This is a genomic window from Rhodococcus sp. BH4, assembly GCF_002079265.1.
In the GTDB taxonomy this organism is placed as follows: domain Bacteria; phylum Actinomycetota; class Actinomycetes; order Mycobacteriales; family Mycobacteriaceae; genus Rhodococcus_F; species Rhodococcus_F qingshengii.
Genome location: NZ_CP014941.1, coordinates 287878 through 345291 on the forward strand (window position 1 = coordinate 287878; position 57414 = coordinate 345291).

Here is a 57414-nt window from a genome sequence, read left to right on the forward strand (position 1 = left end):
CGGAGAGCGTGATGTTCAGGGGCTCACCGCTGCGACCCACGGTGGGCCAGTCGATCGCTATGTCGGGATCGAGGGGGTGAACTTCGTGCTCACGCTCGGGGGCGTATCCCGTCGAGCACAGGTAAACCACTGTCGAGTTGTCCTCGAGGGACAGGAAGGCATGCCCAAGCCCTTCGGACAGAAAGATCGCTCTGCGGTCGACGTCGTCGAGAAGGACCGAATCCCACTGGCCGAAGGTCGGCGATCCCACGCGGAGGTCGACGGCGATGTCGAGTATCGCGCCTTTGACACACGTAACGTACTTGGCCTGTCCGGGAGGGACGTCGGCAAAATGGATGCCTCGTAGGACGCCGGCAGCCGAGACCGAGCAATTGGCCTGCTGAAGGTCGAGGGTGCGGCCGGTGATCTCGGAGAATCCGGGTTCACGGAACCATTCGAGGAAGACTCCACGGTCGTCGCCGAACTGTTTGGGTGTGAATTCCCAGGCCCCTGGCACTTTCAGTTCGCGATACTGGCTCATCACGTGAGTATCTGCCATGTCACCAGTCCTTGCCGCGGTCGAGAAGTTCGAGAAGGTATTTTCCGTATCCGGATTTGAGGAGCTTCTCAGCACGAATGCGTAGCTCGTCGTCGGTGATGAATCCGTGCCGCCACGCAACTTCTTCGGGCGCGCCGATCTTGAGTCCCTGACGCTCCTCGATCGTGCGCACGTAGTTCGATGCGTCGAGAAGCGAATCGAAAGTTCCGGTGTCGAGCCACGCGGTGCCGCGAGGAAGTACTTCGACCTGGAGGCGGCCAGCTTCGAGGTACGCACGGTTGACGTCGGTGATCTCGTATTCGCCGCGTGCCGATGGTTCGAGGTCCTTGGCGATGGCGACAACGTCGTTGTCGTAGAAATAGAGGCCAGGCACCGAATAGTTGGAGCGCGGGTTCGCCGGCTTCTCCTCGAGCGAGACGGCTTTGCCTTCGCGGTCGAACTCGATGACTCCGTAAGCCGTGGGGTCCGAAACCCAGTACGCGAATACGGCGCCACCGTCGATGTTCTCGAAACGCGTGAGCTTACTGCCCAGACCTGGGCCGTAGAAGATGTTGTCGCCGAGGACCAGGGCCGCGGATTCCGAACCGATGTGGCCGGCTCCGAGTACGAAGGCTTGTGCGAGACCATTCGGCTCGTGCTGGATCTGGTAGGTCAGGTCGACGCCGAACTGCGAGCCGTCGCCGAGCAACCGCTGGAACTGCGGTGCGTCGTCTTCTGTGGTGATGATCATGATGTCGCGAATCCCGGCCAGCATCAGGGTGCTGAGTGGGTAATAGATCATCGGTTTGTCGTAGACGGGGACCAGCTGTTTGCTCACGCCGAGCGTGATGGGGTGCAACCTCGACCCCGTGCCGCCCGCCAGAATGATTCCGCGCATGCCTCGAAGTGTTCCAGTGTTCGCTGGAGAAACAAATCTCGGGCGCACGGTATCGTGCGTGGCCGGTAGATAGATCGGTTCGATTCGGTGATCGTGGAGGCGCAAACGTGAGAGTTCTCGTGACTGGCGGTGCAGGCTTCATCGGCGCCAATTTCGTGCATCAGACGGTGGCAGAGCGCCCCGACTCCGAGGTCACGGTGCTCGATGCGCTGACCTACGCGGGCAACAAGTCTTCGCTCGATTCGATAGCCGACCGCATCACGTTTGTTCACGGCGACATCACCGACGCAGTTCTCGTCGACCAACTGGTGGGCGCTGCCGACGTGGTCGTTCATTTTGCTGCCGAGTCGCACAACGACAATTCGCTCGCTGATCCGTGGCCGTTCGTGCAGACCAACATCGTGGGAACCTTCACGCTCCTGCAGGCTGTGCGCAAGCACGACGTCAGGTATCACCACATTTCCACCGACGAGGTGTACGGAGACCTCGAACTGGGCGATCCGGACCGTTTCACGGAGTCGACCGCGTACAACCCGTCGAGCCCCTACTCGTCGACGAAGGCATCGAGCGACATGTTGGTGCGCGCGTGGACCCGTTCGTTCGGCGTCCGGGCCACCCTGTCGAACTGCTCGAACAATTACGGCCCTTATCAACATGTCGAGAAGTTCATCCCACGGCAGATCACCAATGTTCTCGCCGGATTGCGTCCCAAGTTGTACGGCGACGGTTTGAACGTCCGTGACTGGATTCATGTCGACGACCACAACAGCGCGGTCTGGGCGATCATCGACGGTGGCCGGATCGGTCAGACCTACTTGATCGGCGCTGATGGTGAGATGAACAACCGAACTGTCATGGAGTCGATTCTGCAGATATTGGGCCGTGGCGCCGACGAGTTCGATTTTGTCACCGACCGCCCGGGCCACGACGTGAGGTACGCGATCGACTCGAGTCTGCTCCGGAAAGAACTTGGCTGGTCCCCGCGCTACGAGGACTTCCGCAGTGGTCTGGAAGCGACGATCGACTGGTACCGCGACAACGAACAGTGGTGGCGTCCGCAGAAGGACGCGACCGAGCAGGCATACGTGGCAGCCGGCGAGAAGACCACTTCCTAGCGTGCAGCCAGATTGCGGCGGATGGAGTCGAGGGTCGACGCTATCCCGGCAGGCAACGGGCGATGTGTGCGCTGGTCCAGATCGGTCCACACGATCGACCGCAGCCGTAGGTCTCGGGCTTGCGCCGAAGCGAGTGGAGAACTGGCGAGCACAACGTTGGGGCGTTTTCTGAAGACGGTGTGGCACGCGCCGAGGATCGCCCCGATGGTGACGCTGCGTCCGGACGCGTAGATCTTGGTGACCGTCGGTTCCTGCGACGCTTCCGCTCGGGTGAAGCTGTCGACCACCATTTCGGCCGCGTCGGAGACGTAGACGTAGTCCCGAAGCGTGTCCATGGGAACGTAGATCGAAATGGGCATCGACAGCAGATAGCCTCGGCAGAGGTGCGAAATCAGGCCTTGGGGTTTCGCCAGATTCTGACCCGGGCCGTAGAGATTTGCGAATCTTCCTATGACAGTGCGGGTTCCGCTTCTGGAGCCGAATTCGCGAACGATCGATTCGGCATCGAGCTTTGCTCGCCCGTAATCGGCCAGTGGATTGGTCGCGCTTGTTTCGGTGTGCGGTGCTCCGGGAGCTCCGGCGTAGACGCCGCCGGCAGACGAAGCGTGGAAGACGGTCCCGACGCCTGCGTCCGCCGTCCCCAGCTCGTCGAGAACGTCCTTCATGAGTTGGTTCTCGCGAGCGAACTCGTCACTGCTCGTACCGTTCACACCTGCACCGGCGCACCACGCCATTCGCCACGGGCCGCCGGCTGTGTCCGTAACCAGTTTTCTGGCATCGGCAAAGAGGATTTCCCTGGCCAGAGCGGGTTCGCCCCACGGGACGCGGCTGGTGCGGATGTCGGCCCCACGGCGCTCGAGTTCGCGGGCTACGGAGCTGCCGAGGAGGCCGCCGCTGCCGACTACCCACGTGGGGACATTCATTGTTACGCGGGTGGCTCGGTGGCGTTCCGGCGCCCCAACGGGCCTGACGCGGGGTCGCTGACGATGAGGTACGGCGGCTTTCCCATTGCCGTCTTGACTGCGACACCGATGTATTCGGCGATCACACCCAACGAGAAGAGCACTGCCCCGAAACCGAACAGCATCACGATCATCGTCGACGCCCATCCTCGTACCTCGACGCCGGCGTCGAAGAACACGTACGACGCCAACACGTAGAGGACGATGACGAGACCGCCGACAGCGAACAGGAAGCCGATCAAGCTGACCATTCGCAGGCCCTTGGTGCCGCTGGAGAGAACCATTCGCCAGAAATGCGACAGCAAGCTTCTGAGGTGATATCCGGATGCGCGTCCGCGTTCCTCACGCAGTTGAACCGGGCTGGTGGTGACCTCTCCCGCGATCCAGCCCAGAGCCACGTCGAGGTACGCCTCGGATCCGGCGTATGCGGCGACCGACCGTCCGACCTCTCCGAGGACCAGTCGGAAACTCTGATACTTCACGGAGTTCTCGGACGAGAGAATTTTGGTGGTCAGCCATTTCGACGACTTCGACGCCGCGTTGCGTAGCGCACCGTGGGGTGCCGCGTTCACGGGCTGCGCGTAGACGAGGGTGGCCTGTTGATCCAGTGCAGTGTCGAGGAGTCCACCGATGTCGGCAGGGTCGTGCTGGCCGTCTTCATCCATGGTGACAACCCATTCGCCACCACTCGACGCCATTCCCGCCAGTGTTGCCGGATGTTGGCCGAAGTTGCGCGAGAGCCAAATGGGTCGGATGAAGTCATGTTGTCTCGCGAGTTCACGGATGACCGCAGCTGATCCGTCCGGACCGTGGTCGAAGACGAGAAGGACTTCTTCGACGACCAACGGCCGCCCACCGGGAGTGGTCTGGGTTTTCGTCAGGGGAAGTATCTCGTCGATGAGTGCATTGAGAGTGTGTTCGCCCTGGTAAACCGGCACGACGACGGAAATTCGGTGCGGTTGCACCGACTCGGGTGTGCCATCGGTCTTCACAGGCGGGGAGTGTATACGTCGCCGGGGGTCGGCTTCTCGGCGTGGGGGCGTACATGTCGGCGAATCGTGAAGTTATGATCCGGATCACTCGACGAAAGTGAGTCTCCAGTGGCCGAGTTCGAAGATCACACCAACGATCGACGCGAGAACAATCGCGAGAACACAGGCCTTCCGGGGAGAGCCGATACGGGTAGCGGTGATACCACCGACACCGAGTACACGGCTCGGTTGCGTGAGCTTCAAGGCGCCAAATGGAAGCGCATTCTGAACGTGCAAGCGCCGTATCAATGGAATATCCGACGTTTCCTCGGCGGCCGGAAGGTGCTCGACGTCGGCTGCGGGATCGGCCGAAATCTGCGAAATCTTCCCCCTGGCAGTGTCGGGGTGGACCACAATGAACATTCGGTGGAGTTCTGTCGATCGGTCGGGTTCGAGGCGTACTCTTCGGCGGAATTTCACTCCGAAAGCGATCAGCGAACCTTCGACGGAATGCTGATGGCGCATCTCCTCGAGCACCTGCCGGCGGGAGAAGCTTCCGGCATCGTCGCCGAGTACCTTCCATTCCTGGAACCAGGTGCGACCGTCATGCTGATCTGCCCTCAGGAACGTGGCTTCGCCAGCGATCCCACGCATACCGTCTTCCTCGACGGCGTCGACCTCGAAAAGATCTGTGCGGACAATGGTCTTGTAGTCAGGCGCTCGCTGTCGTTCCCGTTTCCGCGGTGGATGGGAAAGCCGTTCATCTACAACGAGTCTGTGGTGATCGCGGAGGTCCCGTCCCGGCTCTGACGCCTGTCGCGGTAGTAGATCACGGAGAGGCCGGCAAGGATAACGAGTCCGAAGCCCATACCGACATAGCCGATCCTTTGTCCTGGGGAACGGAAGTTGATCACCAGTTCGGCGTTGTCGGTGCCAGGCGGCAGATCGACGTAGAGGTACGTTCCGCCGAGGCCCTTGGTCGGGATGGGTTCGCCGTCGAGGGTCGCGGTGTAGCCCGGCCATGCCAACCGTGCGAAGACCACGCTGCCACCGCCCGGTGAGCTGACTCGTACACGCTCGTTCTTGACGCTCATGTACTCGGACTGTGCGTCGGCATTGACAGTTGCCGACACACGGCCCGGTTGACCGGAGATCGGGCCGGCGTCGCGTTCGAGGACGTAGATCTGGTCCTGGGCGACCTCGGGCACTTCTGCCCAGTGCCACCCGGGTGGGGCGGGTTCGTTGTCAGCGCCCGGGTACTGCTTGCGCTGAAGGACGACGCGGTCGAGCAGCATCAGGTCTGCGCTGGTTCGACCGGTGTATTCATCCGGCCTGAACACGTTTCGGTAGGCGTCGTCGCACGTCGACCCGTCGAATCCCATACACAGCAGCGAAGCGAAGTCGGCGTGGCCGACAGGGGTGTACGCGTTCACGTAGTCGAGATCGAGGACCTTGGCGTAGTTTCCGTACACCTGCGAAGTCCACGGAAGTTCTGTTGTTTCGGCATCGATTCGGATCAGTGCGCGATTACCGAGCTGAAGGTTCGTGCCCGGGAAATCCGGAAAGTTCGCCTTGGCTTCGGATTGGCTGGTCGGCAGGTACCACTTGTTCAGTGCCTGCGGGTACGCGATCACTTGATACAGAGTCACCGGAGCGATGGTGAGAATCAGTAGACCCGCGATCGCCGGGGCGCCGTATCTACGACCGAGATAGATGGCGAGTGCTCCGACAGCGATGATCACGACAGCCCAGGTGAGATGTCGGATGAAGTACTGCGGACCCGAGGAACTGGCGCGAATCATCAAGACGAACACGATCAACGCTGCAGCGGTGACGCGTGATCGCAGCTTGTCCAAAGTCCCGAATCGGCTCAGCAGCACCCCGAGCAACACCAGGGAGAACACCGCGACGAAAGGAAGTAGCCGTGCCGGCCACCGAATCTGGCCGATGTCGCTGGGACCCGCGGTGAACAGCAGAATGAAAGCCAGCAGCAGTAGCGGGGTTACCAACTCTCGCAGCGACCTTTGTGCTTTCCGCCAGCCGATGAAAGCCAGTGCCGGTATCGCGAACCATGCGATGTACGTGATCGGTGCGTAGGTGGTCTCACCTGTCCAGGACTCGATGCTCGAAACCGACGACGGAATGCTCGCTGTGAGTGTTTCGGACCACGGTGCGGTCAGGAAGTTGTCGTTGAACGTGCCTTCTTCGCCGGTGCGCCAGGTGACGGCAGAGGAGAGCAGCCCGGGCAGAAATGTGATGGCTCCGCAGGCGGCGGCCGCGATGCCGACAAGACCGAGCTTCACCGTTGTCCGCCATTGCGGACTGCGGATGTATTCGCCCACCATCAGTGCCCCGACGGTCACTCCGGCCATCAATGCCGCATGGACGTAGCCGACGCTGATCGCGAGGTAGAGGAAGACGAACACAGGTATCGGCCCCGACCGGCCGCGGGCATAGCGAATTCCGCTGGCCCACGCCTGCACCACCCATGCCATTCCGATCACCGACGTAACCCACGACGGGTACTCGAAATACAGAGTGAAACCGGCAAAGGGAACTGCGCTTCCGGCGACGGCCGCCCAGTAGGGGCGAGCTCCGTATTCGAGGCAGACTCGATAGACGCCCCACCCGAGGATGATCGCGAATGCCAACTTGACCAGCGTGGCGAGCAGAGCGAGATCGTCGACCGACGGTGCGATGTAGTTGATGAAGATCTGTACCGGGTTCCACAGCCCGCCCTGGCCTTCGACCGGATAGTTTCCCGCCATCCACTGATCCAGGACCAGAGACGGGAATTGACCCTCTCTCATCAGATGGCCTAGCTGAACCCAGTTGCCGACAGCACCGGATTCGGTGTCGTCGACGTAGAAGTAGCGAGGGTCCACCGTGACGATCGCGAAGAATGCGAGGCACACGACTGCTGGGACCACAGCGCCCCAGCTCCAGCGTTCCCGACGGGTGGGAGCGGGTAGTTCGAGTGTCAAGGGATCTCCAGGTCGCACGGGTGGATGCACCAGAGACAGTAGCCGAGGCCGTGTTTTCGAGTTTCGGGGGTAATTCCACCTCGGATACCCTGCGAGTGACAGGTACAGCTTTTCAAGAGTCACGGTAGGAGTCATATGCCCGAGCAGGTAAAGGTGGGGGTGCCGGAGAACGGGCAGGTCAAGGCTCACCGTTTGGTGGTCCAGCGCGGCGTGTTCGTCGGGATGTCGCCGATAGTCAACGACGACCTGTACGTCGAGTTCCGGAAGGGCTCCGGTGAGCGGACCCGGCACCGAGTTGCCCTGGACAAGGGCGCACGTATCAGCACCAACACCTATTTCGGGCGTTTCGCTGCCAGCTACTGGCAGCGGTGGACGACTGTCACTGAGGTCGAGGCTTCGCTGCGGATCGAGAGCGAGGGTCGGTTCCGCGTCCGGATGGTTGCTTCGGATATCGCCGGGCATCGCCGTATCCTCGAGACCCGCGACGGATCGGGGTCCTCGCAGGTCGCGTTGACCTCACCGTTGGACAAGTTCGTCGACGGCGGCGCCCTCTGGCTCGAGGTGGATTCTCTCGACGCTCCGATGACGATCGACCACTTGGAATGGACCGTGGCGGCTCCGGAGACGGTGCGCCCGGTCTCGGTGGCGATCTGCACCTTCAATCGGGCCGACGATTGTGCCGAGACAGTTGCTGCACTCGCTTCCGATGCCACCGTGCGTGACCTCGTCAGCTCCGTGTATGTCGTCGACCAGGGCAACGACCTGGTGAAAGATCGGGCGCGCTTCGTCGAGGCGGCAGACAAGCTCGGTGAGAAGCTGAAATATCTGCAGCAGCCGAATCTCGGCGGAGCGGGCGGTTTTTCACGTGGGCTTTTCGAGGCTACATCCGAGGGGGCAGATCTCGCCGACGTCATCCTGATGGACGACGATATTCTCTGTGAACCAGAAACAGTGTTGCGCCTCAACGCTTTTGCGAATATGACGGTGGAACCGACATTGGTGGGTGCGCAGATGATGTATCTGCTCAATCCCGATTTCCTCAATGTCGGTGCCGAAGACGTAGATCTGAAGACTCTCCATCACGGGCAACGAGTGCCCAAGGCTCTCATCAACACGAGCATGCTCAAGAAGCGTCAAGAGCGTCGAGTCGATGCGGGATACAACGCCTGGTGGACGTGCCTGATCCCCGCCGAAGTTGTCGAAGCCATCGGGTTGCCCGTTCCGATCTTCTTTCAGTGGGATGACGTGGAGTACGGAATCAGGGCCCGGAAAGCAGGGTTTGTCACCGTCACGTTGCCCAACGCCGCTGTGTGGCATGCCGATTTCTATTGGAAGGACTTCGACGACTGGGCCCGCTACTTCAGTACGCGTAACTCCCTCGTCGTCGGGTCTTTGCACAGCGATCTCGACACCAAGGGACTTTCACGTCAGTTCTTCCGCCAGATCTCCGAATTCCTCGTCGGAATGCAATACGGCCTTGCCTTCACGACGTTGAAGGGCATCGAGGACTATCTCGACGGTCCGGAAGCGTTGCGGGACGGCGGCATCGAGGCCATGGCAAGCGTCCGTGCCGGCCGAGCGCAGTATGCCGAGACGATCAAACACGATGCGGCTACCGCCCCGATCGCCTCGAACGAACTCCACACCGAGCGTGCCGGTGGTGAGCCGAGCCTGATGCGAGTGATTCTGGCCAAACGTGGGTTGAATCAGTGGCTGGGGCGCACCCGTGGCGGTTTGGTCAATATTCCGCGCGAGGATGCGCACTGGTGGCACATCTCGCAGTTCGACCATGTAGTCGTCACCGATGCTTCGCAGTCGGGGGTACGTATCCGGCAGCGAGACAAGGCCACGGCGCGTGCTCTCTTGATTCGAACGGTGAAGCTACTGCGTCGATTCCAGAAGGAAGCACCTGCCGTGTCGACGAAGTACCGTGCTGCGATGCCCGAACTCACGAGTCGAGAGAACTGGGCACGTCTGTACGAGAAGTGATTCTCAGCTGGTGATCTCGACGATGACCTGCTCGTTGTCCACGGTGTACCCGAGGTATTCGAACGAGATGCCGGTGCGTGTGACGAACTCCGTCCACGCCCGGTACTCGTGCTGCTGCCACCCGGGATAGTTGAAGAATTCGTCGAAGACGACGATCGACCCGGGTACCAGGCGGTCGCCGAGGAGATCGAGCACCGTCTTGGTGGACGAGTAGAGATCGGCGTCGAGGTGCAGGAACGCAACGGGGCCGGGTTCGTCGTTCAGGAACGAGGGCAGGGTGTCCTCGAAGAGGCCCGGAACAAGTTGCGCTCCAGGTACTTCGGGGACTGATTCCTGAGCGAACTCACCAACCGGGAACCCGGTCCGCCAGGTTTCCGGAAGGCCGGAGAACACGTCGAAACCCGCGACGGTTCCCTCGCGTTCGGTGAATGCCTCCGCGATGATCCTGAGTGTGGTTCCGCTGGCAACGCCGAATTCGAGTGCCATGCCGGGTATTTCGATCAATCCCAGTGCATGGCGAAGCGTGTCGTGTGGGTGGCCGAACGTCTCGGCGACGCGAAGGTGTTCGAGGATGAACTCTGCGGTCGATGCCGTCGCTTGCAGGTCCACGGCGTAGGCCAGATCCCGTCGCTGACGAAATTCCAGTTCGTCGATCCTGGACCGGAGGCCCGCGATGTCACCGCGGGCCCCGGCCAGTTCGTCACGTGAGAGCGTCAGCGCATCGAGGATCTGTTGCGTGCGATCTGCGTTGCGCCGGTCGGCGGCCTCGACCACCTCGGATACCGCACGCTGAAGCTTGGTTCTGGCGCTGGAACGGAACTGCTCGAACATGGCAACCTCTCGTCGGGATCACTCCCATGCTGCCAGGCTTTGTTCGCTACCGGTCCCGACCGCGGTAGTGACTCTTGAGTTGTCGGGAGATCACCTTGATCTCCCGCGTCCTCTCTGCCTGCAGACGAGCATCGCTTCGCGCGGCGTTCCATGCATTCTCTCGCTGTAGTTTCCGGTAGCTCGCAAGTCTCCGTTCGTCGATATCGCCGCGCCCGAGTGCGCTCAGGACTGCGCATCCCGGCTCGGAGTTGTGTGCGCAATCGGAGAACCGGCACTCTGCAATCAGCTCCTCGATCTCGGGGAACGTCTTGTCGATCCCCTCCGCCGCGTTCCACATGCCGACCCCTCGCAGGCCGGGTGTGTCGATCAACGTCCGGCCGCCGGAGAAGGGGATCAGTTCTCTCGTGACGGTGGTGTGGCGTCCCTTTCCGTCGCCGGTCCGAACGCGACCGGTCTCGAGTCGATCGGCACCTGTGGTGTCCGCGAGGAGGGCGTTCGCGAGCGTCGACTTACCGGCGCCGGATGGACCGAGTATCGCCACGGTGCCGTCCAGAACTGCATCGAGTACATCCATTCCTTCGTTGGTCTCGGCACTCACAGCCAGCACTGTTGCGCCGGGCGCAATGGCAGCGACCTCGGCGAGAGTGTCGGAGATATAGTGAGCTGCATCCGATTTGGTGAGTGCGACGACAGGGGTTGCACCACTTTCCCAGGCGAGTGCGAGTAGTCGCTCGATGCGCCCGAGATCGACGTCGCCGTCCGAAGCCGTGGCGATGACGACGGTGTCGACATTGGCCGCCAGAATCTGGCCTTCCGATTTTCCGGATGCCGAGGATCGAACAATGCTGCTTGATCGAGGGAGTATCGAAGTGACCGTGTGCATCTCGGGTTCGCGTGAGTCCCGTAACTCGGCCACGGCGACCCAGTCACCCGTACAGAGTGGATCGCTGCCGCTGAGTGCGCGAACTGTGCCTTCGGCGACGGCCACGTCACACCGCCCCCGGTCGACGCGAAGAACGCGCCCGGGTGCGGAGTCCGGTGGGGCCAGGGCAGTGAATTTGTTCGAGAGTGTTGCGTTCCAACCGTATTCGGTCAGGGGCGTGCTGTCTTCCGACATGGTGAGTGTGTCCTCGAGTACGAAGAAGTGTGAATGTTGACGGTGCTGAAACTGCGGAACACGACAGTCATCAATACTCACTCCTCGAAAATCTCAGGACGCACCATGCGTCGGATCAGAATCGTCTCAGCCGCAGACGCGACTGTGCAACTGATTTAAAAGATATCGGGGCAACTGCTTCAACTCAGGACGACTGACTAACTCGGGCGTTCGAACTTTTCTTCCCGGCCGAGCTTGCGCAGTCGCATCCACTCGCGCAGTCCTGCCGGATCGCGGCGTGTGATCAGGAAGTACCAGCCGAACCGAACCCATTCCTGCGGAAGCAGTTTCCGCATTCCCGGTTGGGCGAGGATGTATCCACGGTTGCGGTACGTGAAGTAGCGCTTCGTGTCGTTGTCGGGGTACTGCGTGTGCATGCGTCCGCCGAGGATCGGCTTGAACTCGTCCGCGCCGTTGGGGTGGACGTAGGCAGTTTGCAGGCAGGTACCGAACTTCAGGCCGGAGCGCACGAGGCGACGGTGTACCTCGACCTCGTCGCCGCGGACGAACAGGCGTAGATCCGGAACACCGACGGCATCGATCGCGTCGGCGGTGAACAGTGCGCCGTTGAAGAGGGACGCGATACCGGGCAGGAGATCCTCGTCGCCGAGTTCGGAACGCAACCGGCGCCACGACGTGCCGCGGCGAAGTGGGAAGGCAAGGCGGTCGGGGTTGTCGATGTCGCAGACGACGGGGGAGACCTCGGCCAGGTCGTTTCGAATTGCACAGTCGAGCAGTGTTTCCAGGACTTCGGGACCGTCTGGGCGGCCGTCGTCGTCTGCGAGCCAGACGCGGTCGGCGCCGAGCGAAAGTGCGTAGAGAATGCCCAGAGCAAATCCTCCGGCACCGCCGAGGTTGTGCTGAGAACCGATGTAACTGGTCGGCAGTGGGGCGTTGTCGACGAGCTCTTTCACATCGGCTTCGTCGGCATTGTCGACGACAACAAGATGGTCGAGCGGCCGCGACTGGGTGCTGAGAACCTTCAAGGATTCGGCCAGCAGTTCACGCCGCTTGTGCGTGACGACGACACCGATGATTTTCTCGGGTGCGCTCACGGGGTGCTCTCCCGTTCCATTTCCTTGATGACGTGGCGCACATGCTCTGCGGCGTCGTCACCTTCGTAGGCGCGCACGACGTCTTCGATGTCGCCTTGCATGCGGATCTGGCCGTGGTCGATCCACATGGCGCTGTTGCACAGCTGGGCGAGGAATTCGTTGGAGTGGCTGGCGAATACCAGGATTCCGGAGCGTTCCACCAGCTTCTGAAGCCGGATGCGAGCTTTCTTCATGAATTCGGCGTCGACAGCCCCGATGCCTTCGTCGAGTAGCAGGATCTCGGGATCGATACTGGTGACGACGCCCATGGCAACGCGCACGCGCATGCCGGTGGAGTACGTGCGCAACGGCATCGAGAGGTAATCACCAAGTTCGGTGAATTCGGCGATGTCGTCCATTTTCGCGAGCATCTGCTTGCGGGTCTGACCGAGGAACAGGCCGCGGATGATGATGTTCTCGTAGCCGGAGATCTCGGGGTCCATGCCGACGCCGAGATCGAAAACAGGTGCGACGCGTCCGCGAATACTGGCGGATCCTCGAGTGGGTTCGTAGATTCCGGAGAGCAAGCGCAGCAGGGTGGACTTTCCGGCGCCGTTGTGGCCGACCAGCCCTACACGATCGCCCTCTTTGAGGTTCATCGTGATGTCTTTCAGGGCTTCTACGACCACGACATCGGAACTGTTGCGGCCGATGGCGCCACCTGCTTTGCCGAGAAATGCCTTCTTCATCGACCGGGACTTCGCGTCGAAGATCGGGAAGTCGACGCAGGCGTTGTGCGTTGAGATGTTCACATGTTCGGTCATTGCGATGTCCCTAAACCCAGTAGGGCACGCGGGCCCGGTATTTGCGAAGCGCCAGCAAGGCGACGGCCCACCCGACCACGGTGATCGTGATGACGATGTACCAGTGGTAAAGCTCTTGGGGCTGCCCGATCATCGGCGCGCGGACGATGTCCAGGTAATGGAACAGCGGATTGAGTTCGGCGATCTTTGCGCGATCTCGGACGGCGCCGCCCTGAGCCTCGAGGCTTTGCGTTGTCCACATGATCGGTGTCAGCACGAAAAGGAGCAACGTCAGCGAAGACAGAATCGGTGCGATGTCGCGGTATCGAGTGGCGAAGATGCCGAACACGATCGAGACCCACAGTGCATTGAGCACGATAAGTCCCAACGCCGGGATCGCGGCTAGCGACGCCCAGCTCAGATTCCGCCAGACTCCGAACGTGACCACCATGATCACGTAGATCAGGAGGTTGTGTGCGAAGAACAGAATTTGCCGCCACACCAGACGGTAGATGTGCACGCTCAAGGCCGATGGCAGCTGTTTGATCAGGCCTTCGTTGGCGACAAAAACTTCGGAACCCTCGATGATCGAGGCATTGATGAGGTTCCAGACGATCAGGCCCACCGTCACGTACGGCAGGAACTCCTGGAGTGGCATGTCCAACAGGGCCGCGTACAGGATGCCGATGGCGGTGGCCTGCACGCCGGTGGCGATCGTGATCCAGAACGGTCCGATCACCGACCGGCGGTAGCGCTGTTTGATGTCCTGCCAGCCGAGGCTGAGCCACAACTCACGCTGATTCAGACCGTCGCGAAGGTCTTTGAACGCACGACGGAACGTCTGGGAGTCGGACACGGGCGCGGGTGCGCCCGGCGTCTCGGATTCGATTGCGGATGCTGACACGGAGGTCGAGCCTACCGGCCTGGCGTCGGAGCCGGTTTTCCCGCGGACTTCGTGGTGGTCCGAGTTACAGATACTGGCCGGTTCCTGGGCTCTGTTGGTCCGGATGGGCAGGCGAATGCGGAGCCCCGATGCTCATGCCGGGAGGCAGTGCGCCCTGACGCATCTGTTCGAGCTGAGCGCGCGCTGCCATCTGCTGCGCGAACAGTGCGGTCTGAATTCCGTGAAACAGTCCTTCGAGCCAGCCGACGAGTTGGGCCTGCGCGATTCGCAGTTCGGCGTCCGAGGGAATGGAGTCGTCGGTGAACGGGAGGCTCAGTCGCTCGAGTTCTTCACGGAGTTCGGGTGCCAGGCCTTGTTCCAGTTCTCGGATGGACGAGGTGTGGATGTCCTTGAGGCGCTTGCGGCTGGCGTCGTCGAGCGGCGCGGCGCGCACTTCTTCCAACAGTTGTTTGATCATCGTGCCGATTCGCATGACCTTCGCCGGCTGCTCGACCATCTCGGCGACGGACTCGGCTTCGGATTCCGCGCCTTCGGTGGTGCCAGATGTGGAGGCCTCTGCCTCGGCCGCCGGCATCGCGACGGGTCGACCGTCGGGTCCGATAACGAGTACCTGCTCTTTGTCGGGGTTCGTCATGCTTCCATCTTGTCGTGTGTGGGCGACAAACGCCGCCTAACCCCCAAAAAGTTAGCTACCGAATAACTGTACTGACGGGTAATTGGGTGACTGCCTTCGACTAAGCGGGCGTCTGCACCTAGAGTGTCGAGCATGGCTTACGACGTTGCCCGCGTACGGGGGTTGATTCCCTCACTCGGTGACGGCTGGATCCACCTCGATCCGCAGGCCGGAATGCAGATCCCGGACGCCGTCTCGCGGACGGTCTCCACCGCGTTCCGTGCCTCTGCGTCTTCTTCGTCCGGTCGCCACGTCTCGAACCGTCGTAGTGCTGCCATCCTCGAGAGTGCGCGCACCGCGGTCGCCGATCTGGTCGGCGGTGATCCTGCGGGAGTCGTTCTCGGAGCAGACCGAGCGGTGTTGTTGGCATGGCTCGCCGAGTCGCTCAGTTCGCGTCTGGGCCTCGGAACCGGTCTCGTACTCTCTCGCCTCGACGAAGAGGCGAACGTCGCGCCCTGGCTTCGCGTGGCCAGTCGCTACGGCGCTCAGGTGCGATGGGCCGAGGTGGAAATCGAAACGTGCGAACTCCCGAGTTGGCAGTTCAACGATCTCATCACCTCGACCACACGGTTGGTGGCCTTGACGGCCGCATCGCCGGTCGTCGGTTCGGCTCCGAACGTCCGTGCCGCAGCTGATCGTCTGCACGAATTCGGCGGACTGATGGTGGTCGACGCCGTCGGTGCAGCGCCATATGCGCATGTGGACATGGCTGATCTCGGGGCGGACATCGTTGCCGTCAGCGCGCCGTCGTGGGGCGGTCCGCAGGTGGGCGCACTCGTCTTCCGCGATCCCGGACTGCTCGACCGAATTCCGGCCGTGTCGCTCAACCCGTACGCGCGTGGCGCCGAGCGACTCGAGGTGGGCGGTCATCAGTTCGCGCTGCTGTCCGGTCTCACGTCGTCGATCGATTTCCTGGCGGGCTTGGACGAATCGGCAACGGGAACCAGGCGTGAGCGCCTCGAAACCTCGATCAGCTCGCTGCAGGACTACCAGGACGGTCTGTTCGATCACCTCATGCGTTCTCTCGCAGCCCTGCCCAACGTGATGGTGATCGGCGGCGCACCCACGCGGGTGCCGACGCTCAGTTTCACACTCGAGGGGATGGCGGCAGACAAGGTCGCGGCGCACCTGGCCGACAAGCGCATCGCGACGGTCAGCGGTACGCACGGCGGTTCCAGGCTGCTCGACGCCCTCGGCGTCAACGACGAAGGCGGCGCGGTCACCGTCGGCCTTGCGCCGTACACGACGCGGTACGAGATCAATCAGCTGGTCGCCGAACTCGGCGCCTTGGGCTGATCGATCCCGCTCGGCTCACTTCACGGTGAGGACGACCTTGCCTACGGTTTCCGGCGAATCCAGCAACTGATGGGCTAATGGCGCCTCGGTGATCGGAAGTTCGGTCGACACGATCGGTTGAACCGATCCATCGGCGATCAACGGCCACAACTTCGCACGGACGTCGGCGACGATGTCCGCTTTACCGCCTGGGCCGGTGAGCGGACGCCCGCGCAGGCCCGTCGACGTGATGTTTCCGCGCTTTCCCATCAGCTTGGCGATGTCGACTTCGCCCTTGCGGCCACCCTGCATTCCGATGATCACGACGTGGCCGTCCATGGCGAGTGCGTCGACGTTGCGCCCGAGGTACGACGCTCCCATGTTGTCCAGAACCACATCGGCGCCGTGGTTGTCGGTGGCTTCGGCGAGTGATGCTACGAAGTCGCTGTCGCGATAGTTGATGAGAATATCCGCGCCCAATTCGCGGCAGCGGTTCAATTTGTCCTCCGAACCCGCGGTAACTGCGACGCGGGCGCCGAGGGCTTTGCCGACCTGGATGGCGTGGGTGCCGATTCCGCCGCCACCGCCATGGACGAGTAGTACCTGTCCGCGTCGTAGGCCGCCGCGCATCACGACGTTCGACCACACCGTGCACGCAACTTCCGGCAGAGACGCTGCGACACGGAGATCGACGCCCGCGGGAACCGGGAGAAGTTGTGTTGCCGGGACCGCGACCTTCTCGGCGTAACCGCCGCCGGCCAGCAGTGCGCAGACTTCGTCGCCGACGGACCAACCCGTGACGTCTTCGCCGAGTTCGGTGATCACACCCGAGCATTCGAGGCCGAGAATGTCACTCGCGCCGGGCGGCGGCGGGTAGAAGCCTTGACGTTGGAGCAGGTCGGCGCGGTTGACTGCGGTCGCGGCGACCTCGACGAGTACGTGCCCGCGAGGTAGTTCAGGATCGGGCTGTTGCGCCCATTTCATGACCTCGGGACCGCCGGGCTGATCGATCGTTATGGCGTACATGGATACGACGCTAGCGAATCTCCCCGCTGACGGGTGTTTTGCCGCTACCGTCGCGGACGTGACTTACTTCGGGAACATGCAGAACGAGATCTATCTGACGGGACTGAGCGGCGCGAAGCCGGCTTTGCCGATGACTGCGGCAGGCTTGGAAGATGCCGCGCGCGAGCAACTCTCACCGGAGGCCTTCGGGTACATCGCCGGTAGCGCGTCGACCGAACGGACCGCGGTGTCGAATCTGCGGGCGTTCGACAAGCATGCGATCGTGCCGCGGATGTTGCGGGGGACTGCGGCGCCCGACGCACGCGACCTGAGCGTCGAGGTGTTGGGGACGAGGTTGGCTGCACCGATCCTGACGGCTCCGGTGGGCGTGCTCGGCTTGGTCCACGACGACGCCGAGGTTGCGGTCGGTTCGGTCACCGCCGAGTTGGGGATCGGATCGATTCTCTCGACGGCGGCATCCTCGACCATCGAAGACGTAGCGGCGGCCTCCGGCGAGAACTGGTGGTACCAGCTGTACTGGCCGGCCGACGACGAACTTGCCGAGTCGTTTGTCCGCCGAGCGGAGACGGCGGGCGCGAAGGCTATCGTCCTGACTGCCGACACTCCCGGTATGGGTTGGCGTCCAAGGGATCTCGAACTCGGTCACCTTCCGTTCCTGCAGGCGAAAGGTATTGCCAACTACCTGTCGGATCCGGTGTTCCGCGCCAAACTGGCGACGCCGCCCGAGGAGAGCGCAGAAGCGCTGCAGATCGCGGTTCTCACGTGGGTGTCGTTGTTCGGCAATCATGCGGTGCGGATTGCCGATATCGCGAAACTTCGCCAGTGGACGACACTTCCGATCGCGGTGAAGGGAATTGTCCATCCCGACGACGCACGTGAGGCCGTCGCAGCCGGCGCCAACGGCATTGTCGTGAGCAACCATGGTGGGCGTCAAGTTGACGGGTCGATTTCGGCACTCGATGCTCTCGGTCCCGTCGCTGATGCGGTGGGGCATGAGGTGGACATCCTGATGGACTCCGGAATTCGTTGTGGCGCAGACGTAATCAAGGCTCTGGCCTTGGGTGCCGACGCAGTGCTGTACGGGCGGCCGTGGGTGTACGGGTTGGGATTGGCCGGAGCGGACGGAGTGCGTCATGCATTGCGCAGTCTCCTGGCCGACCTGGATCTCACTATGGGACTGGCGGGGCTGGCATCGGTTGCCGAAATCGACCGTTCGATCCTGATGTCCAATTCGTGACTTTAGGGTGAGTCTTACTGTGACGGGCGGACACAGGTCTAAACTTGGAACCTGTGACAGCTGAAGCGACAACCGAGGAGACATCGCAGGCGGCGCACGGTGAGACACCGTGGCTGACGCCATGCGAGATGCGTGCATGGCGCGGCTACATGGACGGTAATCAGCGCCTCATGGAGGTTCTCAACCGCGAACTGCAGGATTCACACGACCTGTCGTTGGCCGATTACCGCATTTTGGTCATGCTCTCGGAGTCAGCTGACGGGTCGTTGCGGATGAGTGACCTGGCAGACGGCGTGCTGTCTTCGCGGAGTCGCCTCACGCACCAGATCAGGCGGATGGAATCTCAGGGCATCGTCGTGCGAGACACCTGCGTCGAAGATGGTCGCGGCGTGCTCGCGCGGATCACGGAAGAGGGTAGGCGTCGCCTCGCCGAGGCAGCGCCTACTCACGTGGCCGGGGTGCGGAACAATCTGGTCGATCTGCTGACTCCCCAGGAACTGGACGTGCTGGCAGACGTCTTCGAGAAGGTCGACAAAGCCATCGGCGAGCGCTGACTCCGGAGCCGTTTTCGCGGTCCGTGGGAACACCCGATAGGATCGCCCACGGAAGCGTGGCAGAGCGGCCGAATGCACTCGCCTTGAAAGCGAGCGTGGCGTTAAACCCACCGGGGGTTCAAATCCCTCCGCTTCCGCCAAAGCAAAGGCTCTGACCTCGGACTTCTGTCCAGGTCAGAGCCTTTACTGTTTTCGGAGTCACACCGCTTGGGTAGTGGGCGTCAGAACCGCACGGTGAATACCACGTGGCGACGCTCTCGGGCCGCGCGCTGGAAAAAGTCCGCCACTTCCTGAAGCCAGCCCCAGGCGTACCCGCGCTCGTCGGAGCCGTACTCCGGGTTGCGGTCGTCGAGTGGCATTGCGTCGTAGCGCACGCCGAACTCGGATTCGGTGACTTCCGCCAGGTACGAGGAGACTTCGGCGACCCGATCGGGTGCCAGGTAGGTGACGAGTTGGTCGTCGGTGTCGGTGTTGAGGTCTTCGTCCCCCAAGATCACGCCGTAGGCCGGCCAGTTCTCGGACACGCGCTCGTACCCCGTGCTGGAGAGGGCGCACAGGATCGGATCCCACGCCTTGTCCGTGTCGCACGAGAACTCGGATCGGCCCGTCTCCTCGATGTCCTCGACCACAGCGCCGAGTTTGTCGTCGTCGCCGCGCGCGTCCAGAAGTTCCGCTGCCACGCTGTCTGACAGCGCGAAATGCACTCCAAGTTCCATGGCGTGATGCTAACGGCCGACCTTGCCGCCGTCCCGCCGTCACTACAAGACGAATCGACTTAGGTAACGATCCTGCTCTGCCTCCGACCGAAGTTACCCATGGAGGGCCTGCTGTCATACATACTTCATCGGTGATTCCGACAAAACGGACCGGCCTTTCTGTTGTATCGCTGGTGATCCTCGTCGTCGCGGGGTTGCTGGTCGCAGCCCCTGCCAGCAGCGCCGCGCCGCCGCCTGACTGGAAATACACAATGGTGGCGTTCAGCAATGCCAGCGACCGTGACATGGATGTCTACGAGTCGGCTGACGGCACCGGCTTTCAACTCGTCCAGCAGTCGGCGTACAGGCCGCCATCTGGGCTCGTGCGTGATCCGAGCATCTTCCGGAACACGGACGGGTTGTACTACCTCACCTACACGACGGGTGGTGGGGCGAACATCGGGTTTGCACGCAGCAGCGACCGCATCAACTGGACGCCGCTGGGGAACTATCCGGTTCCGTTTTGCTGCGCCTTGATGCCCGGTACGGGAGATGGCACCGGTTCTGCGAGCCCCCCGGGCTTCTCGGGTTCGGCTGGTTTCAGCGACGGACCGTCGCTGTCACCATTCGTCACCAAGGCCTGGGCGCCTGAATGGTTTGTGGACGGCGATCGCGTCAACGTCATCCTGTCGATGTCGACCGGTGGAGGATTTGTGCCGTATCTGATGACGGCGTTGGAACCGTCGCTCCGGTTGTGGAGCCCGCCTGTTCCGCTCGCCGGGATCGGTGCGGACCACATCGACACCACCGTGGTCAAAGTCGGATCGACCTATCATGCGTTCACCAAGAACGAGACGAGGAAGGTCGTCGAGCATGCGGTCGCTCCTTCGGTGACGGGACCTTATTCGTTTGTCCCGCCCGGGAATTGGGGTTCGCTTGTCGAAGGTCCGGCCGTGGTTCAGTTGCCGAGCGGCGACTGGCGGATCTATCTCGACGCCTATACCGAAGGAAAGTATCTCTACTCCGACAGCACGGACGGGCTGAACACCTGGTCTCCTGTGCAAGAGGTTCCTGGGGTGTCCGGGACTGCACGGCATCTCGGCATCATGAGAGAACCGGCATAACGTTCGATCCTGAGTTGGTAGGGCTCTGATCAAGGACTCCGGTCTTGGTCAGAGCCTTTTCTCGTACTTGCGTACTACTTGTGTGCGTCGTCTGCGCCTATCAGTGATTGACAAGCTAACGATGCGATGCCCGTGGGTCCGACGAGTTCGCGCCGACCATGAAGTGAGTATCTCCGCGGGAGCTGTGCAGCGTTGCGCTCCCAGGCCCCGCTTGGGCGCCGTACTTCACGATTGATTGCCAGGTAATGCCTGTTGGTTTCATATTCAAGTACGCACACTGGCTTGATGCCCGCACTTTCTGCCTTCAGCTGCTCTGAGGCCCGCGGGATGCGGGTCGAATCCGATTTGCCGCACTGTTTCTGAGGGGTCTTCTCGTCCGTAAACGGTGACCTTGCTCATAGTGGGACCTAGGTCCTTTTCGCTGCTGATAAGCCTGTCGATATATATCTGTTACCGAATGTTCATCCTAAATCCAAGATGGGGGAGATGGCGCACTGGCGGGCAAACAGGACGATTGGTACCGTCCGGTAACTAATTCAGTTAGTTGTCGGCTACCGCTCTGGTTGCTGTGTCACGTGGAGGAGCAGTTCATGTCGATCGAATCGCAAAACGGCGTATCCCATCGTCGATCGAGGGCCGCGGTAGGGCTCGCGGCGTGTGCGGTTGCCGCGCTGTCGTCTGGTGTGGTCTTCGCAGGGAGTGCATCGGCAACGCCGACGGCGTTGGCGGACAAGTTCGCGAGCACTGTCACCGATGACGGCTGGTCGTTGGATCTCGCCGCGACGAAACTGTCGGCGAACCCGGTGCCGAACCTGGCGACGACGGCGTTCACCCGTGAGGGGTTCGTGTCGGCGAAGGTGACCGGCACGATTGGTGGTGCGGGCGATTCGGCGGTGAAGACCGGATATGTCGAGCAGGGATTGCAGATCGGCTGCCAGATCGATGTTTCCTCCGGACTTGGCTTGGGGCTTGGCTTTTCGCTCGGCCCGTCTGTCGGTGTGAGTATTTCGGGTGTCCCGTCGGCGAACGTGGGTGTGAATGCGTCGGTGAATCCGAGTATTCAGTCGACGATTGCGCCGGGCACGATCACGACGATTCCGTTGGGGAAGAAGGATCTCGAGTCGTCGAAGGCGTCGATCACGGCAGAGAACGTGCACGTGAAGGTTGATGCGTGCATGGGGCCGGTGACGATCCGCTCGTACGCACAACTCTCGGTGTCGACGGCGACGTCCGACAACACGTTGTTCGTGTACTCCGATCCCACCTGGCTCTAACCCACGCAGCCGTCGTCAGCGCTGCTGGCGACTATTCCCGATCCGTCCCGTCCAGGGGTGGTTACTCATCACGCCCACAAAGGAGAAATCATGAAGATTCGTACCTTGGCCACTGCCGGAACTCTCACCGCAGGTATCGCCCTGATCGGTGTTCTCGGCGCCGGCGTGGCATCTGCCGCAACTCCGATCGTCGAACCGGAACATGGCCGGATCGGTCTGTCGCTCTCGAATGCGGAAACCGCGGCATTGGCGGCGAGCCCGATTCCTGATGCGATTGCGAACATCGTTCCAGGTTCGCTGAGGGGGGTCTGGTTGGCGCCTGGTTCCGCGATAACTGTTACCGATGGCAAGGTCGACGCCCTCGAAGGAGCTGTGCTCGGTGAAGCAGCCGCGCGTGGTGGGCATGCCAATGTCTTTGTCTCCGACCCGAATCACCCCGCCAGTGAGGGGCACATAGTGCTGACGGAGCAGTACTGGAACTGATACCAGGCCGAACGTCGGCGACCCGTTGTCCCCGCTCTCCCTTCCTATTTGGAGTTCCAGCCATGACCGTCAACAACGCCGAACGCCGCAGTGTCCAGTCGGAATCCACTGCCGTCGATAGTAAAGACGTTGCAGACGTTGATGACTGGGATCCGGACAGCGAACTCAGTCCACTTTCCAAGGCTGTGATCGCCACCGCAGTCGGACTGGGGTTGCTGATCGCGGCATTCGCGGTGATCGGGAAGCTCGCCGGCTGGGCGAACGACTACGGGACGATCCTGGTTTACCTGGCATTCTTCTTGTGGATGTCGATCTCCGGACGGTTGTTCTGGTGGGGCGCAGACAAACTCATCGCGCTACTCCGAACGAAGAAGAGTGACAATCGTGGTGCGCACCGGTGAAGTCCGGTAGACGACTTCGCCGGACTCTCGCGGGAGTGCTTGCCGCCGGGGCGCTGTTGACCGGATCGGCCGGAGTGATCGGTGCGGGAATCGCACTCTCCGCCGCTCCGGTCAACTGCGCGGCGGTGCGGGCACGTGATCATCAGATCTACCTGAATCTCATTGCGTCGCTGCCACCTGGTGCACCCATCCCGCCAGAGATCATCAACCCGTGCCTGAGTGCGCCGTCCACGACGGCGACAGTTGCGCCGACGACCACGGTCGGGCTCCCCGGTGCGCAGGCTCCAGGCGGTGGCCCGGATGTCGGCGCGAATGCTCCGACGAACTTTCCCACCTACAACGGCACCCCCATCGTCCCGGTTCCGACGATCGAGGTTCCGCCCATTACTTCCGAGTCCCCGGCCTCGGAAACTGGTGTCGGTGCATTCCCCAATGCATCGGCATCAGCGGTTCCCTCACCCACACCCACCCCGGGTGAGGGAACCACCACCGATCGTGGTCCCGGGCCGATCCCCGCGGATTCGGATTCGAATATCGCACCGGCCCAAACGGTTCCGGACCTGGCAGCGGATGTTTCCACCGCCGGGGAGGACTCGGGCCGTGACCGGTATCTCGAACTGGTCCTCGTCGGGGCCGCGGCGTTCACCGCTGCGGGTATGAGAGTGAGGGGGCGGCCGGGACCGTTCAGTGCGCGTGTGAGCGCGCGTCCGTGGGAGTCGGTTCTCTCCCAGGTAGTCGGTACGGTCGCGAAACCGTTCATGCCGTATTTCGTCGGCGGTCAGGACGTCGTGGTCATCCCCGACCCAGGTGGCGGACAACGCACCATCTTCCTCATTCACGACGAAACCTCCTCGCATGAAGCTGAAATGGTGGTCGACCTACCACCCGGCGGACACATGAGCATCAACGACGACGGGTCCGTCGGTGTCTACGACGCGAACGGAGACTTGCAGGGCACCGTTGCCGCTGCGTGGGCGTACGACGTCAACGGCGATCCGGTTCCCACCTACTACGAGATCCGTGACGGCAAGCTCTACCAAGTCGTTATCCCGACCCCGGGCGTCATCTACCCGGTCACTGCTGACGGCCCCTACGGCGGCAGCGACCCGGTCACCGGACGAGACGTCACCGCTACACCCCTTCAAGGCGGCGGTGAGGTCGTCAACCAGTCCGGCGGACCGGTCATGGTCAACGTCCCGACAGACTCCCCCTACAACGACGTCGGCGGGATCGACCCACTGGGCAATCTCGACATGGATCCGCCGACGCAGCCGGCACCGACAACGCCTCTGCCGTTCGATATCGGATCGCCGACCGACTCGGGCACCGATACGAGCGAGCCTCCGTGGAACCCACTCGACAACCTCGACATGGACGCCCCGACGCAGCCGGCACCGACAACACCACTGCCGTTCGATATCGGATCGCCGACCGACTCGGGCACCGATACACCCGGGGGTACAGCGAGCGAGCCTCCGTGGAACCCACTCGACAACCTCGACATGGAAACGCAGACGCAGCCAGATCCTCCAATGGAATTACCATTCGGGATCTTTGACTCTGATCCCAACAACGGTTTGATCGGCCCCGCGCAGAGGGCCGCGAACCAACGGGCGCTCGCCCATGGCGACGTACCTGCTGACTTCACTGGCAACGTCCCTCTGACCGCACAGCAACAACTTGACGACCTGCAATGGCAGGTGGATCAGATGCGAGACCGCGGCTATACAGATTCCGAGATCGCAACTGTCTTGAGTAAAGGCAGCACCGCGCTCGGTGGCCCCGCCTCGGGCTTGCAATCTGCGGGCGCCCTTGCGAACACCGGTGTGCATCATGCTGGTTCGCTCCCGAGCGCTGCGCAGGCCGCTCGGTCGGCGGCAGTGGGTACTGTTTTAAGCAGATTATCGGTGGCAGTTGAGGTTGCCTCGGGTGTCATCAAGTGGCGCGAAGGCGCGCCACGTGGCGAAACTGTGGGAAATTCCGGTGGCGCAATCGCATTGGGATGGGCAGGCGGCAAAGGTGGCGCCGCACTCGGCGGGTTTCTCGGCGGCCCGATAGGTGCCGCAGTCGGGGGCGGAATCGGTGCAATCGGAGGATCGCTACTCGGGGCATACTTGGGTACCCGGGCAGGCCGATCATTTGATTGAAGCCTTAGACAATGATCGATCGCTCCAAGAGAAGGGACTGAGACCGTGCATTACCTGCTGATCGCTGCCATTGCATTCTGCCTAGCCTCGGGGGTGCTGTCGGCGCTTGATGCCGCAGCAGGCAATCCGATGCGGGGCGCGATAACCTTGGCCGTTTCGTTGACGGCTGCGAGTGGGATGGTGTTCCTCGTGACTGACAATTCGACCACCCGGATCGGCGCTGTCGCGGGCACTGCGGCGGTCCTCGTTTTGCGTTTTCTCCCGAAGAGTTCCATATACCGACGACACACCGTTCCTCAAGCGGAACCGGCACCATGACCACCTTTTATGCGATTTGTGCGATTGCTGCAGGGGCTGTGGCGTTGATCGTATCTACGCCCTACGTGATGTACCGCAGTCATGCGAGAACGATTTACTGGAGTTCGTCGATCCTTACCATCGTTTTCGCTTGGCTCACCGCTCCACAGCGGTCGATTCTCGGACCTGTCCTCTTGTGCGGTTTCGCTGCTGTGTTCGTGGCGTGGTGGTGGACCCCCTTCCTCACGCGAAGGCATCCCACCGGATTCAACGATGTTTTCGGTGCTTGGCTGACACGGGCGCTCTACCGCGAGCAGAAGGATGCACCTCCGGTAAACAGGTACGACAAATTGCACTACAAAGACACTGACCGCCAAGCACGAGATACCGATTCTGACGGAAATCAGGTCAACACCTGAGCCGGCGCGTAGAGCGCTTTGTCCTTGATACCACCCTCGCGCGTACCCGAACAGCTTGTAGTGAGATGCCGTGGGAAACAGTACTTTCCACATGGCGGCGTACACCTGCCCGGTTTGCGTAAGCTGTACAGTAACCAGGATGATCGATGGCTCGAAGCTGCTCTTCGCGCAGCCCAATTCAGTAGCTGTCAGCGCCATCGCGAGCGGTAGTCCTCTTCCCCTAGTCCCTGCAGCTCATCCCATTTTTCGAGCATCCGCCTCGTCTGGATAGTTAATGATATCTAATATATTGAATGGAGTTCAGTAGTGGATCTGGTCAAGATTTCGCGGTGTGTCGACTCGCCCGTGCTTGCGGAGATTGACGACTTGACACCACTTGAACGTATGGCGCTTCCGAATTATTGGTTGGATGCACTAAATGGTGACGTTGCAGCTCGAATTTCTGGGATATTGGACCAATGGGACGTATTTGGGCGACCGATATTGGGCGACACTTACAGAAACACTAAAGATAATCTATCTGATGTGCGGTTGCTCAGGTCTGAAAATAGGTTCTTTCTTCTATATAAAATTAAAATGGCAGACGGGACCGATCTCTACTATTTGGGTACGCCACCGGTAGTGGATGGTGATGAACTTTCAGGGTATTGGAATAAATTCCCCTCCAGTCTAAAGAATTTCTATTCAAATTTGCACAACGGTTGGTACTATATTGCCGGTAAGACTGTCGGGCCACTGCCTCTTGAAGATATGTTTCGAATTGACAGCTTTGAATGGTCTATTCTGGACGGGCTGTCCCCTGAAGAGTACCCAGATCCGGCTCGTTGCATCGCGACATTCAGATCGGGCGGCGGCGGTTATCTTTGCTTGTACTTTGGTGAGGAATCGACATGGGGTGTTGTGTGGTCATTGACGGAACCCCCTGAACTGGTCGATTACTCCACTTACCTTGATATCTGGACCAACGTCGGACTCGGTGCCTAGAGCCTGCGCCTTGGATAGCCAGACTGGAAACAGTCTAAGCAATTTGTGTGCGGTCTTGCCCCACGTGGCACGTGCCTCGGATCCAGTCTCCAAAGAGCAGATGATCAATTTGTCTGACCAAAAGGGATCTCGAGGTCATGATCGGTTTCGGGGGTACCTCACGCATCGACTCGTTTTCCTGCACCATTGCCGACGAATCGCTGATTGCGCTGGCGTTAAGGGTCGTACGGGGGCAGGCCGATATCTGGGCCTCTCGTGTCACCGTGCTCTACCACCGGACCGAATCCTCGCCTCAGCGCAACGTACCCGGCGACGCGATCGTGGGCAGTTCGGGCTCGGTGGAGCATCGGCGACTACCGGCACCTTCAGAATCGGTCGAAAGGTGAGGTGGAGGTGGGATGGGAAACATACTTCCATTCAGGAGTTACGTTCGATCGCAGCAAACTCCCCCAATCTGCGGTGGTGGAGGAACTGCCCATTGGCACGTTGATTCGGTTGGGGGACAAGCCTATGCAGGTCGCTGCCGCCGACATCGTGGCGGTGCGGGCGGCGTTGGGTTATCCGGTGTAGGCCACGCAACGGGTCCGGAGTTCACCATTGCATCAGACGTCGAGAAATGTGTTAACCGGATGGCCTGCTTCGCCTTTCGATAGTATTGCCAGATGGCACCCCGAGCCGACTTGCTCGCGTGGCTCCTCGATTCGGATCCGGCGATTCGGTGGCAGGTGGAGCGCGACCTGCTGAACGAAGCGCCCACTGTGTGGGCGGCGACGCGCGCGTCGATCGCTACCAAAGGATTTGGTGCACGCCTGCTTTCATTGCAGGATCGAGACGGCCAATGGGCGGGTGGGGCGTTCTTCCCGGCTGAATTCGACTTTGCGGGACCCGAAGCAGCAGAACAAAGTTCGCAACCCTGGACGGCAACTACTTGGACGCTCAACTCCTTGCGTGAGTGGGGCCTCGACGCCAGTGTTCTGCGGGAGCGTCGTACTGCAGAACTGCTCGCGGAGAACTGTCGCTGGGAGTACGAGGGCCGGCCGTACTGGGACGGTGAGGTCGATTGCTGCATCAACGCCTGGACGGTGGCAAACGGTGTTTGGCTCGGCATGCCCGTTGATGAACTGGCTGATTGGTTTGTGCGGCATCAACTTCCGGATGGTGGGTGGAACTGTGAGTGGATCGAAGGTTCGACCCGATCGTCGTTCCATTCGACGCTCAATTCACTCAAAGGGCTTCTCGCGTACGAGATCGCGACCGGGGGAACAGATGAGACGCGCGCGGCTCGGCGATCCGGTGAGGAATTCTTGCTGCAGCGCGGTCTGTTCCGGAGACTCTCGACCGGGGAACCGGTGGGGGACTGGATCGGCCGGTTCGCGTACCCGTTCCGGTGGCGTTACAACGTGCTCAACGCAGCCGACTACTTCCGCGAAGCGTCGTTGTCGGATGGAAATGAGCCTGATCCGCGAATGGCGGACGCGATCGAGATGATCCGGGCCGCTCGAGCCTCGGATGGGACGTGGCTCCAGGCCGGTCGCCAACCGGGGCGGGTGTGGTTCGAGGTCGACACAAAGGCGGGGGAGCCGTCGAAGTGGCTGACTTTGTCCGGCATCCGAGTGCTCGCCTGGTGGGATCAATCCTCCCCTCTAGGTTCTGCATAACAAAATAGTTACAGCGAAAATTATTTCACCTTTAAAGGTTATCGAAAGGTGATCTTCGACTTTCCGGTCGAAATATCCAGTACAGATGAAGAACATATTAACGACAGGATTGCCCTCAGTGCGGTGAAGGTTAATCATCTGAACAGGTGAGAAGATGTTCGGTGAAATTACCTACCCGATTGGATAGGCGGGTCACCGACGTTGGTAATCGCATAAGGTGCTCGCGATTGTCTTGGTTAGGGAGCTAAGTCCCGAGCTGGAAACGGCATTTCTGCTCCGAAAGTGGCGCTCACCTGCGGCTACGTTCCCCATTTTGCAGGACTTAAACCACTTTCGGCGAGATTTAGTCTCGCAATTGTAGGTTGTGGAGCGTCCGCAATGTTTAGGCAAAGTCCCATCTTTTCCCAGAACAATGCTCTACTAAACGTGAAAACCGGATGTTCCCCCGATTTTGCTGAGAAGGTGCAACTATGGGGCGTAGCGTAACTGTCGCAGCGAACCGGAACATCGCGAATTGCTGCTCTAACCAATGACTTTGTTCAGGTCCGAATAATGCTCGGAGGTCGTCGATGTCGATGGAAATGGTGTTAGCCGAAGCAGTGATAGATAGTGGGGACACGGCGTGGGTGCTGATCTCCGCGGGTCTGGTTCTCTTCATGGTTCCCGGACTCGCCTTCTTCTACGCCGGTCTGGTGCGTGGTAGCAGTGCGCTCGTCATGTTGCAGCAGAACCTCGTCCCACTCGGACTCGTCTCGATTACCTGGGTCGTGTTCGGATACAGCTTCGCGTTCAGTGGAGACTGGGGTTCCGGCTTCCTCGGTGACCTCAAATTGTTCGGCTTGCAGGACATACACACAGCCGCAGCCCCGGGCTTCCACCTGATCGAAGGTGCAGTCGCGGTACCGACTCTGGCGTTCGTGGTCTATCAGATGATGTTCGCGATCATCACGCCCGCGCTGATCACCGGTGCGACCGCAAACCGGCTCAAGCCCTTGGGCTGGGCCGTTCTGCTCGTGCTGTGGTCGATCATCGTCTACCCCCCGATTGCGCACTGGCTCTTCAATCCCGAAGGCTGGTTGGCGCTCCGCGGAGCTCAGGACTGGGCCGGCGGAATTGTCGTCCACGCATCCGCCGGCGCCGCCGCCCTGGCAATCTTGCTGGTGGTCGGTAAACGTCCGGGATGGCCCAACGCCGAGGCAGTCCCGCACTCGGTGCCTCTGGCGTTGATCGGCGCAGGCATCCTGTGGTTCGGCTGGTTCGGATTCAACGCAGGCGACGGATTGGCCGCCGATGGTGTTGCGGCACAAGCCTTGATGAACACTCACATCGCCGCAGCGGGCGGTATGGTCGTCTGGCTCGTCATCGAAAGGTACACCGAGGGCAAGGCCACGGCGATCGGCGGAATCACCGGCGCGGTAGCCGGTCTCGCGACCGTCACCCCTTGCGCCGGCTTCGTCAGCACCTTCTCCGCGTTGGCGATCGGCGCGCTTGCCGGACTGGTCTGCCACTTCGCGCTCGCGCTCAAGTCGATCTTCAAGTTCGACGACGCGCTCGACGTCATCGCGGTCCACTTCATCGGCGGCATCCTCGGTTCACTCCTTCTCGGTTTGTTCGGCGAAAAAGCCATCAATTCGATCGGCCGCGACGGACTCTTCTTCGGCGGCGGGGCAGGACTACTCGGCGAGCAGGCGCTGGCGTTGATCGTCGTCATCGCTTTCTCGTTCGTGGTGACCTGGCTGATCGCCACGGGCATCGAGAAGACCATCGGTCTCAAGCTGGCCCCGAAAGACCAGGTGGACATCGACCGTCGTCAGCAAGGCATGGACGCATACCGCTACAACGCCGCATTCGTGGACGCGGGTGGTGCGCCGCAGACCAGCGGGTTCGACTCGGGGGTCCTGGTCGAGGGGGCAAAACTTGTTCCGAACCTCGGCGCCCCGAAGCACGAACTCATCACCGCGGTATTGCAGACCATCGAGTCCGAGAAGCTACGGGAGGCGCTGCTGGCCGCCGGAGCGGAGTCGATAGTCGTATCGGAAGCGCATGTCTCCGCGAGTGACTCGGCCTCGCTCAAGTTCCGCGGACAACGCAACGACGTCGTGTTCACCGAGCGGTTGCGTGTCGAGGTGCTGGTCGCCTCGGAACATGCACAGGCGGTTCTGGACGCGATCAACGAGTACTCGGGCGGCAGGAGGAGCGGTTTCGTCCAGCAAGCGGCCGAACCTCTCACCGAAGCGACGGAACAGGGGAGCTGACATGTATTCGACGACAGGGAGTTACCGCATGATCGACAAGGAGCGTTCAGAATGCATCTGACACCGCGAGAACTCGACAAGCTGACAATCCTCATGTTGGCGGATGTCGCACTGAGGCGAAAGGCAAAGGGGCTCAAACTCAATCACCCGGAGTCCGTCGCAGTTATCACTGCAGCCGCCCTGGAGGGAGCTCGGGAGGGCAAGACTCTCGAGGAGGTCATGGCCGACGCATCGCACGCCTTGACGGTCGACGACGTGATGGACGGTGTGGCGGAGATGATTCCACGTGTGCAGGTCGAGGCGGTGTTCCTCGACGGTAGCCGGCTCGTCACCGTGCACTCTCCGATCCAGTAGCCCGACCGAGATGTCAGGAGCACTCCAAGATGGCAAGCAAATCGACGAAGAAGGATTCCGGCGGCGAGAAGAAAGTACCGGTCGGCGGATACGTGTTGCGGGACGAGCCGATCGAACTCAACGAGGGCCGTCCACGTTTGAAGTTGCGAGTCCGAAACACCGGTGACCGTCCCATCCAGGTGGGTTCGCACTACCACTTCATGGAAGTCAATCGCGCGTTGTCCTTCGATCGTGAACAGTCCTTCGGCTGGCGCCTCGACATTCCCGCGGGCACGGCGGTCAGGTTCGAGCCGGGCGACGAGAAGGAAGTGACGTTGGTGCCGTTCGGCGGCAAGCAACGAGTGCAAGGCTTCAACGGACTTGTCGACGGTTGGGCGCCGACCCACGCCGCCTACCGGCCGAGGCTCCCCGGAGCCGTCCAGCGTGCCGAAGAACTCGGCTTCCTGTCCGAACCTCAAACCGACTGATTCTCGTTCACGGCGGACGAAGGAGAGCAACACCCATGACAAGCATTTCGAGACAAGAGTATTCGGGTCTGTTCGGGGTCACCACGGGTGACCAGATCAGGCTGGGTAATACCGACCTGTACATCGAGGTCGAGGAAGATCTTCGAACGATCGGCGACGAGTCGATCTACGGCGGCGGCAAGACGCTGCGCGACGGCATGGGCCAGGATCCGGAGTCGTGCAGCATCGACGGTGCCCTCGACCTCGTGATCACCAACGTGGTCATCGTCGATGCAACCATCGGCGTCGTCAAGGCAGACGTGGGAATCAAAGACGGCAAGATCGTCGGCTGGGGCAAGGCGGGAAACTCCAGCACGATGGAAGGCGTCACCCCGGGGTTGACCACCGGTCCGGCGACCGACGCGATTTCCGGTGAGCAGATGATCCTCACTGCAGCCGGCATCGATCCGCACGTGCACCTCGTGTCACCACAGCAGGCGTACCACGCGCTCAGTGGGGGAGTGACGACGCTGATCGGTGGCGGCATCGGCCCGACCGACGGAACCAACGGCACCACCATCACTTCCGGTATCTGGAACATGGAGATGATGCTCAAGGCCAACGAGGGTTTGCCGGTCAACGTCTGCATGTTGGGCAAGGGGAACTCGTCCGGGCATCAGTCGCTGGTCGAACAGATCAAGGCCGGTGCGGCCGGTCTGAAGGTCCACGAGGACTGGGGCGCGACACCGGCCACAATTCGTGAGTCTCTTCGGGTGGCAGACGAAATGGACGTTCAGGTCGCCATTCACACGGATACCCTCAATGAGGCCGGATACGTCGAGGACACCATCGCGGCCTTCGAAGGCCGTACCATTCACACCTATCACAGCGAGGGTGCGGGTGGTGGTCACGCACCCGACATTCTGCGGGTGACGGGCGAGGACAACGTACTTCCGGCGTCGACCAATCCGACGTTGCCGTACGGCATCAACACTCAGGCCGAGCTCTTCGACATGATCATGGTCTGTCACAACCTCAATCCCAAAGTGCCCTCGGATGTTTCGTTTGCCGAGTCTCGCGTTCGCGCGGAGACGATCGGTGCCGAGAACGTACTGCAGGACATGGGCGTCATCTCGATGTTCTCGAGTGACTCGCAGGCGATGGGCCGCGTCGGAGAAAACTGGCTTCGCGCGATCCAAACAGCGGACTGCATGAAGCGGTCCCGCGGAAAGCTGCCAGAGGATTCACCGACACACGACAACTTCCGCGTGTTGCGCTACGTCGCGAAGGTCACGATCAATCCAGCGTTGACGTTCGGTCTTTCGCATGTGGTCGGGTCGATCGGTGTCGGGAAGATGGCGGATCTTGTTCTCTGGGAGCCCGCATTTTTCGGTGCGAAGCCGAAGACGATCATCAAGAACGGTCTGATCAGTTGGCATGCCATGGGAGATCCGAATGCTTCACTCCCGACACCACAACCGGTGATCTACCGGCCGATGTTCGGTGGATTCGGCAAGGCGTTGCCGCAGAGTTCGGTCTCGTTCGTCTCGCGAGCGGCACTCGACGACGGCATCAAGGACCGGCTCGGTCTCGAACGTCAGGTTGTTGCTGTCGAGGGGACCAGAACAGTCACCAAGCGTGATCTGGTTCGCAACTCGGCCACTCCGGAAATCAAGGTGGACCCGGAGACCTTCGCGGTGACTGCGGACGGCGTCCACGCATACGTCGAACCTGCCGAATCCATTCGCTTGAACCAACTTTACTTCTTCAGTTAGGGGTCTCCAGTGTCGGGAACAATCACACACACGCACGGCGCCGATGCGACGCCACACACGCACGGCGAGATGACCGCGCCGAGCGGAAAGCCGACGCGAGTCGACGCGCTGCTCGGGAAGGAGACCGACGAGGAGTGGGCCGGTCGACTCGACAATGCGGTAGTCGACGTCTTGTCGCTCGATCAGTGGGAAGCGCAGAAGAGTCGGTTACGACGCACCACGATCGGTGGCCGTGAATTGGCCGTCTCGCTCGATCGGGGTATTCAGTTGCAGGACGGCGACATTCTGCTGTGGGACGAGCAGGCGAACACCGTCGTCGTGGCGAGGATCAACCTCAAGGACGTGTTGGAGATCGACCTGAGCGCACTGGTCGAGGTGACGCCCGAGAAGATGATTCAGACGTGCTTGGAGTTGGGACATGCCGTGGGTAACCAGCACTGGCCTGCGGTGGTGAAGGGAATGAAGGTCTACGTTCCGTTGACCGTCGACAAGGCGGTCATGGGCTCGGTGATGCGGACACATGCTTTCGAGGGCATCGAGTACACCTTCATCCCGGGCGCCGAGGTCATTCCCTACATCGCTCCACACGAGGCACGCCGTTTGTTCGGTGCGGCCGCGCGTGAGGGCGAGGGGCATACCCATGACCCTCTCGTCTGAGGGATCCGGGCTCAGCATCAACCGCGCGATGCGGATGATGCAGTTTTCCGATTCCATGTTCCCGGTCGGTTCCTTCTCGTTCTCCAACGGTTTGGAATCGGCCGTGGCGCAAGGAATTGTCACGGGTGGTCCGTCGCTGCGGGAGTTTGTGCTCTCGGCCGCCCATCAGGGCGCGACGTGCGACGGTATCGCCGTACTCGCGGCGCACCGGGGCGCGACCGCCGGTGACTTCTCGGCGATCCTCGCCGCTGATCATGCAGTGATCGAACGCAAACTCAACGAAGAAGCACGCACGATGAGTACCCGCATGGGTAAGAAGTTGGCCGAACTCGGCGGGCGCTTGGCCGGTGAGACCCTGTTCAACAAGTGGTTGGCCGCGATCGCATCGGGGGAGACGCCGGGTACCTACCCCGTCGGCCTCGGAATTGCTTTCGCGGAGATGGGTTCTCCGGAAGAGGACGCTTTCACGGTCAATCAGTACGGTGTCGCGATGACGTTGCTCGGCGCTGCCCTTCGTATCGTCCGAGTCGATCACCTCACGACGCAAGAGATTCTGTTCGAGGTCAATCAGAGCGCCGGCCGTGAGTACGCCGCAGTGCGTGACTACGGACTCGACGACATGTCCAATTTCGCCCCGATGATCGACATTCTGGCTGCGGTTCACGTCAAGGCGCACGTCCGAATGTTCATGAACTAGAAGGAGAACGATGAAGAAGACAACGCGCATCGGAATCGGCGGACCCGTGGGTTCGGGTAAGACCGCACTCATCGAGGCGATCACGCCGGAGTTCATCAAGCGGGGCACCAGCGTTCTGATCATCACCAATGACGTGGTCACCACCGAAGATGCCAAGCATGTGCGTAAGGCTCTCAAAGGTGTTCTCGTGGAGGAACGCATCGTCGGCGTCGAGACGGGGGCCTGTCCGCACACCGCCGTTCGCGAAGACCCGAGTATGAACCTCGCGGCCGTCGAGGACATGGAGAAGACGTTCCCAGACACCGACGTGGTGTTCATCGAAAGTGGTGGCGACAACCTCACACTGACGTTCAGCCCGGCTCTCGTCGACTTCTTCATCTACGTCATCGACGTAGCCGCAGGCGACAAGATTCCGCGCAAGAACGGTCCGGGAATCTCGCAGTCCGACATCCTGGTCATCAACAAGACCGACCTCGCACCGTACGTCAACGCTGATCTCGGAGTCATGGATCGCGACTCCAAGGGAATGCGCGGCGACAAGCCGTTCGTCTTCACCAATTGCATGACCGGGGAAGGCATCAAGGAAGTGGTGGACCTCATCGTGCACGGAGTCCTCTTCGACGAAGAGGAAGTGGGAGCGAGCGCACCGTGAGCGCAACGTCCGTCCCGGGAGCATCGCGGTCGCTCCCGGGGCCGATCCCGACCATCCCGGAACTCGACCAGTACCAGGACCAGCCGAAGCAGGCCCCGGCCGGCAAGGTCGGGAAGACCGGCGTTCTCGAGATGCGATTTGTCGACCGTGGCGACAAGACGATTCTGCGGGACATGTACCGCAAGACACCGCTGCTCGTTCAGCAGGCGCTGTACTGGGACGAAGCGTTGCCGACCATGCCGTGCGTCTACATGATCTCGACGTCCGGCAGTGTGCTGCAAGGCGATCGACTGTTCCTGACCATCGAGATGGAACCGGGTTCCCTCGCGCACGTGACCACTCAGTCGGCCACCAAGGTTCACCGGATGGATGCCAATCACGCGTCGCAACTCCAGAAAGTGGTGCTCGCGGAGAATTCGTATCTCGAACTGATGCCCGGGGTGACGATCCCACACCGCAACGCGAGGTACTACGCGCGCACCGACATCACGGTGGATCCGACTGCAACGCTGTTGTTCTCGGAGATCGTGATGCCGGGTCGCAAGTATCACGACGGCGGAGAGATGTTCGTCTACGACCTGTACTCCACATTGATCAAGGCGAAGCGTCCGGACGGGAAGAATCTCTTCACCGAGAAGTTGGTGATCGAACCGGCACGCTTCCCCGTGCGATACGGCGGAATCATGGGCGACCACGACGTCTTCGGCAATGTCATCCTACTGACACCGAAGGAGCACGCCGACGCCATTCTCGAGGAGGTAGTTCCGGGCCGTGACGGCAAGGTCGTCTCCGGGGCGAGCCGGCTCCCGAACGACGCCGGTCTCATCTTCAAAGTCCTCGGTCCGGAGAGCGAACCCGTCAAGGCGAAGGTTCGTGATTTCTGGGCTCTGGTGCGAAAGGCAGTTCTGGACACCACCATTCCGCCCGTCCCGCTCTGGGGATGACGCGGATCGCCTGATAGGGATCGAGGGACGTGCGATGACCACCATCACCAAACCCTGGGACGACGTCGCGGACAAGAACGTCGTGCTCAGATTCATCGACACCAATCTCAAAGGCTCCGGGCAGGTGATGTTCCAGGGCAATGCGCTGACGGGCCTGCTGTTTCTGGTCGGTATCTTCTGGGGAGCGATAGCCGCGGACACGATCACCGTCGCAATTGGTGCCGTGGTGGGTCTGGTGGTATCCACCGTCACCGGCATGATGCTGCACTCCGACGACGATTCGATGCGTATCGGCCTGTACGGATACAACGGAGTTCTTGTGGGAGCTGCCTTTCCGACGTTCCTTGCCGGCGGTGTGATGCTGTGGATCTACCTCGTGGTGGGAGCTGCCGCGTCGACGATCGCGTTCCTGGCCGTTGCCAATGTCTTCAAGACGTGGGGCGTACCGGCGCTGACCTTTCCGTTCAACCTCGTCAACTGGTTCTTCCTCCTCGCGGCGTTCCAGTTCCTGCGGATCGAAACGTCAGACCTCAGCGCGGGCCAGTTTCCCCAGCACATCGGGGACGCGTCAGTTCATGCCGAAATTACTTTCAGCTTCCTGTGGGACACGCTGTTCCGCAACGTCTCCCAGATCTTTCTGATCAACAACACCGTCACCGGCATTATCTTCGTGATCGCGCTGCTGGTCGCGTCGCGTTGGGCGGCGTTGTTCGCGCTCATCGGTTCCGCGATAGCGATGGGTTCGGTACTGGCGCTGGGCGCAAACACCGTCGACATCGGCAATGGTCTCTACGGGCTCAGTTCGGTGCTGACGGCAATTGCTCTCGGATCGGTGTTCTACAACCCGTCGTGGCGTGTGTTCGTCTACACCGTCTTCGGAGTACTGGTGACTGTTGTCATCCACGGCACGCTGGTGTCTGCCTTTGCTCCGATCAGCCTGCCGGCCGGAACGGGCCCGTTCGTCTTCGCGACGTGGCTGTTCCTGCTGCCGAAGAAGAAGTTCGTTCCCATCCAGCACGACACCATCGAGGGTGGAGCGGCCGAGGGCAAGGATTCGATCGCGAAGGCGAACGGATAGGGCTCGAACGGGCAGAAGTTCCTAGATCGTTCCGCTATGGCACCCTCGCGAACCGGTATCACTCGAGTATTGTCTGGCCTTCGGTAGTCGGGCATGGTCGAAGCATGACCGTGCAGGTAGTTGTGATGGGTGTGGCCGGTGCTGGAAAAAGCACCGTGGCAGTGGGTCTCGCCACGTCTCTCGGGGCAGACTTCGTCGACGGTGACGATCTGCATCCCGAGTCCAATGTCGCCAAGATGCGTTCGGGGACACCGTTGACCGACGAAGATCGCGTGCCGTGGCTCGACGCGATCGCGGCCTGGTTGTCCGGGCGTGCCGATGCGGGACGAACAGGCGTCGTTGCCTGTTCGGCTCTGCGGAAGGACTATCGGGGCCGGTTGCGCCCGGACGGTCTCGACGTGCAGTTCGTCCACCTGGCCGGTGATTTCGAGACTATCTCCGCACGTATGCGTTCCCGCGCCGGGCACTTCATGCCGGAGAGTCTGCTCATCTCCCAGTTCGAGGCTCTCGAACCGCTTACAGACGACGAGCGCGGCATCACGCTGAATGTCGTCTCCGAACCGAGCACACTGGTGGGCGAGGCAGTCGACTACATCCATACATCTCAGAGGAGCGTCACAGCGTGAGTAGCACCGCAAGCCCCGGCCCGTTCGACATTTCCGGGAAGGTCGCGCTGGTGACGGGTTCGAGCCGAGGCATCGGCTCGGCCCTCGCGACTGGTCTCGCCGAGGCGGGTGCGGTGGTGGTGCTCAACAGCCGAAATTCCGACGTGCTCGAAGCCGAGCGTCGACGCATCGCCGACGCGACCGGCGCAACGGTGCACGCATACGCGTTCGACGTCACCGATTCGGCCGCCGTCCGGGATGCGGCGACACGCATCGAGGCGGAGGTCGGCCCGGTCGAGATCGTTGTCAACAACACCGGCGTGCAGCACCGCGCCCCGCTTCTCGAGTTCGGCGACGACGACTTCCGGCGTGTCATGGACACCAACCTGACCAGTGCGTTCTACGTCGGACGTGAATTCGCCCGCGGCATGGTCGAGCGCGGACACGGGAAGATCGTCAACATCTGCTCGGTGCAGAGCGAGCTCGGCCGAGCGGGAATCGCACCGTACGCGGCCAGCAAGGGCGGGCTCAAGATGCTCACCCGCGGAATGTGCGCCGACTGGGCACCCTTCGGTTTGCAGATCAACGCGATCGCACCGGGATACTTCGACACCGAACTGACCTCTGCGCTGGTCAACGATCCGGAGTTCACCGCGTGGCTCGCCAAGCGGACACCCGCCGGACGTTGGGGCCGTACCGAGGAGCTGATCGGGTCGCTACTGTTCTTGGCCTCCCCGGCTTCGGATTTCGTCAACGGTCAGATCCTCTACGTCGACGGCGGAATGACGGCCGTCGTCTGATTGTCCGCTGTTAGATCGTCCGCTACTCGAACAGAAAGCACCCACATGACAGACGCCAGCGCCCCTCGTATCCACCTCGGTCCCGTCGAGGATCCTCACGTCGCCGACGGAATACGCCGAGCCGGTGGAGTTCTCGTTCCACTGGCAGACGCCGAGGGCGTCGTGTGGGTACACGGGCCGGAGACGTTCCCGTCGTCGCTACCCGATTCGGTTCGCTGGGTGCAGTTGCCGTTCGCCGGCATCGAGCCCTGGTTCGACGCCGGGGTGATCGACGACAAGCGGGTCTGGACGTCTGCTGCCGGAGCGTACGCGGGCAATGTTGCCGAACATACGATGATGCTTCTCCTCGCCGGAGTTCGTTCTATCCCCGAACAATTGGCGGCGCAGTCGTGGCGCAAGGAAGAGTTCGACCCGCGGGTGGGCACTTTGCAGGGCTCGACAGTGGCGATCATCGGTTGCGGCGGAATCGGCCGTGCGTTGATCCCGTACCTCGCCGCGTCCAAAGTCAAGGTCATCGCGATCACCCGCTCCGGGACCCCTGTCGAGGGTGCTTCCGAAACGCTCTCGGCCGACCGCACCGGCGAAATCTGGTCCAAGGCAGATCACTTCGTGATCGCAGCACCGTCGACATCCGCGACGCGGCATCTGGTCGGCAAGGCCGAACTGGACCAGATGTCGGAGTCGAGCTGGATCGTGAACATCGCGCGTGGCACCCTCGTCGACACGGACGCATTGGTCGACGCACTGGAAGCCGGTTCGATCGGCGGGGCGGCACTGGACGTCACCGATCCCGAGCCGTTGCCGGACGGGCATCGGTTGTGGAAGCTGCCCAACGCGATCATCACTCCACACGTCGCCAACCCGGCTACGACGCTCACCCGCGTCCTGGCAGATCACGTTGCAGCCAACGTCGCCCGATTCGCCGCAGGTGAGGACCTCGCCGCCGTGATCGATCCGTCGGCGGGCTACTGACCGCTCGCGTTGGTTCCCTTCACGTAATCGGCAACGACGGTGCGCAGAACATCGCGCACCGCCTCGGCCGGTTTGGAGAGGGGCTGATTGGCCGGGGTGCCAAGGGAGACATGCACTTCGATGCCCGGCTCGATGCGTCGTAGCTCGAGCGCTTCGACGTCCATGACCCTGCGGGCCACCGACCACGGCAGAACCGTCGCGCCCAATCCGGTGCGTACGGCCTCGGACAGCGTCATCACCGATTCCACTTCGGCCACGACGTTCGGTTGCTGCTCTGCACGGTCGAAAGCCTGCTCCACCACCTTGCGGATGGTGTGCATCCGACCCGGAAGCAATAGTGGCAGTTCGGCGATCTCGGGCAGGGAGATGTCGGATCCCGATTCGCCTGCCAGTCCGGTACCGAACGGCGCAACCACCACCAGCTCCTCGGTGAGCAAGCGTTCGAACGTCACACCCTTGATCGGGCCGGCGTCGTACAACAACGCCAGATCCATGCGACCGGTCATCATCGCTTCGCTGAGCACGCCACCGAAGTTCTCGTTGATGTGCAACAAGATATTCGGGTGCTGCTCGCGCACACGGGCCAAGAGCGGCAAGGCGATTGCCGTCGCGGTGCTGTACGGGGCGAGGCCGACCGAGACGCCACCCGCCAGCGCCCGTCCGACCACGGACACCTCGGCCTGGGCACTCTCCACCTGACGCAGAATCACCTGAGCATGCCGATAGAGTGCGTGCCCCGCATCGGTCGGCTCGACACCCTGTTTGCTGCGGATCAGAAGTTGCTGACCGAACTGCGTTTCCAGCGACGTCATCTGTTGGCTCAGGGCGGGTTGTGCGATGTGCAGGATGTCGGCGGCTCGGGTGATGCTGCCGGCATCGACAATTCGTACGAACGAGTAGAGCCTTCTCGTGTCCATGCTGTGCAAACTACCAGCTCAACGGACATATCGAATTCCGATCACCCCAACGCGAAACGGTATTAACAACCCTTTGGCGTTCCTGAGTAGCGTCCCAGAAACACCGAAGTCGACACACAGAACTTCGACAGTCGGACCAACCACGGGCAACGGCGCCCGTACGAACAAGTAAACGAACCGGAAGGACCGAAATGGCAACCAGCATCGATCTTGTCGCCGATCTCGGCGAAGGTTTCGGCACGTGGACCATGGGCGCCGACGATGCTCTGCTCGACACGCTGACTTCGGCCAACATCGCTTGCGGATTCCATGCAGGCGATCCACGAACCATGGATGCGACCGTGCGGGGGTGCGTATCGCGCGGTATCGGCATCGGCGCGCATCCGAGTTTTCCGGACCTCGCCGGATTCGGACGTCGCGCGATGGATCTCAGTGAGAACGAGGTCCGAACCGACGTGCTGTTCCAACTCGGCGCCCTTCACGCCTTTGCGGTCGCGAGCGGAACGTCGTTGTCGCACATCGCTCCCCACGGCAAGCTCGGGAATCTTGTTGCCGTACGCCAGGATTACGCGCGCGCCGTCGTCGATGCGGTCGCGGCCTTCGATCCGTCGTTGATCGTGCTCGCCCAGGACGGGGCGTTGGCCGACGAGGCGACTGCCCGCGGATTGAGCGTCGGCATCGTCGGAATCGCGGATCGCGCATACAACTCCGACGGAACTCTCGTGCCCCGCAGCGAGCCGGGAGCGGTGATTCACGACGTCGACGTTCTGGTCGAGCGGACCGTTCGGATGGTGGTCGAGGAAGTCGTCGAAGCTGTGGACGGCACGTTGATCCCGGTTGTCGCCGATACGGTCCTCGTGCACGGTGACAACCCCGGTGCCGTCGCGAACGCGAAGGCGATTCGCGCCGCGCTCGAGGCCGCCGGTGTCACCATTGCGCCGCTGACCCGGGTCGTGGCGTCACGGCGGGCCCGTGATGTCGGGTGTCCCGCGTGAAGACCTACGTCGCCGACTGCGGTGACGCCGCCGTTCGCGTCAGTGTCAGCGGCGGGACCGCCGAGCAGAACTGGAACACCGTTCGATCGATCGCTGCACGTTTCGATCTCGGTGCCGACGGCATCGTCAGCGTCATCCCGACATACGACGCCCTGCTGGTCGAGTTCGACAACCTCCTCACCGACCACGACGCCGTCCGCGGCCTGGTTCGCGAAGCAACGACTATCCCCCGACCGCTGGAAGGTGAACCTAGGACGTTCGAGATCCCCGTCGTCTACGGGGGCGAACACGGCCCGGACCTGGGTGATACAGCGCGGTTTCTCGGCGTCACCGAAGCCGAAGTGGTGCGCCTTCACTCCGCAGCCCCGTTGGTCATGCGTTGCTACGGCTCACCCGGCGGCGCCCCGATGCTCGACGGCCCGGCGTTCGGCCTTCCCATCCCGCGCCGATCGAGCCCGCGACCGCACGTCGCGGCCGGTTCCGTTGCGGTGGCCGGACGTCAGGCAGTCGTTTCGGCCAGGCCTGCGCCCGGCGGTTGGGCAGTGATCGGCCGGACCCCGCTCATCCTGGTCGATCCGGCGTCGGAGCAGATTTCTGCCTACCGCCCGGGCGATCTGTTCGTCTTCCGTGCGATCGACGCCGATCGCTGGGACGACTTCGACGGACGCTCGCTCCTGCCCGTAGGGGGTGATCCCCATGGCTGAGACCGTCACCGTCCTGACTCCCGGAATCAGCTCCGTCCAGGATTTGGGGCGTGGATCGGCGTCACAGTTCGGTCAGGCGACGGGCGGCGCAGCCGACCAGATCAGCGCGGAGATCGCCAACGCGTTGGTGGGTAGTAGGCGCGAGGCCCCGCTACTGGAGTTGACGGCCCTCGACTTTTCAGCGTCGGCGTCCACGGATCTGCTGATCGCCGTCACGGGTGCACCCGCAACGGTGACGGTGGACGGACATCGGCAACCGCAGTGGGAACCGATCGTCTGGCGAGCCGGTCAGCGGCTTGCCGTCACCGGAATCCACGACGGATTGCGCGTCTACGTCGCCGTCCACGGAGAGCTGACGGCCGACTACCTCCTGGGCAGCTGCGCTCCCGACCAGGTCCTCGGATTCGGCCGTCACTTGACCGCGGGGGAGACGCTGGTCGTCGACACCGACTGCCCGCCGATCGACCACCCGGTCTTCCGGCTACCGCTGTTCCGGTTGTTGCCCGACCGACCGTCCTTCGGCAACGTGTGGACGCTCGACGTGACCGACGGCCCCGACATCGACGACTTCGGGGAGAGTGCAGCCGCGCTGTTCGGCACCGAATTCGTGGTGGGCGATCAGAGCAATCACATCGGGCTTCGGCTGGCATCTACCGATGAGCAGCCGCTCCCACAGCGCACCGGCACCGGCGAGGTCCTCTCGCGCGGCGTCCCCATCGGTGCCGTCGAAGTACCCGCTGGCAACGAACTTCTGGTCCTGCATCGAGGTAGAGGCGTCACCGCCGGTTATCCGGTGCTGGCAGTCGTCACCACCGTTTCACTCTCACAGCTGGGACAGGCCCGACCCGGGCACCGCGTCCGATTCCGGAACTGCAGCGTCGCAACGGCGGTTGCAGAGCACCGCGAACAGCAGCACCGCATCGCCTTGCTGAGGCGGCGTGTGGAGAACGTATTCACCACCCTCCGGATACCTCTCCACACCTCGGAAGCCCGAGTACCGAGCCACGTCGGCACCACACGCCCCGCGAGCGCTCCGCGCCGCGCGTCTATTTTGGAGACAGCATGACCAACACCATCGAAGCGGTAGACGGCCAGGTAGCCGACCCGCGCAAGGTCCGGAAAGTCGTCGCAGCGGGCTGCGTCGGCATCTTCGTCGAGCTCTACGACAACGGTGTCTTCGCGTTCATGGCGACGGCACTGGCCATCGTGTTCTTCGACGTATCGAAGTCGAGCGACGCGCTGATGCTGGTGTTCGCCGGCTACGCGGTCTCGTTCTTCGTTCGACCCCTCGGCGCGGTGGTCTGCGGCATCCTCGGCGACCGGATCGGTCGACAGAAGATGTTGGTGTTCGTCATCATGCTGATCAGCGTGGCGACCGCCGGTATCGGCTTGCTGCCCACCTACGCGGCCATCGGTATCGCGGCACCGGCACTGCTGATCTTTCTGCGGATCGTGCAGGGATTCTCCGTCGGTGGTGAAGCTGCCGGTGCCATGACGTTCCTCGCCGAACACGCCCCGGAAGGCAAGCGCGGCTTGATCACGAGCTACGCGCAGATCGCGTCGTTCCTCGCACTGCTGACCGGAACGATGATCGCGTTTGCCATGTCGCCGTGGCTCAACGCCGACGCGATCAACGGCGGCGGACTCGCATCGTGGGCGTGGCGCATCCCGTTCCTCATGGCCATTCCGATGGGAATCATCGGCTGGTACATCCGCCGCGCGATCTCCGATACCCCGAACTTCGAGCGGCTCAAGGAATCCGGCGGTTTGTCGCGCAATCCGCTCAAGGAAGCATTCTCCACTCCCGAACACCGTCGCGCCATGATCCTCGCCCTGTTCATCCCCTTGATGAATGGTTCCGGCTACTACGTTCTGTTCTCGTACATGCCCACGTTCCTCAAAGGCGATCAGATCGGATTCTCGACCGGGACAGCGCTTCTCGTCACCGCATCCAGCCTGGTCGCGATCTGCTTCGCGATTCCGTTCATGGGTGCTCTCTCCGACCGGATCGGTCGCAAGAAGGTCATCGCCGGTGCAGCTGCGGCAATGGCGATCGGAGCGATCCCCTGCTATGCCATGATCGTGACCGGCAACGTCGGCCTCGCCGTTCTCGGTGCCTGCCTCATGGCAGTGATCTTCGCCGGGCACACAGCCGTCATCCACATCCTGATCGTCGAACTGTTCCCCACGCGGGTTCGCTACTCCGCCTACGGTTTGGGTTACAACATCTCGTCCGCACTCTTCGGTGGTACCGCACCGTTGTTGATGACCTGGTTGATCCCCGAATTCGGTATCTACGTTCCCGCCTTCTACGCGGTCATCACTGCAATCGGCACGCTGATCGCGGTCAGCACCATCACCGATCGCGCCCACGTTCCGCTACGCGACACTCTGTGACTTCTCGCGTGAGTCACTCCTGATCCGGCCCGGTGGCCGCCTGCAGTCCGCGGCGGCCGCCGGGTCATACCAATTTCTTCCTGTAGGAGCACACAATGCCTTTCTCCGATTACCGCACAGCTCTCGTCACCGGCGCCAACACCGGAATGGGTGCCGCCGTCACCGAGATGTTCACCAAGCGCGGACTGACGGTCTACGGCGTCGCCCGCAATGCCGACAAGCTCGGTGAGGTTGCCGATCGCACCGGAATGATCCCTCTGCCCGTGGACATCACCGACACCGCCGCGCTCGCCGAAGCTGTCGGCGGACTGGAGATCGACATCCTCGTCAACAACGCGGGGGTGTCCGCAACCGGAAACATTCTCGACGCCGAAGAAGCATCGGTCGACGCGATGGTGGACGTGAATCTTCGTGCAGTGCTGCACCTGTGCCGCATTCTGCTGCCGGGAATGGTGGAGCGCGATCTAGGTCATGTCGTCAACATCAGCTCCATCGCCGGCCTGTACAACTTCTACGGCCACACTGCCTACCACGCGACCAAGGCTGCGGTGCACCAGATTTCGCGCCAGCTGCGAAACGACTGCATCGGCAAGCGGATTCGAGTGACCGAGATCTGCCCTGGCCGGGTCGAGACCGAGATCTTCGGTCGCAACCTCGGCGGCACGCCCGAAGCCATGAAGGAAGCGTGGGAGACCTTCTACGAAGGCTACGAATCCATCACTACCAAGGACATCGCGGATACCATCGAGTTCGCGATCGACGCCCCTGGCCACGTCAATCTTGGTCTCATCGAGGTGCTCCCCACCTTCCAGGTGCCCGGTGGCCTCGACTTCATCCGTCGCAACGACTGAGAGAGCGCATCATGAGTTTTGTACTACCGGAAACGACGCTCGGAGTGGTGGCCCATGCGGCAGGTGACCTGCGGGTCGAGCATGTTGCGTTGACTGCGCCGACCGCCGAGCAGGCAGTGATCGAGATCGCTTACGGCGGTGTGTGTGGATCAGATCTGCACTACTGGACGCACGGCGCGGCGGGGGAGTCGATTCTGAAGGCACCGATGCTGCTCGGTCACGAGGTGGTCGGCACGGTCGTGACGGCCGCGGCGGACGGAACGGGGCCGGCAGTTGGAACTTCCGTGGCCGTACACCCCGCAACGCCCGGTGGGACCGCGCCTCGGTTCCCGAGCGATCGGCCCAACCTCTCGCCCTGCTGCACATACCTGGGAAGTGCAGCGCAGTACCCACACACCGAGGGCGCCTTCGTGAAATACGCAGTGCTCCCGACACGCATGCTCCGGGAACTGCCCGAGGGGTTGGACCTGCGGACTGCGTCGGTAGCCGAACCGGCAAGCGTTGCCTGGCACGCTGTTTCGCGAGCGGGAGACGTACGCGGGAAGAAGGCGCTGGTCGTCGGCTGCGGACCCATCGGCGCACTGGTCGTGGCTGTGCTCAAACGAGCAGGCGCGCAGTCGATCACCGCGGTCGACGTGCACGACGTTCCGCTGCAGATCGCGTCGACGCTCGGTGCGGATCGGGTTCTCGAGGCCACCGACGCCGAGGCAGTCGCCGCATCCGATGCCGACGTGGTCGTCGAGTGCACCGGCAATCATCGCGGGCTCGAATCCGCTATTCGCGGGGCGACGCGCGGTGGACGGGTGGTCATGCTCGGGCTTCTTCCGTCCGGACCTCAACCGGTACACATTTCGCTGGCGATCACGCGAGAGTTGGAGTTGGTGGGCTCATTCCGCTTCAACGACGAAATCGACGAGGTGCTGCTCGCCCTCGCCGACGGTTCGCTTGCTGTCGATGCTGTTCTCACACACGAATATCCGGTCGAGGAAGCTCTGGAAGCCTTCGCAGTCGCCAAGGATGCTTCGGTGTCGGGGAAGGTGCTGTTGCGGTTCTGAGTCCTTCGACCCTGTGCGCCTTTATTAACCGCGGGCGGTTAATAAAGGCGCACAGCAGGTTATTCGACCACCAGGCCCTTGGCTTCCAGCAGGGCAGTCAGATTGCTCACCTCGAGTGGGGTCTCGCCCCGCTTGTAACGCTCGATGTACCCGGCTTCGGCTTCGTCACGGGCACGCGAGAGTTCGATTGCCTCGGCAACCTCCTCGCGGCGGACCACGACAACGCCGTCGCAGTCACCCTTGACGACGTCACCGGGATAAATGACCTGTTCTCCGAAGACCAGGGGATGGTTGATCGGGCCGAGAGATTCCTTGACGGTTCCCTCGATGTACACGTGCTTGGAGAAGACGGGGAATCCGAGTTCGCGGATCTCCCGGGTATCGCGCACTCCGCCGTCGGTGACCAGTGCGGTAATGCCGCGCGCAACACAGGCATTGGCGAGGACATCGCCGAACTGGCCGGCGGCTTGATCACCTGAAGAGACGATCAGGACGTCACCCGGCTGTGCGTAGCTGATCGCAACCTGCAGCATGAGGTTGTCACGGGGATGGCACTTGACTGTGAAGGCGGAGCCGCAGAACTTCATGTCGCGGTCGATCGGTTTGATCGCCGGATGCAGCGACCCCTTACGTCCCTGTGCCTCGTGAATCGTGGCCGCGGAGAACGTCCCCAGTTCGGCAATCAGGTCCTTGTCCGCGCGATCAATTTTCGTCTTGACGTGAATCATCTTGTACTCCAGAAAGTATGAAAGATCAGGAAAGGCGTTCGACTGCCGCGGCGATCTGTGCCGCGGCCTTTTCGAGGACGGCCTCGGAGGTGGCGAAGGAGATACGGAAGTACGGCGATGCGCCGTAAGCCGAACCCTGAATGGTGGCAACCGACGCCTCGTCGAGGAGATAGAGGACGAGATCCTGGTCGGACTCGATCACGGTGCCATCCGGGGTCTGCTTGCCGATCAAGCCGGCACAGTTGACGAACAGGTAGAACGCACCCTGCGGCACGACGGGCTCGAGCCCGGGGACAACACTGAGGAGGTGAGCCGAGAGGTCGCGTCGTCGTCGGTAACTTCGTACGGATTCGGTGAGGAAACTCTGGTCGCCGGTGAGGGCTTCCACGGCTGCGGCCTGGCTGATCGAGGACGGGCAGGAAGAACTCTGACCCTGCAGTTTGTTGACGGCGCCGATCAATCCGGAATTTCCGAGTCCGTATCCGAGTCGCCACCCGGTCATGGCATGAGACTTGGAGACTCCGTTGGTGACCAGTACCTGATCACGGAGGTGCGGAGCGACCTGCAGCAGACTCGGGATCGGAGCGTCGCCGAAGTTGATCTCGTCGTAGATCTCGTCGACCAACACACTGACATGGGGATTGGCCTCTATCACTTCGGCGAGGGCCTGCAGCTGCTCGCGGGTGTACACAGATCCGGTGGGGTTGCCCGGGGCATTGAGGATGACCCACTTGGTGTTCGAAGTGATTGCAGCGGACAGTGCTTCGGCTGTGAGAAGAAAGTTGTCGGACTCCTCGCACTGAACGATCACCGGAGTCCCGTCGTGAGCGAGGACCATATCCGGGTACGAAACCCAGTAAGGGGCGGGAACGATAACCTCGACGCCGGCTTCGACCGTCGCCATGAGAGCGAGGAAGATGACCTGTTTCGCGCCGCCGCCGACGGTGATCTGGTTGTCCGCGTACTGGATTCCGGTTCGCGAAGCCGCGCGTGCTGCGATTGCCTCGCGTAGAGCCGGGATGCCGTTGACTGCGGTGTACTTGGTCTGACCCGTGTTGATCGCAGTGATCGCCGCAGACTTGATGTTGTCGGGTGTGTCGAAATCGGGCTCCCCGACGGTCAGGTCGAGTATTTCACGGCCCTGGGCCTTCAGCTCGCGCACTCGTTGTGCGGCAGCCACACTCGGCGACTCCCTGATTCTGTCGACGCGCGCAGCCGGAACGAAAGTCGCCATGATGGTCTGCTCCTGGGTCCGGGGTGAGCGTGGATTCCCGTCGTCGACGAGCCACAGTTCTCACTCGGTGATCCGTTCGACCATAGGGTCCTACCAGGGCATCTGACCAAGACCGAACCGTTGTGGCCCGATAAGCAAACGTGATGGAGCGGCGACGGAATCAGACCGACAGAACGCGCAGATCCTCGAGACCGTCCACGACGGGAACTCGCCACGACGCAAGCTCTTCCGGTCCCTGCTCGTCCCACAGTTCGAACAGTTCCGAATCGGTCGATGCGATGGTGCGCTCCACCATTTCGATCAGCCAGGTGAGCCGTTCACTGGTCAGAGTCGAGGTGAAGGAATCGAGATCGAGGTCCTGGGTGGCGGGGTCGCGCTTGCGATCGGCGCGCACGATCAGCACCAATTCGAGCAAGGCGATGGCGATTTGGCCGCCGTCCACCTCGAGGTAGTCGTCCTCGAATGCCCACTCCACCGATTCGAAGGTGAAGTCACCGTGCCCGATGGACGCGATCAAATCCCCTGCACCGTCGTTCTCGAACGGTCCCGATCCCCACGCGCCCACTGTCTACTCTTTTCCGATTGCCGTCTCAGCGCGCTTCGAGCGCGATCTTCGCTCCGAATCCTAGAAGAACTGTTCCGGTTATGCGCTCGAGTGCCTGTCGCACTCGGGGCTTTTCGAAGGTGCTACGCGCTCGCGAGAGAAGGACCACGTAGCCACTGAGCCACACGATGGTGATGGCTGCGTGGATGAGCACCAGCAATGCAAGCGACGGTCCCGTCGGCCACCCGGCCGGAACCAACTGCGGCAACAGTCCGGTGTAGAAGACGGCGATCTTGGGGTTGAGCAGGTTGGTGGTGAAGCCCGTCTTCCATGTCCCGGCCTTCTGCGATCGTGGAGCGTCGGCATTGTGTTGCATCCGCGACGTCCGGCTCTCCCACAGTGCTCGCACACCGAGATAGATCAGGTAAGCCGCGCCGGCGAGCTTGACCACCGTGTACGCCTCGGCCGACGCGGCGAGGATCGCCGAAAGCCCGAGGACGGTCAACAGACCCCACACCAGAAGGCCCGAGACGATGCCGGCCGCTACCCGGAAACCGGCGGATCTGCCCGCGCCGAGAGCAGCCTGCGTCACGACGGCCATGTCGGGCCCGGGGACCAGAGTCAGTAGGGCGAGCACAGCTGTGGCGGCGAGCAGAGCGGTCAGCATGCAACAAGTATGAAGTCGGGGTGGGGAGCATTGTCGGCCGGTGGTGTCGGGCCTGTGAACAAAGAGTGGCGCGGCGGTGTGAACTGCATGGACACGCCCGGAAACCGGCGTCTCGCGAGCCCTGTTCGACAGAGTTATGCACACTGTGGGGAAACGAATCGTTGCAGGTAGGAGGAATAACTCTGTTGTAATTCATCCTTTTGTCCACAGGTTATGCACAACTGGGAAGTGGATGTGAATGAAGTTATCCACACCTGTGTGTGCATCGGTGGAGAACTGTCCAACTCCATTGGATACCCGCGAGTAATAAATCCCAACCAGTGGGTTGACCCCGGGACGTTCGTCCTGTCCAATCGAGGGTCAGCGGTAGTCGTGCGATGCTCAGGGGGCGCTTGACGGATGCGGAGATTTGGGTTTGTCGGGATTGTGTTGGTCGTGCTCGCGCTTGTCGTGGGCGGAGTGGCGTATGCCGAACCGGCACCTGAAAACCCACCAGGAGATTCGGCCGGTCAGGCCGGGGCTCACATCAATCGCATAGAGCAGTTGTCGCCCACACGCAGTGCCGTCTTCGTCGAGTCGCCGGCCATGCGGCGCGAGGTGCAAGTGCAGGTTCTGCATCCAGCGTCGAGTGCCGGTTCGCGTCCGTCCTTCTACCTACTCGACGGCGTCAGTGCCGGTTCGGAATCCGGATACTCCGAAAGCACCTGGACTCAAAAGACCGACATCGAAGCGTTTTTCGCCGACAAGAACGTCAACGTCGTTCTCCCTGTTGGCGGTACCGGCAGTTTCTACACCAACTGGAAGAACGACGATCCGAACCTCGGTGTGAACAAGTGGGAATCGTTTCTCGCTGAAGAGCTTCCGGCGTTGATCGATTCTGCGTTTTCCGGAAATGGGACGAATGTGGTCGGCGGGGTGTCCATGGGTGCGCTCGGCGCGGCCAACCTCATCACACATCACCCGAAGCTCTATACCGGATTGGCCTCGTACAGTGGCTGTCTCGACAACTCCGAATCGTCCTCGCAGGATTCCGTGCGGCTCACCGTGGCCAGCAAGGCGGGCGACGCCACCAACATGTGGGGCCCGGCGTCGGACCCCGACTGGCAAAAGCACGACCCGTCCACCAACGCGGAAACGCTGCGTGGGAAGACGATCTACGTGTCCTCCGGTACAGGTGCGCCCGGAGAATACGACAACGTCTTCACCCCGAGTGGACTGCAGACTGCCATCGAAGGCGGACCGCTCGAGGCGCTCGCTAATACGTGCACACAACTGTTCGAAGCGAGGTTGGGGGAGTTGTCGATTCCCGCAGTGTTCGCGTATCGGAACGACGGCACCCATTCGTGGCCGTACTGGCAAGACGCGCTTCACGATTCCTGGCCGACGGTGAAGACGGCGCTGGGAATGTGAGCTGAGAACTACTCGGCCAGTGCCAGTTCGAGCAATTGGAGGGCGCCGTCACGGGTCTGCGCAGCCGCGATGAACCCGGCCTTGTGGCAGAAGACCGAACTGTCGACGCCTGTCTGGGCGGCAAGATCCGAGCCGTTCAGGCCGCGCCACGGCTCCGGCAACAGCTTTCGTGAACCGAACTTGGAGTCAGCAGGCTTGACCGTCTGAATCGACCAGCCGCCGTTGGTGTTCGGGAAGATGGTGAACAGCAGTTCCGGCTGGGCCGACGCGGCGCGGCCGTGGGGAACGAAGCGTTCCAGGACGACGAAGCGCGGATCCGTTGCTTTTTCGTAGGTCTCGGTGAACTCGCGCTCGGCGGCCGCGTCGCCGGCGTACTTGGCGCGCAGGCGAATCAAGACCTGGGTTGCGAGAACGACGGCCAGCTCGAACTGGGTGTCGAACTCCTCGTCGGTGGACGAGATCGGATTGAAAAGGTCCAGCACGGACGACAGATCAAAAGGCTTGGTGCCGTAGTCGTTGAGGGTGTAGATCTCTTGGCCGTTGTCGACGGCGTCGATGCCCTCGACCAGTCGGCTGTCGATACGGCGGAACACGGAGGCGTCGCCTTCACAGAACTGCAGGCCGTATTCCTGCCAGAGCAGACCGAAGGCGGAGTACAGGATGCCGTTGCTGCGCTCGCCGGCATCACGCTGGTGATGGTCGAAGCGCCCCTCGGCAGGGTTGTAGCGACCGCCGACGTCGAGCACGATGTCCGCGCTGCCCAGGACGGACTCGTCACGGCTGCGAACGACGGTGGCGTCGGGGTACAGCTGCTTGAGCAGCGATACGCCGAAGACGTCGTCTGCATGGAACTTGCCGTTATGGGTCGCGATGATCACCCGTCGAGACTAGGCAATCGAGCGCGGGGATGCCTAGTCAGCCGATGGTGCGGATGCGGTCGGTGGCAGGTGGCGAGACCGGCGACCCGGCTGCGAACAGGGCGGTCAAGGCGTCGAGGTCGTTGCCGGCACCGGTCATCTGGGTGGAGTTCTTCAGCGCGGTGAAGCCGTCCCCGCCCTCGGCGAGGAACTTGTTCACCACGACGCTGTAGACGGCGTCGGGCGCGATGTCCTGCCCGTTCAGACGCATTTCCGAGATTCGCGAGCCCGGCGCTGCTCGCCGGTCCATGGCGTAGGTGAAGCCCGCGGACGGGGAGAGGATGCGCTCGGTAGCGGTGCCGTCGAGGTCGATCTGGAATTGCTGTTCGAGAGCGTCCTTCAACACCGCTCCTGTGACGGAGAGCACCTCGAGACTGTTGCCGAAGGGTTGCACACCGTAGGCCTGGCGGTAGGTGATCTGGCCGGAAGTGCCGAAGTCCAAGTCCTCGCGCATGCCGCCGGGGTTCGTCAACGCGAGTTGAGCGCCTCGTGTCGATCCGGCGGCGAGTTGAGCGTCGGCGACCAGGTTGCCGAGTGTCGATTCGCCGCTGGGTACCCGGTCCCGTGTCAGATCGGCGGTGATGGTCCCCACCGGTCGCTGAGCGCTTTCCGATGCCTCCGACCAGGCTCGGTCGGCGAGCGCCTGAATATCGGGATCCGGCGAAATATCGTGTGTCACTATCTGATTGAACGCGGACGTCTGATCGCGAACGACCTCGCGGGTGTTGCGATCGATGGTGACGTCTGCGACGGACACGATCCGGCCGTGCGAAGCGCCCTGCATCACGACTCTGGGATTGCCTGCGGGATCAGGGAATTCGCAGTTGTACTGCTGGTGGCTGTCGGCGGTGAAGATGACGTCCACCTTCGGTGACGCACGAAGGGCGATGTCGCGGGCCGGCCCGGACTCGACGTTGCAGTCGTTGGGCCCACCTTCGACGGCCGGTTCGTCCCCACGGTGCAGGAGGACGGTGATGGCTTTGACGCCGAAGAAGTCGAGGACGTCGGCGGTGCGGTTGATCGCTTCGACCTCGTCGCCGAACTGCAGATCGGCGATCCCGCCCGGTGTCACGATCTGCGACGTGTTGGCGGGGGAAATCGCTATGACTCCGAGCGGAATGCCGTCGACCATGTTCACGGTGAACGGCAGCGTGGCCGGAGCGCCGTTGGTGTACGTCATGTTCGCGGCCATCAGAGGGAAGTTGGCGCCGCCGAAGGACGGACTGAACGTGCACGCATCGACGGCGGAGCAACCGCCGGACTGCATGCGACGGAACTCGGCGAGCCCTTTGTCCAGTTCGTGGTTGCCGATCGCGGAAGCGTCGATCTTCATCCGGTTCAGGAGTTCGACCGTCGGTTCGTCGTTGAACATCGCCGACTCGAGCGCCGACGATCCCCAGTTGTCACCGACCGAATACAGCAGCGAGTTGGTGGCCTGGCTGCGAAGTTGCGTCACGTAGGCCGCGAGATACGCCGCGCCACCTGCGGGAGTGAGCGAGCCGTCGGCCTGCCTGATCTCGCTGCGAACACCTTCCGGCGGGCGGAGACTGCCGTGCAGATCGTTGAACGCCAACAGACGTACCGACACCGTGTCCTGGGACTCTGCGTTGGCGACGCCACTCAGGGAGGTCGCGGTGGTGGCGAGAAGGGTCGTTGCGAGCACGGCACACGTTCGTGTCATGCGTCGCGTCATGCGTCGTGCTCCCTCACTCGGACCGGCCTCGAACCTCCCTGAGTGTGCCCGTCTGCCGAAACGAATTCCAGTCCTCGGCGTAACAGTTATGTATCGAGTGTCACGCGGTGACGCCGATGCCCGCGGCCTGCTTCGCGACGTCGGTGTCAGCGAACGCGAGGAATGCGTCGTTCTCGTGTGGATCGCCGATGGTCATCCGGACGCCCTCGACGCCGTACTGGCGGATCAGAATGCCCGCTTCGGTACTCGCCTCGGCGAAAGCGGGAGAGAGCTCTCCGAGGGGGAGATAGACGAAGTTCGCCGACGACTCGGGGACGGTGTACCCGGCTTCGATCAGAGCGGTTCGAACTCGCGTCCGCTCGGCGATGACACCTTCGGTGCGGGCAAGCAGTTCGTCTGCTGCAGCCAGGGAAGCGATTGCGGCGGCCTGCGCGACAGCGCTCACGGTGAACGGGGTGTGCACCTTGCCGAGGGCCACGATGATCTCCGGATCCGCGACCGCGTAACCCACGCGGATTCCCGCGAGGCCGTACGCCTTCGAGAAGGTGCGCAGAACAACCACGTTGGGGCGGCTGCGGAACAGCTCGATGCCGTCGGCGTCCGAGCGTGAGTATTCGAAGTACGCCTCGTCGAGTGCGACGACGACGTGCGCCGGGACCGCGTCGAGGAAGCTCTCGAGCTCTGCCCTCGACAGTGCATTGCCGGTCGGGTTGTTGGGGTTGCATACGAAGATCAACCGCGTGCGATCCGTGATCGCGGCCAGCATCGCGTCGAGGTCGTGGCCGAAGTCCTCGGTCAGCGGAACCTTGACCGAGACGGCATGGCCGACCTGGGTGACCACGGGGTACGCCTCGAACGAACGCCACGCGTAGATGACCTCGTCACCCTGATCGCACGTGATCTGCACGAGTTCCTGGCACAGTGTCACGGAGCCGCAACCAGCGGCGACGTTGGCCGGCTCGACTTTCAAGAAGCTGGCCAGCGCCTCGATGAGTGCGACCGCGGCATTGTCCGGGTAGCGGTTGGCATTGGCGACCGCGTCGGCGACGGCGTCACGCACACCGGGCAACGGCCCTACGGTCGTTTCGTTGCTCGCCAGCTTGATCGCACCCGGAAAATTGCGTCCGGGAACGTAGGCGGGGATGGAGGCGAGGTCAGGGCGAATGTGTGCGGTCACGAGTCGATTATGCGCGCACTGATTTGGTGCGTAGCGGCCGTCTGCGTGTCAGAGTTAGAAGATGTCGGAAATCTTCCGAGCCACCGCGTATCTGCGCGGAGCCGAAGGGGAGGTCGCCACGGCTGTTCCGCTGACCGTGGTGGAGCCGGACGGCCCGACGCGGGGCGGGATCGTCGTCCTGCATGAAGCCCGGAAGTTCAGCCCGGCTCTGCTGAATCTGATGTGCGCGCTTGCCGGCGAAGGGTGGGTGAGCGTCGCACCTCACCTGTTTCACCGCGAACCCGAACACATGCAGGGTGAGGTGTTCGGTGACAACCTCTTCGCCGACTTCGACGCGACCCTCGATTGGCTCGTCGGACGCGAAGTTCTCGCGGACACCATCGGGGTGCTCGGATTCGACGACGCCGGTACCGCCGCGATGCTCGTGGCCACCAGCCGTCCCGTGGGCGCCGCGGTGAGCGTTGCCGCCCGGGGAATCGTCGAAGCCTTGTCGGTGGATGCTCAGGCGCTTGTCGACGCGGCCACTTCCCTGCAGGCGCCGTGGCTGGCGCTGTACGGCGAGGACGATCCCAGCACGCCTCGCGAACACGTGACTCTGCTCCGGGAAGCGACCGCGAAGGCCGACGTCGCGACACTGGTGGTCAGCTACGCCGGACTGGCTCACCGGGCGGACGAGCCGCCACAGCTGTCCGAGGACGCTGACCTCGACGACCCTGATTCGGCCTCGATCATCGAAGCTCAGACCCGGATCTTCGACTGGTTCGACAGCCACCTGCGGTAAGTCCACAAAACAGCCCGCTGACCACACGTTTTGCCTTTGGTGGCGAAGGGTGTGTAATCTTTCGATCCGGCGGTCCGAAAGGATCGGAACCCCCAGGGAGGCGTGCCAGAGCGGCCGAATGGGACTCACTGCTAATGAGTTGTCCCTTTTACGAGGGACCGGAGGTTCAAATCCTCTCGCCTCCGCCAAGCCGGTGATTTTGACCGGCGGGTTAGAAATGATAGAAATTACGACGGTAAGACACGCAAGACCAGCAAGACAACAGAACATGCGCCCGTAGCTCAACGGATAGAGCACTTGACTACGGATCAAGAGGTTAGGGGTTCGAATCCCTTCGGGCGCACAAGAAAGAAGGTCACAGACTTCAGGTCTGTGACCTTCTTTTTGTTGTGGTGCATACGCAATTCTTGAATGTGTGTGAGGTCACCTCGGCGATTTCGGGCGGTGATCCTCGCGATCGTGGGAACCGACAACCGATCCCCGCGACCTATGCTTTCTGCGGAGCAGCCACGCGAACCGAGGAGAACCCGTTGGAGACCGTCGACAGTCGGACGCTCCCGGTCTACTCGGCCGGGGCGGTCGAGGTGCCCTTTGTCATTGCGGGCATGGACGAACTTGTCTCCCGCGAGACCCGGTGGGATGCGCACTCGCACCCGACTCACGAATTGTTGTGGAACGAGCGGGGAGCGTCGAGCGCCACGGTGGGATCGCGCACGTGGACCATTACGCCGACCGTCGGTCTGTGGATGCCCGCCGGCGTCCTGCACTCGGCGATCGCGCCGGCCGGCACCTGGTATCGCGCCGCTCAGCTCGACATCGCATCGGTTCCTTCTCTGTCCGACGTGCCGGTGGCGATCGAGGTCACTCCGCTGCTGCGGAACCTCCTCGAGCGACTGGCAGACGAGTCACTCGGAGCTCCTTCGCGCTCGCTCACGGAGCAGATGGTGATCGACGTGCTGGCACCGTCGCCGAACGAGTTGCTGGTGCTGGTGCCGGACTCGCCACTTCTGCAACCCATCGTCGATGCGATCGGTGACGATCCGAGTGACATGCGAACGCTGTCCGACTGGGCAAGGCTCCTCGGTGTCAGCCCGCGAACCATCACCCGGGTATTTCGGTCGGAGACCGGGATGAGTTTCGGGCAGTGGGTCTCGGCTGTGCGCGCCCAACGAGCGGTGACCCTTCTTGCCCACGGCTTGGATCTACAAGAGGTTGCCGAGCGTGTGGGCTACCACTCGACCAGCGCATTCGGGGCGGCATTCCGGCGCACTACAGGCGCTACACCAGGGATGTTCCGGGCTAGCTGATCGGCCATCACACCTTGTCTCGATCGCTACACGGGGTGTCCCAAACACGCGATTGCGCCACATTGCCCTCCCGTATACGGTTTAGGCAAACCTCACCTAAGTGCCTGATTGAGCCGGGTTGAGGGCCGTACCCCTTCTCGAGAGAGTTCTGTTTTCATGCGTTCAAAACGCTTCTTGGCGGTGGCCGCAGCAGCGGTCGCAGTCGCCCTCGGCGTGACAGCTTGCAGTTCCGACTCCTCGGAGACCGCCGACGGCGGCAACGCCGGAAGCGGATCCAGCTCCTTCCCCGTCACGATCGAGCACGCTTTCGGAACTACGACGATCGACGCCAAGCCGGAGCGAGTTGCCACCGTCGCCTGGGCCAATCACGAAGTGCCCCTTGCTCTCGGCG

The 57414-nt window shown here is 62.0% G+C and carries 57 protein-coding genes, 3 tRNA genes and 1 pseudogene (2 of these 61 cut by a window edge); 40 read left to right on the forward strand and 21 right to left on the reverse strand.

All coding sequences use genetic code 11. From position 1 onward, the window contains the following. Both A0W34_RS01325 and rfbA read right to left on the reverse strand, forming a co-directional pair. Positions 1–538 carry the 5' portion of a dTDP-4-dehydrorhamnose 3,5-epimerase family protein gene (locus A0W34_RS01325; RefSeq protein WP_223257871.1) on the reverse strand. 74 nt of this gene lie to the left of the window's left edge, so only the first 538 of its 612 coding nucleotides appear in the window; the start codon lies at positions 536–538; its stop codon lies off the left edge, out of view. Between the two features lies 1 nt (position 539). Then, positions 540–1415, reverse strand: a complete 876-nt coding sequence (gene rfbA / locus A0W34_RS01330) for a glucose-1-phosphate thymidylyltransferase RfbA (RefSeq protein ID WP_020905793.1) — start codon at positions 1413–1415, stop codon at positions 540–542. A 107-nt stretch (positions 1416–1522) separates the two neighbouring features. On the opposite strand from rfbA, the gene rfbB reads away from it, so the two are divergent. Then, complete coding sequence (rfbB, locus tag A0W34_RS01335) at positions 1523–2530, forward strand: dTDP-glucose 4,6-dehydratase (protein ID WP_054188651.1); 1008 nt, start codon at positions 1523–1525, stop codon at positions 2528–2530. On the opposite strand, the gene A0W34_RS01340 is transcribed toward rfbB, so the two are convergent. Together A0W34_RS01340 and A0W34_RS01345 are read right to left on the reverse strand one after the other, a co-directional pair. Then, the gene (locus A0W34_RS01340; RefSeq protein ID WP_050655613.1) at positions 2527–3453 is read right to left on the reverse strand and encodes an NAD-dependent epimerase/dehydratase family protein; all 927 of its coding nucleotides are present in this window, start codon (positions 3451–3453) and stop codon (positions 2527–2529) included. The two genes, rfbB and A0W34_RS01340, sit on opposite strands and share 4 nt — an antisense overlap. 2 nt (positions 3454–3455) lie before the next feature. Then, on the reverse strand, positions 3456–4484 hold the full coding sequence (locus A0W34_RS01345; protein WP_223257872.1) for a glycosyltransferase: 1029 nt from the start codon (positions 4482–4484) through the stop codon (positions 3456–3458). Between the two features lie 108 nt (positions 4485–4592). On the opposite strand from A0W34_RS01345, the gene A0W34_RS01350 reads away from it, so the two are divergent. Beyond that, the gene (locus A0W34_RS01350; protein ID WP_081557214.1) at positions 4593–5273 is read left to right on the forward strand and encodes a class I SAM-dependent methyltransferase; all 681 of its coding nucleotides are present in this window, start codon (positions 4593–4595) and stop codon (positions 5271–5273) included. On the opposite strand, the gene A0W34_RS01355 is transcribed toward A0W34_RS01350, so the two are convergent. After that, the gene (locus A0W34_RS01355) at positions 5228–7447 is read right to left on the reverse strand and encodes a hypothetical protein (RefSeq protein ID WP_081558737.1); all 2220 of its coding nucleotides are present in this window, start codon (positions 7445–7447) and stop codon (positions 5228–5230) included. The genes A0W34_RS01350 and A0W34_RS01355 overlap by 46 nt on opposite strands. A 135-nt stretch (positions 7448–7582) precedes the next feature. On the opposite strand from A0W34_RS01355, the gene A0W34_RS01360 reads away from it, so the two are divergent. After that, positions 7583–9436: a glycosyltransferase gene (locus A0W34_RS01360; protein ID WP_064073582.1), complete on the forward strand. Its 1854-nt coding sequence runs from the start codon at positions 7583–7585 to the stop codon at positions 9434–9436. Between the two features lie 3 nt (positions 9437–9439). Here A0W34_RS01360 and A0W34_RS01365 read toward each other — a convergent pair whose 3' ends face one another. The 6 genes from A0W34_RS01365 to A0W34_RS01390 all read right to left on the reverse strand — a co-directional run bounded on the left by A0W34_RS01365 (position 9440) and on the right by A0W34_RS01390 (position 14798). Beyond that, the gene (locus A0W34_RS01365; RefSeq protein WP_081557215.1) at positions 9440–10267 is read right to left on the reverse strand and encodes a TylF/MycF/NovP-related O-methyltransferase; all 828 of its coding nucleotides are present in this window, start codon (positions 10265–10267) and stop codon (positions 9440–9442) included. Between the two features lie 46 nt (positions 10268–10313). Then, positions 10314–11384, reverse strand: coding sequence for a ribosome small subunit-dependent GTPase A (gene rsgA, locus A0W34_RS01370; protein WP_064113903.1), 1071 nt, complete (start codon positions 11382–11384; stop codon positions 10314–10316). Between the two features lie 197 nt (positions 11385–11581). Next, on the reverse strand, positions 11582–12478 hold the full coding sequence (gene glfT1 / locus A0W34_RS01375; protein ID WP_081557216.1) for a galactofuranosyltransferase GlfT1: 897 nt from the start codon (positions 12476–12478) through the stop codon (positions 11582–11584). Then, the gene (wzt, locus tag A0W34_RS01380; protein ID WP_050655610.1) at positions 12475–13281 is read right to left on the reverse strand and encodes a galactan export ABC transporter ATP-binding subunit Wzt/RfbE; all 807 of its coding nucleotides are present in this window, start codon (positions 13279–13281) and stop codon (positions 12475–12477) included. The genes glfT1 and wzt overlap by 4 nt, the downstream gene beginning before the upstream one ends. Before the next feature lie 10 nt (positions 13282–13291). Continuing rightward, the gene (gene wzm, locus A0W34_RS01385; RefSeq protein ID WP_081557217.1) at positions 13292–14164 is read right to left on the reverse strand and encodes a galactan export ABC transporter permease subunit Wzm/RfbD; all 873 of its coding nucleotides are present in this window, start codon (positions 14162–14164) and stop codon (positions 13292–13294) included. A gap of 64 nt (positions 14165–14228) precedes the next feature. Next, the gene (locus tag A0W34_RS01390; protein WP_003943894.1) at positions 14229–14798 is read right to left on the reverse strand and encodes a bacterial proteasome activator family protein; all 570 of its coding nucleotides are present in this window, start codon (positions 14796–14798) and stop codon (positions 14229–14231) included. Positions 14799–14930: 132 nt separating this feature from the next. On the opposite strand from A0W34_RS01390, the gene A0W34_RS01395 reads away from it, so the two are divergent. Continuing rightward, on the forward strand, positions 14931–16133 hold the full coding sequence (locus A0W34_RS01395; protein WP_081557218.1) for a cysteine desulfurase-like protein: 1203 nt from the start codon (positions 14931–14933) through the stop codon (positions 16131–16133). Positions 16134–16148: 15 nt separating this feature from the next. On the opposite strand, the gene A0W34_RS01400 is transcribed toward A0W34_RS01395, so the two are convergent. After that, positions 16149–17138 carry an NAD(P)H-quinone oxidoreductase gene (locus A0W34_RS01400; protein ID WP_081557219.1) on the reverse strand — a complete coding sequence of 330 codons (990 nt, stop codon included), beginning with the start codon at positions 17136–17138 and terminating at the stop codon, positions 16149–16151. Between A0W34_RS01400 and A0W34_RS01405 the strand changes: the two genes are divergently transcribed. The 3 genes from A0W34_RS01405 to A0W34_RS01415 all read left to right on the forward strand — a co-directional run bounded on the left by A0W34_RS01405 (position 17137) and on the right by A0W34_RS01415 (position 19069). Further along, positions 17137–18375 carry a lactate 2-monooxygenase gene (locus A0W34_RS01405; RefSeq protein WP_044480920.1) on the forward strand — a complete coding sequence of 413 codons (1239 nt, stop codon included), beginning with the start codon at positions 17137–17139 and terminating at the stop codon, positions 18373–18375. The genes A0W34_RS01400 and A0W34_RS01405 overlap by 2 nt on opposite strands. Before the next feature lie 128 nt (positions 18376–18503). Beyond that, positions 18504–18929, forward strand: coding sequence for a MarR family winged helix-turn-helix transcriptional regulator (locus tag A0W34_RS01410; RefSeq protein ID WP_020968140.1), 426 nt, complete (start codon positions 18504–18506; stop codon positions 18927–18929). Between the two features lie 50 nt (positions 18930–18979). Then, a tRNA-Ser gene (locus A0W34_RS01415) sits at positions 18980–19069 on the forward strand. Positions 19070–19150: 81 nt separating this feature from the next. On the opposite strand, the gene A0W34_RS01420 is transcribed toward A0W34_RS01415, so the two are convergent. Beyond that, positions 19151–19645: a DUF1877 family protein gene (locus tag A0W34_RS01420; protein ID WP_030535796.1), complete on the reverse strand. Its 495-nt coding sequence runs from the start codon at positions 19643–19645 to the stop codon at positions 19151–19153. Positions 19646–19896: 251 nt separating this feature from the next. Here A0W34_RS01420 and A0W34_RS01425 point away from each other — a divergent pair, with 251 nt between their 5' ends. The 21 genes and pseudogenes from A0W34_RS01425 (at position 19897) to A0W34_RS01530 (ending at position 39646) form a co-directional block, all read left to right on the forward strand. After that, the gene (locus tag A0W34_RS01425; protein WP_003943973.1) at positions 19897–20748 is read left to right on the forward strand and encodes a glycoside hydrolase family 43 protein; all 852 of its coding nucleotides are present in this window, start codon (positions 19897–19899) and stop codon (positions 20746–20748) included. A gap of 590 nt (positions 20749–21338) precedes the next feature. Beyond that, positions 21339–22022, forward strand: coding sequence for an MspA family porin (locus tag A0W34_RS01430; RefSeq protein ID WP_020968149.1), 684 nt, complete (start codon positions 21339–21341; stop codon positions 22020–22022). Between the two features lie 90 nt (positions 22023–22112). Continuing rightward, a complete protein-coding gene (locus tag A0W34_RS01435) occupies positions 22113–22505 on the forward strand; it encodes a hypothetical protein (RefSeq protein ID WP_020968150.1) in 393 nt (130 codons plus the stop codon). Between the two features lie 62 nt (positions 22506–22567). Then, positions 22568–22906 carry a hypothetical protein gene (locus A0W34_RS01440; RefSeq protein WP_029254242.1) on the forward strand — a complete coding sequence of 113 codons (339 nt, stop codon included), beginning with the start codon at positions 22568–22570 and terminating at the stop codon, positions 22904–22906. Then, entirely contained in the window at positions 22903–25053 is a 2151-nt protein-coding gene (locus A0W34_RS01445) for a hypothetical protein (RefSeq protein WP_063315245.1), read from the forward strand. The genes A0W34_RS01440 and A0W34_RS01445 overlap by 4 nt, the downstream gene beginning before the upstream one ends. 1022 nt (positions 25054–26075) lie before the next feature. Then, the gene (locus A0W34_RS01460) at positions 26076–26753 is read left to right on the forward strand and encodes an SMI1/KNR4 family protein (RefSeq protein ID WP_081557220.1); all 678 of its coding nucleotides are present in this window, start codon (positions 26076–26078) and stop codon (positions 26751–26753) included. Positions 26754–26890: 137 nt separating this feature from the next. Next, the gene (locus A0W34_RS32685) at positions 26891–27139 is read left to right on the forward strand and encodes a hypothetical protein (RefSeq protein WP_007731737.1); all 249 of its coding nucleotides are present in this window, start codon (positions 26891–26893) and stop codon (positions 27137–27139) included. Continuing rightward, a pseudogene (locus A0W34_RS01465) lies at positions 27084–27323 on the forward strand (Imm52 family immunity protein); the annotation flags it as partial. The gene A0W34_RS32685 and the pseudogene A0W34_RS01465, both read left to right, overlap by 56 nt. Positions 27324–27415: 92 nt before the next feature. Continuing rightward, positions 27416–28411 (forward strand): squalene cyclase, encoded by a 996-nt coding sequence (locus A0W34_RS01470; protein WP_081557221.1) that lies wholly within the window; start codon positions 27416–27418, stop codon positions 28409–28411. Between the two features lie 575 nt (positions 28412–28986). Then, complete coding sequence (gene amt / locus A0W34_RS01475; RefSeq protein WP_228117877.1) at positions 28987–30666, forward strand: ammonium transporter; 1680 nt, start codon at positions 28987–28989, stop codon at positions 30664–30666. A 51-nt stretch (positions 30667–30717) separates the two neighbouring features. Continuing rightward, the gene (locus A0W34_RS01480; RefSeq protein WP_007731718.1) at positions 30718–31020 is read left to right on the forward strand and encodes an urease subunit gamma; all 303 of its coding nucleotides are present in this window, start codon (positions 30718–30720) and stop codon (positions 31018–31020) included. A 29-nt stretch (positions 31021–31049) separates the two neighbouring features. Further along, positions 31050–31487, forward strand: a complete 438-nt coding sequence (locus A0W34_RS01485) for an urease subunit beta (RefSeq protein ID WP_003943812.1) — start codon at positions 31050–31052, stop codon at positions 31485–31487. Between the two features lie 35 nt (positions 31488–31522). After that, a complete protein-coding gene (locus A0W34_RS01490; protein WP_003943847.1) occupies positions 31523–33241 on the forward strand; it encodes an urease subunit alpha in 1719 nt (572 codons plus the stop codon). Positions 33242–33250: 9 nt separating this feature from the next. Beyond that, a complete protein-coding gene (gene ureE, locus A0W34_RS01495) occupies positions 33251–33898 on the forward strand; it encodes an urease accessory protein UreE (RefSeq protein ID WP_050655600.1) in 648 nt (215 codons plus the stop codon). Next, positions 33882–34595, forward strand: coding sequence for an urease accessory protein UreF (locus A0W34_RS01500; RefSeq protein ID WP_041814527.1), 714 nt, complete (start codon positions 33882–33884; stop codon positions 34593–34595). Before ureE ends, A0W34_RS01500 begins: the two co-directional genes overlap by 17 nt. A 10-nt stretch (positions 34596–34605) precedes the next feature. Beyond that, a complete protein-coding gene (gene ureG / locus A0W34_RS01505; protein WP_007731713.1) occupies positions 34606–35247 on the forward strand; it encodes an urease accessory protein UreG in 642 nt (213 codons plus the stop codon). After that, on the forward strand, positions 35244–36191 hold the full coding sequence (locus A0W34_RS01510; protein ID WP_073512868.1) for an urease accessory protein UreD: 948 nt from the start codon (positions 35244–35246) through the stop codon (positions 36189–36191). The genes ureG and A0W34_RS01510 overlap by 4 nt, the downstream gene beginning before the upstream one ends. A 34-nt stretch (positions 36192–36225) precedes the next feature. Then, positions 36226–37269: an urea transporter gene (gene yut, locus A0W34_RS01515; RefSeq protein ID WP_030535783.1), complete on the forward strand. Its 1044-nt coding sequence runs from the start codon at positions 36226–36228 to the stop codon at positions 37267–37269. A 104-nt stretch (positions 37270–37373) separates the two neighbouring features. Then, positions 37374–37895 (forward strand): gluconokinase, encoded by a 522-nt coding sequence (locus A0W34_RS01520; RefSeq protein WP_054827082.1) that lies wholly within the window; start codon positions 37374–37376, stop codon positions 37893–37895. Then, positions 37892–38674, forward strand: a complete 783-nt coding sequence (locus tag A0W34_RS01525; protein ID WP_007731708.1) for an SDR family oxidoreductase — start codon at positions 37892–37894, stop codon at positions 38672–38674. The genes A0W34_RS01520 and A0W34_RS01525 overlap by 4 nt, the downstream gene beginning before the upstream one ends. 45 nt (positions 38675–38719) lie before the next feature. Further along, positions 38720–39646 (forward strand): D-isomer specific 2-hydroxyacid dehydrogenase family protein, encoded by a 927-nt coding sequence (locus A0W34_RS01530; RefSeq protein WP_081557222.1) that lies wholly within the window; start codon positions 38720–38722, stop codon positions 39644–39646. Here A0W34_RS01530 and nac read toward each other — a convergent pair. Next, entirely contained in the window at positions 39640–40563 is a 924-nt protein-coding gene (gene nac / locus A0W34_RS01535) for a nitrogen assimilation transcriptional regulator NAC (protein WP_030535780.1), read from the reverse strand. The genes A0W34_RS01530 and nac overlap by 7 nt on opposite strands. Positions 40564–40754: 191 nt before the next feature. Between nac and A0W34_RS01540 the strand changes: the two genes are divergently transcribed. The 6 genes from A0W34_RS01540 to A0W34_RS01565 all read left to right on the forward strand — a co-directional run bounded on the left by A0W34_RS01540 (position 40755) and on the right by A0W34_RS01565 (position 46565). Next, complete coding sequence (locus A0W34_RS01540; RefSeq protein ID WP_042921153.1) at positions 40755–41558, forward strand: LamB/YcsF family protein; 804 nt, start codon at positions 40755–40757, stop codon at positions 41556–41558. Further along, entirely contained in the window at positions 41555–42262 is a 708-nt protein-coding gene (locus A0W34_RS01545; protein WP_172403470.1) for a 5-oxoprolinase subunit B family protein, read from the forward strand. Before A0W34_RS01540 ends, A0W34_RS01545 begins: the two co-directional genes overlap by 4 nt. After that, complete coding sequence (locus A0W34_RS01550; RefSeq protein WP_007731701.1) at positions 42255–43328, forward strand: biotin-dependent carboxyltransferase family protein; 1074 nt, start codon at positions 42255–42257, stop codon at positions 43326–43328. Before A0W34_RS01545 ends, A0W34_RS01550 begins: the two co-directional genes overlap by 8 nt. After that, positions 43325–44659, forward strand: coding sequence for an MFS transporter (locus A0W34_RS01555; protein ID WP_047271513.1), 1335 nt, complete (start codon positions 43325–43327; stop codon positions 44657–44659). Before A0W34_RS01550 ends, A0W34_RS01555 begins: the two co-directional genes overlap by 4 nt. Before the next feature lie 95 nt (positions 44660–44754). Next, on the forward strand, positions 44755–45510 hold the full coding sequence (locus tag A0W34_RS01560; protein WP_007731698.1) for an SDR family oxidoreductase: 756 nt from the start codon (positions 44755–44757) through the stop codon (positions 45508–45510). 11 nt (positions 45511–45521) lie between these two features. Beyond that, entirely contained in the window at positions 45522–46565 is a 1044-nt protein-coding gene (locus tag A0W34_RS01565) for an L-idonate 5-dehydrogenase (protein ID WP_054827404.1), read from the forward strand. 59 nt (positions 46566–46624) lie between these two features. On the opposite strand, the gene A0W34_RS01570 is transcribed toward A0W34_RS01565, so the two are convergent. The 4 genes from A0W34_RS01570 to A0W34_RS01585 form a co-directional block, all read right to left on the reverse strand. Then, a complete protein-coding gene (locus A0W34_RS01570) occupies positions 46625–47293 on the reverse strand; it encodes a 4-carboxy-4-hydroxy-2-oxoadipate aldolase/oxaloacetate decarboxylase (RefSeq protein ID WP_007731695.1) in 669 nt (222 codons plus the stop codon). A gap of 25 nt (positions 47294–47318) precedes the next feature. Beyond that, positions 47319–48527, reverse strand: a complete 1209-nt coding sequence (locus A0W34_RS01575; RefSeq protein ID WP_007731694.1) for an aspartate transaminase — start codon at positions 48525–48527, stop codon at positions 47319–47321. Between the two features lie 160 nt (positions 48528–48687). After that, positions 48688–49092: a DUF4259 domain-containing protein gene (locus tag A0W34_RS01580; protein ID WP_081557223.1), complete on the reverse strand. Its 405-nt coding sequence runs from the start codon at positions 49090–49092 to the stop codon at positions 48688–48690. A gap of 25 nt (positions 49093–49117) precedes the next feature. Next, entirely contained in the window at positions 49118–49738 is a 621-nt protein-coding gene (locus tag A0W34_RS01585) for a LysE family translocator (RefSeq protein ID WP_007731691.1), read from the reverse strand. Between the two features lie 399 nt (positions 49739–50137). On the opposite strand from A0W34_RS01585, the gene A0W34_RS01590 reads away from it, so the two are divergent. Continuing rightward, positions 50138–51148, forward strand: a complete 1011-nt coding sequence (locus A0W34_RS01590) for an alpha/beta hydrolase (RefSeq protein ID WP_030535774.1) — start codon at positions 50138–50140, stop codon at positions 51146–51148. A gap of 8 nt (positions 51149–51156) precedes the next feature. Here the strand turns inward: A0W34_RS01590 and A0W34_RS01595 are convergent, their stop codons facing one another. The 3 genes from A0W34_RS01595 to hisC form a co-directional block, all read right to left on the reverse strand. Continuing rightward, positions 51157–52026, reverse strand: a complete 870-nt coding sequence (locus A0W34_RS01595; protein WP_047271521.1) for an MYG1 family protein — start codon at positions 52024–52026, stop codon at positions 51157–51159. Between the two features lie 37 nt (positions 52027–52063). Then, positions 52064–53758: a bifunctional metallophosphatase/5'-nucleotidase gene (locus tag A0W34_RS01600; RefSeq protein ID WP_081557224.1), complete on the reverse strand. Its 1695-nt coding sequence runs from the start codon at positions 53756–53758 to the stop codon at positions 52064–52066. 100 nt (positions 53759–53858) lie between these two features. Beyond that, on the reverse strand, positions 53859–54935 hold the full coding sequence (hisC, locus tag A0W34_RS01605; RefSeq protein WP_058227059.1) for a histidinol-phosphate transaminase: 1077 nt from the start codon (positions 54933–54935) through the stop codon (positions 53859–53861). Between the two features lie 61 nt (positions 54936–54996). On the opposite strand from hisC, the gene A0W34_RS01610 reads away from it, so the two are divergent. The 5 genes from A0W34_RS01610 to A0W34_RS01630 form a co-directional block, all read left to right on the forward strand. Beyond that, entirely contained in the window at positions 54997–55716 is a 720-nt protein-coding gene (locus tag A0W34_RS01610) for a dienelactone hydrolase family protein (RefSeq protein ID WP_003943860.1), read from the forward strand. A gap of 96 nt (positions 55717–55812) precedes the next feature. Then, positions 55813–55904, forward strand: a tRNA-Ser gene (locus A0W34_RS01615). A gap of 82 nt (positions 55905–55986) precedes the next feature. Continuing rightward, positions 55987–56059, forward strand: a tRNA-Arg gene (locus A0W34_RS01620). A gap of 46 nt (positions 56060–56105) precedes the next feature. Further along, positions 56106–57023, forward strand: a complete 918-nt coding sequence (locus A0W34_RS01625) for a helix-turn-helix domain-containing protein (protein ID WP_007731681.1) — start codon at positions 56106–56108, stop codon at positions 57021–57023. Positions 57024–57179: 156 nt separating this feature from the next. Beyond that, positions 57180–57414: the beginning of an iron-siderophore ABC transporter substrate-binding protein gene (locus A0W34_RS01630; RefSeq protein ID WP_081557225.1), read on the forward strand. Its footprint extends 800 nt past the window's final position; only the first 235 of its 1035 coding nucleotides appear in the window; it begins with the start codon at positions 57180–57182; its stop codon lies beyond the right edge, outside the window.

Coding starts and splice junctions, on each gene's coding strand:
- rfbA (WP_020905793.1), bottom strand. CDS start 1,415: ATGCGCGGAATCATTCTGGCGGGCGGCACGGGGTCGAGGTTGCACCCC.
- A0W34_RS01340 (WP_050655613.1), bottom strand. CDS start 3,453: ATGAATGTCCCCACGTGGGTAGTCGGCAGCGGCGGCCTCCTCGGCAGC.
- A0W34_RS01360 (WP_064073582.1), top strand. CDS start 7,583: ATGCCCGAGCAGGTAAAGGTGGGGGTGCCGGAGAACGGGCAGGTCAAG.
- A0W34_RS01365 (WP_081557215.1), bottom strand. CDS start 10,267: ATGTTCGAGCAGTTCCGTTCCAGCGCCAGAACCAAGCTTCAGCGTGCG.
- rsgA (WP_064113903.1), bottom strand. CDS start 11,384: ATGTCGGAAGACAGCACGCCCCTGACCGAATACGGTTGGAACGCAACA.
- wzt (WP_050655610.1), bottom strand. CDS start 13,281: ATGACCGAACATGTGAACATCTCAACGCACAACGCCTGCGTCGACTTC.
- A0W34_RS01390 (WP_003943894.1), bottom strand. CDS start 14,798: ATGACGAACCCCGACAAAGAGCAGGTACTCGTTATCGGACCCGACGGT.
- A0W34_RS01395 (WP_081557218.1), top strand. CDS start 14,931: ATGGCTTACGACGTTGCCCGCGTACGGGGGTTGATTCCCTCACTCGGT.
- A0W34_RS01405 (WP_044480920.1), top strand. CDS start 17,137: ATGGATACGACGCTAGCGAATCTCCCCGCTGACGGGTGTTTTGCCGCT.
- A0W34_RS01400 (WP_081557219.1), bottom strand. CDS start 17,138: ATGTACGCCATAACGATCGATCAGCCCGGCGGTCCCGAGGTCATGAAA.
- A0W34_RS01410 (WP_020968140.1), top strand. CDS start 18,504: ATGCGTGCATGGCGCGGCTACATGGACGGTAATCAGCGCCTCATGGAG.
- A0W34_RS01420 (WP_030535796.1), bottom strand. CDS start 19,645: ATGGAACTTGGAGTGCATTTCGCGCTGTCAGACAGCGTGGCAGCGGAA.
- A0W34_RS01425 (WP_003943973.1), top strand. CDS start 19,897: ATGGTGGCGTTCAGCAATGCCAGCGACCGTGACATGGATGTCTACGAG.
- A0W34_RS01430 (WP_020968149.1), top strand. CDS start 21,339: ATGTCGATCGAATCGCAAAACGGCGTATCCCATCGTCGATCGAGGGCC.
- A0W34_RS01435 (WP_020968150.1), top strand. CDS start 22,113: ATGAAGATTCGTACCTTGGCCACTGCCGGAACTCTCACCGCAGGTATC.
- A0W34_RS01440 (WP_029254242.1), top strand. CDS start 22,568: ATGACCGTCAACAACGCCGAACGCCGCAGTGTCCAGTCGGAATCCACT.
- A0W34_RS32685 (WP_007731737.1), top strand. CDS start 26,891: ATGATCGGTTTCGGGGGTACCTCACGCATCGACTCGTTTTCCTGCACC.
- A0W34_RS01470 (WP_081557221.1), top strand. CDS start 27,416: ATGGCACCCCGAGCCGACTTGCTCGCGTGGCTCCTCGATTCGGATCCG.
- amt (WP_228117877.1), top strand. CDS start 28,987: ATGGAAATGGTGTTAGCCGAAGCAGTGATAGATAGTGGGGACACGGCG.
- A0W34_RS01480 (WP_007731718.1), top strand. CDS start 30,718: ATGCATCTGACACCGCGAGAACTCGACAAGCTGACAATCCTCATGTTG.
- A0W34_RS01485 (WP_003943812.1), top strand. CDS start 31,050: ATGGCAAGCAAATCGACGAAGAAGGATTCCGGCGGCGAGAAGAAAGTA.
- A0W34_RS01490 (WP_003943847.1), top strand. CDS start 31,523: ATGACAAGCATTTCGAGACAAGAGTATTCGGGTCTGTTCGGGGTCACC.
- A0W34_RS01500 (WP_041814527.1), top strand. CDS start 33,882: ATGACCCTCTCGTCTGAGGGATCCGGGCTCAGCATCAACCGCGCGATG.
- ureG (WP_007731713.1), top strand. CDS start 34,606: ATGAAGAAGACAACGCGCATCGGAATCGGCGGACCCGTGGGTTCGGGT.
- yut (WP_030535783.1), top strand. CDS start 36,226: ATGACCACCATCACCAAACCCTGGGACGACGTCGCGGACAAGAACGTC.
- A0W34_RS01520 (WP_054827082.1), top strand. CDS start 37,374: ATGACCGTGCAGGTAGTTGTGATGGGTGTGGCCGGTGCTGGAAAAAGC.
- A0W34_RS01530 (WP_081557222.1), top strand. CDS start 38,720: ATGACAGACGCCAGCGCCCCTCGTATCCACCTCGGTCCCGTCGAGGAT.
- nac (WP_030535780.1), bottom strand. CDS start 40,563: ATGGACACGAGAAGGCTCTACTCGTTCGTACGAATTGTCGATGCCGGC.
- A0W34_RS01540 (WP_042921153.1), top strand. CDS start 40,755: ATGGCAACCAGCATCGATCTTGTCGCCGATCTCGGCGAAGGTTTCGGC.
- A0W34_RS01550 (WP_007731701.1), top strand. CDS start 42,255: ATGGCTGAGACCGTCACCGTCCTGACTCCCGGAATCAGCTCCGTCCAG.
- A0W34_RS01555 (WP_047271513.1), top strand. CDS start 43,325: ATGACCAACACCATCGAAGCGGTAGACGGCCAGGTAGCCGACCCGCGC.
- A0W34_RS01560 (WP_007731698.1), top strand. CDS start 44,755: ATGCCTTTCTCCGATTACCGCACAGCTCTCGTCACCGGCGCCAACACC.
- A0W34_RS01565 (WP_054827404.1), top strand. CDS start 45,522: ATGAGTTTTGTACTACCGGAAACGACGCTCGGAGTGGTGGCCCATGCG.
- A0W34_RS01570 (WP_007731695.1), bottom strand. CDS start 47,293: ATGATTCACGTCAAGACGAAAATTGATCGCGCGGACAAGGACCTGATT.
- A0W34_RS01575 (WP_007731694.1), bottom strand. CDS start 48,527: ATGGCGACTTTCGTTCCGGCTGCGCGCGTCGACAGAATCAGGGAGTCG.
- A0W34_RS01585 (WP_007731691.1), bottom strand. CDS start 49,738: ATGCTGACCGCTCTGCTCGCCGCCACAGCTGTGCTCGCCCTACTGACT.
- A0W34_RS01590 (WP_030535774.1), top strand. CDS start 50,138: ATGCGGAGATTTGGGTTTGTCGGGATTGTGTTGGTCGTGCTCGCGCTT.
- A0W34_RS01600 (WP_081557224.1), bottom strand. CDS start 53,758: ATGACGCGACGCATGACACGAACGTGTGCCGTGCTCGCAACGACCCTT.
- A0W34_RS01610 (WP_003943860.1), top strand. CDS start 54,997: ATGTCGGAAATCTTCCGAGCCACCGCGTATCTGCGCGGAGCCGAAGGG.